Raw genomic sequence first — 57,671 nt, forward strand, 5'->3', positions numbered from 1 at the left:
TTGCGCAGCAGGCTCTTCATGGCCACTTTGGGCTGCAGGCTGGCCTGGGCCAGGATGATGCTGTAGCTCACGTCGCGGGTCCAGACGCCGGCCCATTCCTTGCCGGTGCGCAGGGTGCTGTCCGGTTCTACGGCGCGGCGGGCTTCTTCCAGGGCCAGGTTGTAGAGCGCATCGGTCAGCGGGTAGTCCGAAGAGTACTGGGGAAAGTCAGCAGTGTTAATGGTTTTATTCCACTGCTGCGCAGTGGTTTGCGCGGCGGCGGGCTGGTTGAGGGTCAGCGTTACTTCAAAGATGCCGTCGCCGTCGGCATCCTTCATTTCCAGTTCCGGCTTGTTTATCAGGTTATCAAAATCCAAGCTCAGCGGGGCCGCGGAGCCGGCAATGAATACCTGCTTAAAGTCTTGTTGATAAAGCTTCTCGCCTTTAAACGTGGTGTAGAAGCCATCCTTTTTAAAAGCGGCCAATACGGGGCGCAGGTCCAGCCGGATTTTAAGCCGTGTATTCGGGGCCAGATAGGTTTTGGCCGGTGTGGGGCGCGGGTCCACGTAGCGCTGACCAAAGGGAATGAGGGGCGTTTCCAAAGTGGCCCCGGCTGTCGTAGGCAAGGCCAGAAACACGTTGTCCTGGCCCGGGGGCAGCTCATTGTCTTTGCCGTTGATACTGAACTTGAACGTGATGCGCGGGTCCTGAAAGGCGTTGGCCAGGCTCTGGTAGTTGGACGCCAGTTGGGTGCGCGACAACGCCCGCGCCGTGTAGCGGCCCTGCACCACGCTGTCAGCATACAGGGCGTACTCGCCGGATTGCCAGATTGGTACCGCCGCCGTGGGCCGGGACTGTTGACAGGCCGGCGTCAGTGTGCAAACCAAAAAAGCAGGAGCTAACCGGCCAAAATATTTCATAAACATTGGGCGAGAAATGGTTTGGGGTTTCTCGGCGGAGAAACCCCAAACGTGGCAGTGGAAAAATGGAAAGGGAATTAGTTGAGTTTGACCAACCGGCGCGTGAGCGTGCCCGCCGCTGTGCTGAGGCGGTAGAGGTACAGGCCGGGCGCGAGCGTAGCGCCAGGCACCACTACCTCGTGCTGGCCGGCAGGTAATTCGTGCGCATCGAGCAGCGTGGTGGCGCGCTGGCCCCGCACGTCGTACACCACGAGGCTAACCGGACCTTTACCGGGCTGCGCAAAGCGAATAGTTGTGGCCTGGTCGAAGGGGTTAGGCACGTTCTGGGACAGCTCTAGGCCCAATATTGAGGACGTGGCCGAGGTGGCCAAAGCAGCCCGGGCGCTCGTGGGCGGCGTGTCGGTCCAGGTGCTGGTGGCATAGGTGTAATAGCCCGTATGGTCACGGTAGAGGTCCACCGTTTTGGTGGCGTTGTCGCCGTTGTTGCTGAACACCAGGTTGGCGCTGCTGATGGTGCTCGGGAAAGTGTAGCTGTACCAGTCGGTGCCCACGCTCGGGGCGGCGCTCATGGCAATGCCCGGCCAGGTGGTGCTGGTGCCCGTCGGGGCCGTGTTCCAGTAGTGCACGTAGGGGCTGGTCCACGAGCTGGGCTTTTTGAAGTACACGGTGAAGGCCGCGCTGGCCGCCGGGGGCGTATCCGACCAAGTGGCGGTGCTGTAGGTGTAGTAGCCGAGGTGGTCGCGGTAGAGGTCGGCGGTTTTGGTCGCGTTGTCGCCGTTGTTACTGAAAACGATGTTGGCGCTGCTGATGCCGGTGGGGAAGGTGTAGCTGTACCAGTTAGCGCCTGCTTCGGGGGCGGCCGTCATGCTCAGGCCGGGCCAGGTGGTGCTGGTGCCGGTGGGGGCGGTGTTCCAGTAGTGAATTTTGGGGGTAGTCCAGGCGGCGGGTTTCTGAAAATACACTTTCAGCGGGCCGCTGGTGGGCGGGGTAGTGGAACCGGTTTCGGCCACCAGCATGCTCCAGTACTTGATGCTGGGCAGGATGACGGTCACCACACCACCCGTCTGGCTGAAGTTCAGCTGCTGGGGCAGGCCGTTGTTGAAGTCGGGCGAAGCCGTCCAGATGCGGGTGACGGGCGTGCTGTAAGGGAAGTTCAGGCTGACGTTGGTGAGTGTGGTGGGCACGGGCTGCACCTGGCTGTCGTCGCGCCAGTTCAGGGTAGCGGCCTGGGTATAGTTCAGCAGCTGGAAAATCTGCTTGCCGTTCAGGGCCGCGCCCACGGTGGCAATTTTGCCCTGCACCGGCGGCCAGTGCAGCACGTTGCTGCCGCCCGAGAGCGTGACGTTGTTGAACACGCGCCCGTCGCGCAGCAGGTTCTCGTAGGCCACGGCGAAGTCATAGTAGCGCGTCACGTCCTGCTGTAGCTGAGCCGACATCTGCAGGTTGCTATTGGGGAAGTACTCGTTGCCCAGCATGTGCTCGCCCAGCTCGATGTGCGCCCCGCCGAAGGCGAAAATGGTGGCATCGGCCATCAGCACGCTGGCATCGTTGAAGAAACCGGCGTTGTCGGACTTACCCTTGTTCACGTAGGCCGCCAGCACGGTGCGCTTGCCGGGGGCGGCGGCTTCGTTGTTCTGCACGGCCCAGCCCAGGTTGGCATAGCCCTCGTTGCCGTCCCACATCTCGGTATAGGTCATGTCGACCGGCGAGGCCCCGATAACCGACTGGCCGTACTGGTTCACGGCGTTCATCACCAGGCGCTTGCTGCTGCGGGCACTTTTAGCCGCCGCGAGGAAAGGCCCGAACGTCTGGTCAACGGTCACGGACTGCCCGGTGCGCTCGTACATCGTGCCCCAGTTGCCGAGCTGGTCCACGTGCCAGCCGTCGAAGTTCAGGCCGGTGGCATCGTACACTTTGCCGACTTCGCCCAGGAAGTAGGAGCGCCAGCCAGCGTTGCCGGGGTTCATGATGCTCAGGCCCGGCGCCTCCCAGGTCGGGGGAAAGCTAAGCGACCAGCGCGTGGTGGCGGTGCTGTTCCGATACAGCGCCCAGTTGTCGGTGTCCACACCGTCGATGGAGGCATTGGGGTAAGCGCCGTAAATCAGCTCGTAAAACATGGCGTTCATGTTCTTGTCGTGGCCGCGGTCGATGTAGCCCTTGAGGGTAGCCAGCGTCGTCGGGCGGTTGGCCAGGTCGTTCCAGGTGGCGGCAGGACTCGCGGCGGTGCCCGCCAGCGGGCGGTGGTGCTTGTCCATCCAGTCGTAATATTGCAGACCGTTCAAGTGGTAGCGGGTCAGCTGCTTGATGGTAGCGTCCATCTGCGCGGCGGTCTTGGAGCCGTACTCCGATAGGAAGCCGTAGCGCGGAAACCGGGCCCAGTCCGACGACACGTCCACGCCGATGGCGGAGGTGCTCAGCACCGTAGCGCCGTCCTTCAGCGTCAGCCCCACGAGGTAGCCCTGGTAGTCCCGGACGGGCGGCGTCCAGGCCCACGTCACGCTGCCGCTGCCGGGCGTGAGGGTTTGCGTGCTCATCAGCGAGTCGGCGTGGTAGTACTGCACCACCAAGCTGAGGCCCGAGCGCCACGAGCCAACGGTAGCCGATAAACTCACCGCCTGCCCGGGGTTGTAGCGGGCCTTGTCGGTGTTGACTTCGCTGATGCTTTGGGCGAAGGCGGCCGGCGCCAGCAGCAGGAAAGCCAGCAGGCGCAGTGCCCCGGTGGCGGTTGAAAAATGCCGGCGTAAGCCAGTCGTTAAAGAGCGGGTGCCCCAGGGGGTGGCGAGACGTAAAAGCTTGTTCATGATGTGGGAATTGGGTTAGTAAGGGTGAAATCAGGGAATGGGAGCGGCCAGACAGCGGAACCTCACCCCCGCCCCCTCTCCCGCGGAGAGGGGAGCCACGGCGGCGCGGACGTACGCTTGGGTTTAATAATCGTCAGACTCCCTCTCTGCGGGAGAGGGGCCGGAGGTGGGGTGAACCGGAGTGTAAGCACCCCAAGAAGGCTTCAGCTGGGCGCTGGCCTACTCCAGAACCAGTATATCCCAGTAGTGCAGCTCCGGCAAGGTCAGCGACAGCTGGCCCTGCTGCTGGGTGAACTTCAGCTCCTGCGGCGCGCCGTGCCCGAAGTCGGGCGAGGCCAGCCACGCGCGCGTAACTTTCTGGGGCGCGGCCAGCTGCACGGCCACGTTGCGGCGCACGGCGGGCACGGGCTGCTGGGCTTTGTTGTCGCGCCATTCCAGCGTTTTGGCATCGGCGAAATTGAGTAGGTGTACTACCCGGCGGCCAGCGGCCCGGGTGCCCACTGCGGCTACCTTGCCCTGCTGCGGCGGCCAGGCGGCCAGCGTGGCATCGCCGCTTACCTGCACGGGCTCAAACTTCCGGTCGGGGCCGCGCAGCAGGTTTTCGTAGGCCACAGCGAAGTCGTAATACGCCTGCATCTGCTGCTGCAGGCGGGGCGACATCTGCAGCTTGCCGTTGGGGAAGTACTCGGTGTCGAGCAGGTGCTCGCCGAGCTCAATGTGCGCGCCGCCGAAGGCAAAAATGACGGCGTCGGCCATGAGCACGCTGGCCTCGTTGAACTGGCCCGGCTGGTTCGACTTCTCGCGGTTCACGTAGGCCGCCAGCACCGTGCGCTTGCTGGGGGCCAACGATTCGTTGTACTGCACGGCCTGGCCCAGGCTGCTATACTGTTCGTTGTCGGTCCACAGCTCGGCGTAAAGAAACTCCACTGGGGCCGTGGCAATCTGCTCCTGGCCCCATTGGTTCACGGCGTTCATCACCAGCGGGCGGCTGGGCTGGGCCTGCTTGGCTTCTTTGAGAAACACGCCGAAGGACTTGCTCGGGTCGGTGCGCTGGCCGTTGTAGGTGTAGAGCTTGCCGGGGTCACCCACCTGGTCGACGTGCCAGCCGTCGAAATTCAGGTTTTTGGCCGCATACACGTCGCTCACGCCCTGAAACAGGTAGCTGCGCCAGCCCGGGTTGCCGGGGTCTTCCATGTCGAGGCCCGACGCCTCCCAGCCCGCCGGAAAGCCGTCGAAGGCGTAGCGCTTCTGGTGCAGGCTGTCGCGGTAGAGGCCCCACTCCGGCTTCACGCCGGGGGTGTTGGGGTAGGCGCCGTAGAGCAGGTTGTAGAACATGGCCTTCATGCCGTACTGGTGGGCGCGGCTGATGTAGCCCTGCACGGTGGCAAAGTAGCTGGGCCGGTTGGCCAGGTCGCGCCACTCGGCGGCGGGCTGGGCGGGAGTGCCGGCCAACGAGCGGTGGTGGGTGTCGCCCCAATCATAGAACTGCAAGCCGTTGAGGTGGTAGCGGTTGAGTTGCTGCATCACGCCGTCCATATCCGCCGCCGAGAGCTTACCGAACTTCGACAAAAAGCCGTAGCGCGGAAACTGCTTCCAGTCCGAAGACACGTCCACGGCGGTGGTCGCCTGGTCCAGCACCTGCTGGCCGGCGCGGGCTTCCACCTTCACCAGGTAGCCCTGGTAGTCAGTTTTGGGCGGCTGCCAAGTCCATTGGGCCGCGGTTCCTTTCACCGGCACGGTCTGCTGGCTGAGGCGCGTGCCGAGGTGGTAGTAGCTCACCACGAGTTGGGTGCTCGCGGGCCCCGTCCGCAGATTTGCCGTGAAGTGCACCGGCGTACCGGGCGCATACGCGGCCTTATCGGTATCGAGGCGGGCGAGGTCGCCCGGGGCGGCTTGAGCGTTGGCAAAGGCCAAGGAGAGCCCGGCCACCACCGCCAGGCGGTGAGGAAATGTAGTTAAGTCCATGAGGAAGAGGGAAAAGGAGGCTAAGCCAGCCGGCGCACTGCCGGTTTCACCTTGTCCCACCACGGATAAGTCCGCAGTGGCCGGGCTGGCCGCCTAATTCGTTAGTAGCCGGGGTTTTGGTCGATGGCCGAGTTGTTGTCGCGCTCGTTTTGCGGGATGGGCAGCAGCAGGAACTTGGCGCTGATATTGCCGCGGCCCACGCCGTATGGGTCGTTGGGCGTACCAAGCGTGGGCAGGAACGACAGCGCCCGCACTTGCCCGCTGTTATCTTTCGAGCGAATCAGGTCAAACCACCGCTCGCCGTTTTCAAAGGCCAGCTCCAAGCGTCGCTCCTTCATGATGGCGTCGCGCAAGGTGGCCTGGTTGGTAGTACTAAGGGCCGGCAGGCCGGCGCGGGTCCGTACTAGGTTGAGCGGGTCGAGGGCGTCGGCGCTCTGGCCCTGCTCGTTGCGGGCTTCGGCCAACATCAGCAGTACGTCGGCGTAGCGCAGCACCACGGTGTTGAGCGGGTCGTTGGCAAAGGCGGTTTGCGCGCCGCTGCTGATGGGCACCACAAATTTGCGGGTGTTGAAGCCCGTGATGGAGCTATTGGCGGAGTAGGTGAAGCTGCCCAACTGGTCGCCGTTAGCAAATACGGTCACCGGCTTGCGCAGGTCGCCGGTCTCAAACTGGCTCACGAACTCGGCCGTGGGCTGGTTCCAGCCGAAGCCACCGCCCGGCGTGATGTTGGCGCTGCGCGGCCCCATGAACTCGCTACGCGAGTTGCATACCGCGTCGCCACTAAAACCGTTGCTGTTGGGGTCGAAGGCGTACTGCACTTCAAACAGCGACTCCGGTCCATTTTCCGTGGCCGGGTTGAAGTTGGTGGCGAAGGACGAATTCAGGGAGTACGTGCCCGAGCCCACCACTTCCTGAGCTTTGGTGGCGGCGTCCGCCCATTTGTTTTGCGTGAGGTACACCTTGGCCAGCATTCCTTTCGCCGCGCCCTTGGTGGCGTGGCCCACAATGGCGGCTTGGGCTGGGAGTACCTGCTCGGCCAGCGCCAGGTCCTGCTCAATCTGCCGGTACACATCGGCCACCGAAGCGCGACCCACGTTCAGGCTTTCACGGGTAGTTTGCTGAGTCAGAATGAGGGGCACCTTGCCGAACAAGCGCACGAGGTCAAAGTAGCAGAGCGCCCGCAGGAAGCGTGCCTCGCCCAGGATGACGTCGCGCCGGGCCGCGTCCATGCTGATAGCAGGCACGCGGTCCAGCACCACGTTCACGGCCAGGATGGTCTGGTAGTGGGTGCTCCAGATGTCGGCCACGCCGGGGTTGGCCGTGGTGGTGGCGAAGTTGGCCATCTGCTGAGTTTCCTGCCCGTCTCCGGCCCCGCCGGCCCCGACGATGCTGTTGCCGGCCACGATGTCCAATGTCCAGAGCCGCATGCGGAAGCAGCCCGACTTTTGCAGGCCGTGGTAGGCCCCGTTGAGGGCGCGCTGGGCGTCGGCCTCGTCCTTGTAGAAGTTCTCCGCCGCCAAGTCATTCTTGGGCTGCTTTTCCAAAAACTCCTTTTCGCAGCCGGTGCTCAATAGCAGCAGGCCCAGGCTCAGAAGGGGAAATATCTTTTTCATGTGGGTAAGCGTGTACAGGGTGGGAATTGGACCAGGTTAGAAGCCCACGTTGAGGCCCAGCGTGAGGGTGCGTGCCACAGGGTAGGCCCCGTTGTCGACGCCGGTTTGCAGGCTGCTCTGCCCGAAAGAGCCCACTTCGGGGTCATACCCCCGGTACTTGGTGAAGGTGGCCAGGTTCTGGGCCGTGGCGTAGAGGCGCAGGCTCTGAGCGTGCACTGCGCTCGTGCCCAGCCATTTGGCGGGCATGGTATAGCCCAGCGTTAGGTTCTTGATGCGCAGGAAAGAGCCGTCTTCCACGTAGCGGTCCGACACGCGGGCGTTGGTGTTGGGGTCGCCGTACACGGCGCGGGGCATCTCGCCGTCGCCAGGGTCGGTGGCCGACTTCCAGCGGTTGAGCGTTTCGGTGGTCTGGTTGGCCGCGCCCGACATGGCTTCGGTGAAAATGCGGTTGGCGTTGAAGAGCTTATTGCCATAAACCGCGTACAGAAACACGCTCAGGTCGAAGCCTTTGTAGGCAAACGTGTTGGTGAGGCCGGCCGTAAACTTTGGAATGGGACTGCCGATGTAGGCCCGGTCCTGGTCGTTGATGATGCCGTCGTTATTCAGGTCCTTATAGCGAATGTCGCCGGGAGCTGTGCCCGGCTGCTGGGTGGCGTGGGTGCGCACCTGGTCGGCGGTCTGGAAAATGCCGTCGGTCACGTAGCCGTAGAAAGCTCCGATAGGCTGGCCCACTGCCGTGCGCGTCACCGACTGCGTGAGAATGCTGCCCGAGAGAATAGGCTGGTCGTTAATGAGCTCCAGCACCTTGTTGCGCGTGAAGCTGATGTTGAAGTTGGTATTCCAGCTGAAGTCGCCCACTAGGTTGCGGGTGGTCAGGGCCAGCTCCAGGCCCTGGTTGCGCACCTGCCCGGCATTGACGGCCGCCGCGCCCAGGTAGCCGCTCGACGGCGTAACGGGTGGCGTGAGCAGCATCTTCGTGGTCAGGCGGTTGTACACATCCGCCGTGAATACCACCCGGTTATCCAGAATGCCCAGGTCGAGGCCGAAGTCCAGCTGCTTGTTCGGCTCCCACTGCACGGCCGGGTTAGGCAGCGAGGTGGGTACTACGCCCGGCACGATGCTGCTGCCCTGTACGTAGCGCTGGGCCCCGTTCAGTAGCGTGGCATACTCATACAGGCCGATGTTCTGGTTGCCGGTAATGCCGTAGCTGGCCCGCAGCTTCAGGTCGCTCAGCCGGCTCACGTCCTTCAAAAACGGCTCCTGGCTTACGCGCCAGGCCACCGAGCCCGACGGAAACACGCCGTACTTGTTCTGCGTCCCGAAGCGTGAGGAGCCATCCACCCGCACCGTGCCCGTAAACAGGTACTTATCGGCGAAGCTGTAGTTGACGCGGCCCATGTACGAAAGCAGCGACCAGCCAAACTCGCCCGACGAAGCCGAGTACGTGCCGCTGCCCGCGCTCAACGCCTGGAGTGTGTTGTAGGGATAGGTGTTGTCGCCCGCGTTCAGATAGCGGCTCTGCGAGTTCTGGGCCGACTGGCCCAGCAGCACCGTCAAGGCATGCTTCTCGTTGAGCGTTTTGGTGTAGGTGAAGGTGTTTTCCGTCAGCCACACGAGTTCCCGCGACTGCCCCTGGCTGAGCGCAGCCGTGGGATGCACGGTGCTGCCCCAGGTATAGGCCGGCTCAAAAAACGAGTTCTCGCGGAACGAGGCGTCCAGGCCCAGGTTGGTGCGGAAGCGCAGGCCCTTTACGAACTCAACTTCCGCGTATACGTTGCCTAGCAATCGATTGCGGTAAATGTTATTGTCAAACGTCAAAGCTCGGCCCACAGGGTTTGGCCGGTCGCCCACAAACTGAATCCGGCCTTCCGGCCCGGCAAAGGTGCCGTTGCGGTACACCGGCAGCGTGGGCAGCTGGGTTTGGGCCAGGAACACCAAGCCGCTCTGCGTGTCCTCGTCGGTGGTCACGATGCCCGCCTCCGTGCGGCTCAGCCCCAGGCTGCTGCCAACCTTGATGCGGCTGTTCACTTGGTGGTCGAGGTTCATGCGCAGCGAGTAGCGTTTGAAATCAGACCCGATGATGGTGCCTTCCTGCTTGAAAAAGCCGCCTGACAGCGCAAACTGCGTCTTTTCGCTGCCGCCGTTGAAGTTCACGTTGTAGTTCTGGATGCGGGCGGTGCGGAAAATCTCCTTCTGCCAGTCGGTGCCCTGGCCCAGGGCGGCGGGATTGCTGTAGTCGGGCGTGGTGGCGGCCGTGCCCGCCGAGGCCAGGCTGTTCACCTGTTGGCCGCCGTTGGCGAGCAGCTCATTGTTGAGCTCAGCAAACTGCGTGGCATTTAGCAGGTCGACTTTGTGGGCCACTTGCTGCACGCCCTGGTAGGTGTCGAGGCCGATGTTGGTGCGCCCGGCCTTGCCGCGCTTGGTGGTAATGATAACCACGCCGTTGGCCCCGCGCGAGCCGTAGATGGCCGTGGCCGACGCGTCCTTCAGGATGTCCATCGACGCAATGTCGTTCGGGTTTATCGTGTTGAGCAGGTTGCCGTTCTGCCCGTCCGAGTCGCTGTAGAAGGGCACGCCGTCCACCACGTACAGCGGCTCGGCATTGCCCACCGTGCCCACGCCCCGTACCCGGATGGAGACGCCCCCGCCCGGCGCGCCGCTGTTCTGCGATACTTGCACCCCGGCGGCCTTGCCTTGTAGCGCTTGGTCGAGGCCGGCCACGGGCTGGGTTTTAATCTCCTGCTCCGTCACGGAGGCAATGGCGCCGGTCACATCTTCGCGGCGCTGGGTGCCGTAGCCCACCACCACCACTTCGTTCAGCTTCTGCTCGTCCACGGCCAGCGTCACGTTGATGGGGCCACCGCCCACTCCTACCTCCTGGGTTTTGTAGCCCACATAGCTAAACACCAGGGTACTGCCCTCAGGCGCACTCATCATGAAACTGCCATCGGTATTGGTCGACGACCCAATTGCGGTGCCTTTCACCAGCACCGTGACCCCCGGCAGGCCCTGTCCGTCGGTGCCCACCACGCGCCCGCTCACCGGTACGTCGGCCGCCGCTAGGGTAGGGGTCGAGCCCCGCGCTGGGGCAGGCGCCGGGGCCATGGGCGGCAAGGGAGAGATGATGTAGGTATTGCCTTCCAGCTTTTCTACCTGCAGCCGGAGTTGGCCCAGTCCATAGCGTAGCTCTTCCTGCCAGGAGCTAAACGCGGGATGGTCTTTGGGCAAGAACTTGCCTTCTACCAATTGGTCGCTATAAAAGAAGGTGACCCCGTAAGTAGATTTCAGTTCTTCCAGAGCGCTTTTGAGCGACTGCGCTACGGCACTGGGGGGCGTTTCGGCAGCGGTATGGGTTTGCTGGGGCGAAAGCGCAGCCAGCGCTGTTTGAGCCGCCGCCGGGCCTGCGTACGTGCTAAGCACCAGCAGGGAACTCGCGAGAAGTGTAGAGTTGGCCATACAAATGTTGGGTGGGATTTTGGGAGCTGAAAAAGCAGTGCAGAAAAAGGGGCGAAATCTCAACGAAGGGTCCGGAAGCGGACTTGCTGGCCGCTCCGCTCGCTGCGCACGCCCAGGGATTTGGCTAGGGCCGAGAGCAGCACGTCGGCGTTGGCGTTGGGCAGTGAGCCGGTAATGGTTTGGCGCAGCATGGCCGGGTCGTCGACCGTCACTCGGAGCCCGTAAGTGTCGCGCAGCAGCTGAATAATCTCGGTCAGGGGCGTGTGGTCAAACTGCACGCTGCCCTTCACCCACGCCGAGTAATAGGCCGGCTTCACCACGCGCGTCACCAGGTTGTGCTCGGCGGGAGCATACTCCACCAGGTCGCCGGGTTTCATCAGCTGCTCGTCGTGCCCGAGGAGGCGGGGGTGTTCTACCAGTACCTTGCCCGCATTGAGGGTCACCTTGTTCAGCACCCCGGGCCGGTTGATGACGTTGAACTTGGTACCGAGCACCGAGACGTTCAACTCGCCGACGTGCACCACAAACTTGGCGTTGCCGGTAGCCTGCGCAAAGGCCACGTTGGCGGCCGACGCCAGGTGGCTGACCTGAAAGTAAGCTTCGCCTTCCAGCCACACTTCACGAGGAGCATCCGAGTCCCAAGCGGTAGCGGTTGTCAGGCGTGAGCCCCCGTTGAGCACCACCACCGAGCCATCGGGTAGCTGCACGGTGCGCGGCTGGCCCGCCGTGGCGGTGTATTCTGTTTGCGGCTGTAGCAGCGTCCGTTTGGTCCACAGCCCGTAGCCGGTGCCCAGCGCCAGCAAGAATAACAGCAGGCTCGCCACCAGGCGGCTGCGGCGCCGGCCCTGCGTGCGGAGCATGGGCGCCACAGCGGGCTTGCGAATGGCCCGCTGGAGCCGCTGCAAATCTTCGGCCTTGTGCTGGGCCGGTGCTGCGGGCTGCCGCGCCTGGGCCAGCACCAGCACCAGTTGCCGGGCCTGCTCGGCCGCCGTGCGCTGGGCCGGGTGCGCGGCCAGCCAGCCTTGCCAGAACTGCACGGCCGCCGCGTCGGAACCGGCTACGTAAGCCCGGAAGGAATCATCGAGAACAAAGTCTTCGGTTTGAAAGCGGGTATAATCTGAAGCCATAGCGGCGCGGGGAGACGGTTGGAAGGATTTCTACTTCCATCACGACGCCGTTTGCCGTTTGTACCCATGAGCACCGAAAAATTCATAAAATATTTTTCGGCGGCTTCCTAAATGCTAAGAATTTGCTTGTTGGGAGTACGCTCGGTGAGCCAGCAACTACTTTGTAATTAATTCCTTGTCCTTATATCCCTGCCTACCGGTGACTGGCTTGCAACACCAACACCAAGAAGGTTAACAGCAGCTCTTTCAACGTTTGTATCGCCCTGTAAACGAGATTTCGGACTGACTGCGCGGTCAGATTCATTATCTCAGAAATCTTCTCGTACGAAAAGCCGTCGAAATACTTGAGGTAGATGACCTCCCGCTGTCGCGTGGGCAACTGGTTTAGAATGGTCAGCAAGCGCGAATTCTGCTCACTACTGAATTGCTCGGCTATCAGGAAATCCTCGTGCGAGTACACTACTGCAAACTCGTCTTCGTGATAAGCCTGCTGCCGTGCAGCCCGGCGGTTCATGCTTTTGATGACATCGCTGATTTGACGGCGCAGTACCTTGAAAAGGTAGGGTTTGATGATTTCGACCGGCTCCAGGGCCGCGCGGCGTTCCCACAGCTTCTGAAACACTTCCTGGATGCTGTCGCGCACCAATTCCGCGTCGCCCAGCAGCTTCATGCCGTAGCCGTAGAGTGCATCGTACTCGGCCGAAAAAATAGCGGTAAAAGCCTCCTCATCTCCTTGCCGGAAAGCGTCCCACAATGATTGGTTTGGCAAGGGGCAGGAGGATTAGTGGGCAAATAAGCTAACAATTTTACGCGCTTCGCGGCTTTATTCAACGCCAGAGAGCTAAAAATACTCTCGCTGTAAAGTGAAACGGTCTCGGCTAAGTAGACAGAAAAAGAACATATAATTCTCCTTTTATGGCTGCTAAAACCAACCGGGTGTCGCCCTACAAACGACGGAAATACGACGAGGCATTTTCGCGCCTAACCAATGAAAGCCGCAGCACCCACGTCGCGGCCCGGCGTTTGGGCAGTAGCTAGTAGGGCATCAGTTCTGGGCCGCTATACCGCTAGCGCAATTCGAGGCTGAAGAGGATAGTGCAGAGGTAGAAGAAATTTTATAAGCGGCAAACGCAGATGCAGTACGAAGACAATTGTATATTAAGTAAATGCTAGACATTGCGGCCAGCTCCCGAGCCCTATAGTTGCTGGAATGGCCTCGTACCCGCCAAAGCTGACTCCGTACGGCAGTAGCTGTGCGGGGCAGCGTCAATAGCAACTCTATAATGGCCCTTCCTGTTCGCAGGGCGGAATAACGGGGGCTGGGCGAGCCGGGCGAAACAATGTTCACTGCATTCATCCCAGGCTGACCGCGTTCCTGTCTTTTTTGTTGGGGGATGGCTAGGTAAAGCCTTCCTTTGGTGCGTGCTTAATCGAATAACTACTGCGGGACTTTATTGGCGGTGCCAGCTGGCCGGCTGGACGCTGGCGGCGCTGTTCTGGAGCTACCAAGCGTATTTTCAGGGCCGCTTTCACGTGGGCATTGCGGCGTTACACCTGCTGCTGGACGTGGCCATTGGCATTGGGCTCACCCACGGGTACCGGGCGTGGGTAAAGCGGCAACCACCGTCGGCGCTGTTAGTGCGCAGCAGCGCCTTCCGCGCGCTGGGGGCAGTTCTGCTGCTGTCTGGGGCCTACCTTTTGGCGGTGGTGAGCAAAAATTATGGGATGCAGGTGCTCTTCAACCCCAGCTACGCTACCCGCTTTGCCTACTACTATGAGCAGCACGCCCTGACCTTGTTCGTGACCGGCATCCGGCTGCTGACCATCTGGGTGCTGCTGTACCACGTCTTCCAATACGCGCAACGGGAGATTCGCCTGACCCAGGAAAACGCGCGGCTCCAAGTGTTGGCTGGCGAAGCCCAATTGGCCAATCTGCGGGCCCAACTGAATCCGCATTTTCTGTTCAATGCCCTGCACACGATTAAAGCCCTGGTACTGGACGACCCTCGCGTGGCACGTCGCAGCATTGACTTATTAGCAGACTTGCTGCGCAAGTCGCTTACCAACAGCACAGACGAGCTGATAACCGTGCAGGCAGAGCTGGAACTGGTGCGCGACTACTTGGAACTGGAAACCCTGCGGTTTGAGGAGCGGCTGCGCTGCCACTACCACCTCGACCCAGCTACCCACGAAGCCCTTGTGCCCCCGCTCAGCATTCAGGGGCTGGTCGAGAATGCCATCAAGCACGGCATCGGCCGGCGCAAACAGGGCGGCACCCTTGCCGTGACAGTGAGCTATGACCAGGAAATGCTGATTGTGACGATAAGCAACTGCGGCCGGCTGGTCGACGCGGCCCCTGGTGCCGGGCTGGGCCTGCTCAACCTGCGGGAGCGGCTGGCCGCGCACTACCACGGGCAGGCGCGCTTTGAACTGGTGCAGTCGGCGGCGGAAGTTGTGACGGCCACCCTGGCTATGCCATTAATTTCTCGCCCATGCGCAAGCTGACCGTCTTGCTCGTGGATGATGAGCGCGCGGCCCGGCAGGAGCTGAAGCGGGCGCTGGCTGCTTACCCGCAGCTGGAACTGGTGGGCGAAGCCGCCAACGCCGACGATGCGCAGCAGCTTATCACCGCCCGTCGGCCCGACCTGCTCTTGCTGGATATTCAGCTGCCCGAGCGCTCCGGATTCGACCTGCTCGAGGCGTTGGACGATGTGCCGCAGGTCATTTTTGTGACGGCTTACGACCAGTATGCCTTGCAGGCGTTCGAGTTCAATGCCTTCGACTACTTGCTCAAGCCCTTCCGCGAGGAGCGGTTTGGCAAAGCCATCGACAAGGTGCTGCGGCATTGGACGGCCACTGGCCCCCCGGTATGTTCACCGGCTACCCAACGGCTGTTTGTGCGCGACGGTAACCGTTGTTTTTTTGTCCAGCTTCGCGAAGTCCACCTGATTGAGTCGCTGGATAACTATGCCCGCCTGCACTTCGGCACCCAGCGCGTGCTGCTGCGCAGCTCCCTCAACCAATTAGAGGAAAAGCTGGACCCTGCCGTTTTTTTTCGGGCTAACCGGACACAGTTGGTGAACCTTCACTTCATCGACCAGCTCCGGCGCCAGGCCAACGGCACGCTCCAGGCAGTGCTCACCACCGGGCAAACGCTGGATTTCTCGGAGCGGCAGTCCACGCGGTTCCGGCAGCAAAACCGATTGTAATCATTCTCCATAAGATACATGAAGGTGCTTTTAATAGGGCTACTGACGGCACTGCTGTTTAGTAACCCGGCGGCCGCGCAGGCAATGGGCGGCTACGTGATGCAGGACAGTTTTCTGATAAAAACCTCACAGGGTCACACGCTCTCGGCCGTAGTAGTGCGCCGGCGCGATGTGACGGCCCCGCAGCCCGTGGCGCTGCTGTTTTTCCTGTATTCTAACCTGGCGCGCAGCCGGGCCGAGGCCAAGGCCGCCGCCGACCATGGCTATGTAGGCGTGGTGGCCGATGTGCGCGGCAAGCGGTTAAGTCCTGATACCCTGGCGCCGTATGAGCACGAGCAAGAGGATGTATATGAGGTGATTGACTGGATAAGCCGGCAGCTCTGGTGCAACGGCCAGGTAGGTATGTACGGCGGCAGCTATTCGGGCTTCGCGCAGTGGGCGGCCCTCAAGCACCGCGTGCATCCCGCCCTGAAAACCATTGTGCCCTACGTGGCTGGCATTCCCGGCATGGGGTTGCCCATGGAAAACAATGTATTCATCAATGCCAACTACGAATGGGCCTTCTACGTCGGCAACAATAAATACCTGGACGCGGCGGCCAACAACGACCGGGCCCGCTGGCGCGGTCTGCAGGCCCGCTGGTACGCGGCGGGCACGGCCTACCGCCGCATTGACAGCGTGGATGGTACTCCCAATCCGCTGTTGCAGCGCTGGCTGCAGCACCCGGCCTACGATGCGTACTGGCAGCGCATGGTGCCCTACCAGCAGGAGTTTGCCCACATCAGCATTCCCGTGCTGGCCATCGACGGATACTATAACGATGGGCAGGCATCGGGCCTGCATTATCTGCGCGAGCACGCCCGCTATAACCCACGGGCCAACGATTACCTCGTCATTGGCCCTTATGACCACTTTGGTGCTCAGCAGGGCGGCACAGCTGTATTGCGCGGCTACCGGATTGATTCGATAGCGCTGCTCAATACGCGAGAGCTAACATTTGCCTGGTTCGACTACGTGCTGAAAGGCGGCAAAAAACCCGCTCTACTCATCGACCGGGTTAACTACGAAGTCATGGGGGCTAATACCTGGAAACACGCCCCCAGCCTGGCCCGGCTCCCGCACCGCGACCTGACCCTGTACCTGGACACCACCCGCTTGGGAGCCTACCACACGCTGCGCCCCACCCGGCCCCGGCGACCCGGCTGGCTCACGCAAACGGTGGATTTTGCCGACCGCCAGCAGGACAACAACTACAATTTTCCCGACCCCATCATCGCGGATACGCTGGTGCTGCCCAACGGCTTTGCGTTTGCCAGTGCCCCGCTCCGGAAGCCGATGGTGATTACCGGGGCCTTTTCCGGTCATTTGGTGGCCCGACTCAATAAACAGGACGTGGACTTCAGCGTCACGCTGTACGAAATCATGCCCGATGGCCGCTTCTTTGAGCTAACCTATTACCTGGGCCGGGCCAGCTACGCCGCCGACCCCACGCGCCGGCAACTGCTGCAACCGGGTGTCAAAACCACTATTCCTTTTACAAACACCAAATTCGTAAGTCGGCGGCTTATCACCGGCAGTCGGCTATTGGTGGTTGTGAACGTGAATAAAAACCGGTTTGCGCAGGTGAACTACGGGTCCGGGAAGGAGGTCAGCGACGAGACGATAGCCGACGCCGGCAAGCCACTGGAGATAAGCTGGTTTAATGAGAGCTTTATCACCATTCCGGTGGCCCGGTAGCAAACAAGCGCTCGGGCGAGCCGGCCATTGCAGCCGCGCCACCGCTTAGGCAGGCGCGGGTTGTAACGAGCTGCTTGATGGCCAGTATTCACTACACTGATGGGCACTAGCTGCGCGGTTATTGGGCACCCGCAATTACCTGGTGGGCCGCGCCGGAAGCTAATGCAGCACCCGAAGCACCTGCGTTGGAAATGCCGAAATAAGTACACTAAATCAACTTCCCATGCTGGAATTACGCGTCTTTCTTGCCCTACTGCTGTGGCTCCCCGTCTTCGCTTTGCACGCTCAAAACAGCGGCGCGCAGGTAGAAGCCATTATCAATCGTGAGATGGCCGCGCGCCGGATACCGGGCCTGCAGCTCGCCGTGATGCACCACGGGCAACTGGTGCTGAGCCGCTGCTACGGCCTGGCCAACCTGCAGGACAGCATTCGAGTCGACCACCGGACCATTTTCCCGATTAATTCATGCACCAAGGTGTTTACCAGCGTGGCCATCATGCAGCTGGTGGAGGCGGGTAAGCTGACGCTCTCGGCCCCGGCTGCCACGTACCTCGACAGCCTGCCCGAACCCTGGCGGCTGGTGACCGTCCGCCAACTGCTCACCCACACCTCGGGGCTGCCCGATTTGCTGAAGTTGCTGGATGCCAATACGGGCGGGCTGGCCGGCCTAAAAAACGAGCGTACCGCCTGGGACAAGCTACAGCGCCAACCGCTAGAGTTTGCACCCGGAACCCGCTTCAGCTACAACCAGACGAATGCCTACCTCCTGGGCAAGATTATTGAAAAGGCTTACCACAAGCCCTTTGCTGAAGTCTTCGCCGAAAAGCAGCTTCGGCCCGTGGGCATGCCCCGCACCCTGTTTGGCGACTCGCGCGACGTCATTCCCCACTTTGCCCCGACCTACTTCTACCGAACGGGCCTTGATGGCCGGCCCTTGCCCCAGGAAACGCTGGTCAATAACTACTATGAGTTCCCTTACTTCCGGCGCACAGCGGCGGGGCTCAACAGTACCGCCGAGGACATGGTCCGTTGGCTAATCGCTCTGCAGGCTGGCCGCTTGCTGGCCTCACAAGCGACGCGGGACACCATGTGGACACCGGCGAAGTTCACGAACGGTCAACCCACGCCCTGGGCATTGGGCTGGGGCATTGCCAAAAACCGGCCCCAACACCGCGCCCTGGGCATGTCGGGCGGGGGACGGGCCGCATTTCTGCTTTATCCCGACGATGACCTGGCCGTGGTGATACTGACCAACCTGGGCGGTAGCTTCCCCGAGGACTTCCTGGAAGAAATTGCCAGCTGCTACGAGCCCGGTATTATCAGTGCCGACCCGCTGACTTTTTTGCGGGTGCACCTGCGCGACGCCGGCTTTGCGCAGGCCATTCCGCTCACAAAAAAGCAGATAAAAAAAGACCCCTCCTTTCGACCGCAAGAGTTTGAGCTGAACGAATGGGCGTACCGTCTGCTGGCCAAAAACCAATTGCCGGAAGCTGTGGAGATTTTCAAGCTCGCGGTTTACTTGTTCCCCGCTAGCTGGAATGCCTACGACAGCTACGGCGAAGCGCTGGCCAAAGCCGGCCGCCGGCCGGAGGCCATCAAGGCATATGAACAGTCGGTGCATTTGAATGCGGACAACGAGCACGGCAAAAAGATGCTTGCGCAGCTAGCCGGTCACTGACGAATTTCCTGGCGGACAGAAAAGCTATTCGTTGGGTAGCTCGACTATTAGCTGCTGGTTGCCTTTCACCTGTAGCCCGGCAGGCCAATGACCATGAGTGCCGATAATTCCTGCTGACAAGTATTTAGGAGGCCATACGGTAGTTTACAGTGCCTGTGTGGTGGAACAGGGTGGTATCTTACCAACCAATGCCCCGAGGTTGTGTGTTAGCATTCAGCTGGTAACCCTCCCGGGTGCTGTTCGTTTTGTCACTCATCTTCGAGGGCCGAAAGTTGTGCGTTGTCCCACGGCATTCGGTTTGGTTGCTTCCCTCCGCCACTTGTCCCCATGCTTCCCTCCGCCATTTCTGCCTCCAACGACGACCTGCTGCAGGCCGTACTGGATGTTTCCCTCACTGGCATCATCGTCTTTCGGCCGCTGTACGACCCCGCCGAGCCGGCGGCTATCAACGACCTGGCGTACGTGCACCTCAACCCGGCCGCCCAGCGGATGCTCCAGCTGCCGGAGTGCCCCCTCGAGTCGTTTCTGACGCTGTACCCGAGCGCGGTCGAAACCGGCATCTTTGCTTTCTACCGCGCCTCTTTTCTGGCGGATGGGGCTGGCCAGTACGACGTCAATTACCAGGCCGACGGCCTCGACAACTACTTCCACCTGGCCAGCCGCCGGGCCGGCGACCTGCTGGTGGTAAGTTTTACCGACACGGCCGACCAGTCGCGCTCCGCCGTGGAGCTGGCTTTGCGCAAAAGCCAGGCCTGCGAGCAGCAAGCCCGTGCCGAAGCCGATGCCCAGCGCCAGCGCCTGCACGATGTGCTCATGGCCCTGCCGGCCCTGACGGCCACCTACCACGGCCCCAACCACGTGTACGAATTGGTGAGCACAAACTACCAGCGGCTCTTTCCGGGACGGTCCTTGCCGGGCCAGTCCATTCGCGACTTTATGCCGGAGCTAGCCGGGCAGGGCGTGTTCGAACTCCTCGACCACGTGTACCAGACCGGCGAGCCTTATTACGGCCAGGAAGTGCCCACCCAGGTCGACTACGCCAGCAGCGGCCAGCTCGAGCAACGCTACCATAACATGTATCTTCAGGCTACGCGCGACGCCGCGGGGGCCATCGACGGGCTGCTGAGCTTCGCCTATGATGTGACCGAGCAAGTGGAAGCCCGCCAACAGCTCCAGCAGCTGAACGCTGCATTGGAAGAGCGGGTGCTGGAGCGTACCCACGAGGCCGAGGTGGCCCGCGCCGAAGCCGTGGAGCAGCGCAACCGCCTGGTGCGCCTCTTTGGGCAGGCTCCGGCCCAGATTAACCTCTTCTTCGGCCCTGACCACCTCTGGACCCTGGTGCATCCCCTCACCCAGGAACTGCTGCCCACCCGGACACTGCTCGGCTTGCCGCATCGCCAGGCCTTGCCCGAGTTACCGGAGTCGGAGCACGAGATTTTTGACCACGTGTACCGCACCGGCGAGCCCGTGCACATTCAGGGAGCCCTCCGCCGCCTCGACCGCTACGGCAACGGGGAACTGCACGAGGAGTACTTCGACCTGACCCTCCAGCCCAAGCTCGATGCGGCCGGGCAGGTAGAGGGCGTGATGAGCTTTGCCATTAACGTGACCGAACGGGTGCTGGCCCGGCAACGCGCTGAAGCCCTGCAGGCCGAGTTGCTGGCGGCGGCCCAGCGGCAGGCACAGGAGCGCGAGGCCCTGTTTCACATCCTGGCCGATACCCCCGCCGCGGTGGCCTTGCTGCGCGGACCGGAGCACCGGTTTGAGTACGTCAATGCCGCTTACCAACGGCTCTTTCCCGAGCGCCAACTCACCGGCCAGACCGTCGCTGAAGCCTTGCCCGAAACCCGAGAGGCGGGCTTTCTGGCCGAACTCGACCGCGTGTACCGCACCGGTGACACTTTCTTCGGCCAGGAGCTGCCCATGCGACTTCAGCCCGTGGACGGCCGCCCCGGGCAGCAGGTGTACTACACCTTTACCTACCAAGCCTACCAGAAGAACGACCAGATTGCGGGCATCTCCATCTTTGCCTTTGAGGTCACTGAGCAAGTGAAGGCCCGCCAACAGCGCGAAACTGAGCGGGAGCAGTTGTACGGACTGTTCATGGAAGCGCCGGCGCCCATCGTCATCCTCGATGGTCCTGATTTCGTGTTTCAACTGGTCAATCCGGCTTACCAGCGCATTTTCCCCAGCCGTGTGCTGCTCGGCCGGCCCGTGCTGGAAGCCCTGCCCGAAATTGCCGAAGCGCCTATCGCCCAACACCTGCGCCAGGTGTACGCCACCGGCCAAACATTTGTGGCCCAGGAGCTGCCCTTGCAACTGGCTCGCTACGACCAGGGCCCGCTGGAGGAGCTATCCTTCACCTTCACCTACCAGGCCCGGCGCAACGCCCAGGGGGTAGTCGACGGCGTGCTGGTTTTTGCTCACGAAGTCACCGACCAGGTGCGCGCCCGCCAAAAAATCGAGGAAAGCGAAGCCCGCTTCCGCATCATGGCCGACGCCGCCCCCAACCAAGTGTGGGCCGTCGGCCCGGACTCGACCATCCACTACGCCAACCAGGCCTTTCTGGATTTTGTCGGCATGGACCTGGAAAGGTATCAGCAGACTGGCTGGTTGCCCTACCTCCACCCGGAAGAGTTCGATACGGCGCAGCAGACGTTGGAAACGGCTATTCGCACCCGCACCCTGTACGTTTTGGAGCACCGCATGCGGCGCTACGACGGGCAGTACCGCTGGTTGCTATCCCAAGGCGCGCCCAGCTACTTTCCCAACGGCGAGCTGTACGGCTACGTGGGCTCGGCCATCGACATTACGGAGCTTAAAGAAACCAATGAACAACTGGTGCGCACGAACGTCGACCTCGACAGTTTCATTTACACCGCCAGCCACGACCTCAAAGCCCCTATCTCCAACATCGAAGGCTTGCTTTATCTCTTGCAGGAAGGCCTTCCCCCTGAGGTGGCCGGGGAGGCGGAAGTTGACCAAATTCTGGCCCGCATGCTCGACGCGGTGGAGCGCTTCAAGCGCACCATCGACCACTTGACGGAGGTTTCCAAACTGCAAAAGGAGCACGCGCCCACCGCCACTGCGGTCAACTTAGCCGCTGTGGTCGAAGATGTCCGACAGGACCTGCGGCCCCAGCTACAGGCTGCCGACGTGCAGCTCGTCATCGAGGTGTCGGCCCTACCACCCGTTCGGTTTGCCGAAAAGAACCTGCGCAGCATCGTCTACAACCTGCTCAGCAACGCCATCAAGTACCGGCATCCCGACCGCACGCCCCATGTCGATGTGCGGGCCCATGTGCGCCCGGGCCACACCGTACTCGAAGTGCACGACAATGGCCTCGGCCTGGAGGCCCAGCACCTGCCGCGCCTCTTCACCATGTTCCAGCGCTTTCACGACCACGTCGAGGGCACGGGCATTGGGCTCTACATGGTCAAGCGCATGGTCGAGAATGCCGGGGGCCGCATTGAGGTGTACAGCCAGCTAGGGGCCGGCACCACCTTTTTCGTCTTTCTGCCCCACGCTGCTAGTCCCCACGGGCTCCTGTTACCTGCGTTCCTCCCTGCCTGACCTTTTGGTCGTTTTCTATTCCGAAAGGGAAAGCAAGCCCGGGTACGAACTGATTCTCAAAACTGGGAGCTACTGGATTAAAGCTGGGAAAGCGGGCTTATTATAAGAGTAAGTCCTGCTGCTTGGTGGTCGAATTGGCATTGGTCAAAAGGTGGTGCTGAAGTCGCACCTGCTTGTGCACATCAATATGCTTGTGTACGTCAGGACTCCAACTGCTGCAAAGTGAGCCGTTCAACAAAGTGAGACCCGTTGTGTCGTGCAACCTTTGCTGGAAACGTAACCTGCTTAATCATGTGGACTGCGCAGCAGATGCCGAACCTACCCCCATGGACAAAACTACGCTTTGGCGCAGACAGCTCATCTTGACTTTTGTCAAGCATGTACACCTGCTTATACGACCATACTTTTTCAAGGCAGTCCGGGCTAATACTGGGTAAAAAGATAGAACAACAGAGCGGGCGTTGCCGGACAAAAGCCCGATGTTACAGGCAAACCCGCCCGGTTGGTCTACTGCTCCGGCGGCGGGGTCGGCCAGGGCCTTTCTTTGCCGGTATGCAAGCCCCCTATGTACTGGAAACCCAGCAGCTCAGCTACCGTTTCGGTGATGGCACGGCCATTCTGCAAGACCTTGACCTGCGGGTGCCGGCCGGTTCCATCTACGGCTTCCTGGGACCGAACGGGGCCGGCAAAACCACGACCCTGCGGCTGGTGCTCGGGCTGCTGCGGGTGCAGCAGGGGCAGGTACAGTTGTTTGGGCAGCCCTTCGCGCCGCACCGGCTGGCGGCACTGCGCCGCATTGGGGCCCTGATTGAAGCCCCCTCGCTCTACGGGCACCTCACGGCAATTGAAAACCTGCAGGTGCTGCAAATGGTCTACCAGTGCCCGGCGGCGCGCATTGGGCAGGTGCTGAGCACGGTGGGGCTGGCTGGCACCGGCACTAAGCCGGCCGGTCGGTTTTCGCTGGGCATGAAGCAACGGCTGGGAATTGCCATGGCCCTGCTGCACCAGCCCGAGCTGCTGATTCTGGACGAGCCCACCAACGGCCTGGACCCCAACGGCATGCTCGAAATGCGGGAGCTGCTGCGTACCCTCAACCAGCAGCACGGCACCACCATCCTCATTTCTAGTCACCTGCTGGCCGAGCTGGAGAAGATGGTGAGCCACGTGGGCGTCATCCACCGGGGCCGCCTCTTGTTTCAGGGTACGCTGGCCGAATTGCAGCAGCAGCGGCCCGGCAACGCCCGGCTGTGGCTGACCACGAGCGACGCAGCGAAAACCATGTCCCTATTGCAGGCTCGAGGCCTCGATGCGCAGCGCCACGAGGCGGCCTGTAGCGTGCCGCTGCTGGCGCCGGCCGCCGTGGCCGACCTGGTCCGTACGCTGGTGCGCGAGCAGGTCGACGTCTACGAAATCCGGCCCAGCCAGCCCGACCTGGAGGCTATTTTCATGGACATGGTCACGGCTTAAGTCAAGTAGCATGAATGCTTTTATTCGAAGTTTTGCCAGCGAGTGGCTGAAACGGAAACGCAGCCTGGCCGCGTGGCTGGTGGTGTGCGGGGCCTTTTTCACCCCGGCCATCATCTTCACCGCCAAGCTCATTCGGCACGGCCACCTGGCGGCTGAAAGTGCCCAGCCTACCTACTGGCAACACCTCTGGAAAAGCGCCTGGGAGTCGATGGCCATTTTCCTGCTGCCGCTGGGCGTGATACTGGCCACCAGCCTCATCACCCAGCTGGAATACAAGAACAACAGTTGGAAGCTGCTGCACACCACGCCCCAACGCTACAGCGTCATTTTCGGGGCCAAGCTGGCGGTTGTCCTCGTCATGATGGGGCAGTTTCTGCTGCTTTTCAACGTGGGCATTTACCTGGCGGGGGTGCTGCCTGGCCTGCTGCTCGGGGTGCCTTATCCAGCCGCCCCCATTCCGTACGCCGCCTTTCTGTCCGACGATGGGCGCTACTTGGTGGCCTGCCTGCCCATTGTGGCGCTGCAATACCTGATTAGTCTGCGGTTTCGCAACTTCCTGGTGCCGGTGGGCGGCGGGCTAGCCCTCTGGATACTGTCGGTGGCGGTGCTCAGCTGGCAGTATGGCTACCTGATTCCGTACACCTACTGTAGCTTCACCTTTCTGCAGGGCCAGCCCCGGTTTGCGCAGCCGGTCGCGCTGCTACCTTGGGCGGTGGGGTACTTTCTGCTCTTCACGGGTGCGGCCTACGGGCTGTATGTGCAGCAACGCGAAAAAGGCTGATGAGACGATTCGTAATCTGGACGGTACACGTGGGCTACTGGGCGCTGCTGGGGCTCGGGCTGCTCACGCTCTACTTCTTCGCGGTGTACGTGCCGGCGCACGCCCGGCCGGTGGCGGCGCCCATTGGCAGCCTGTGGGCCTGGCTGCGGCTGATGGCGGGATTTGCTGTGCTGCCGGGGCTGCTGTCGTTTTACGTTTCGTATTCGGTGCTTTTTACTTGGTTTCTTAGCCGGCGGCAGTTTGGCCGGTTTTTGCTGGCGGGCGGGCTGACGGCGCTGCTGGCGGCCGGGGCAGGGGCGGGGCTCGCCTCGCTGCCAGCATTTTTTGGCCCGGCCTACCTGTTTGGCGATGGGTACGCGTCGGCCCTGGGAATCCTGCTGCTGATGACCCTGCTGGCCTGGCTGCACGGCCTTGGCGGGGCCCTTATTCGGGGTGGGTTGACCTGGTATCAGGACATCCGGCTGAAAGAAGCCCTGCACCGCCAGAACCTGGAAACTGAGCTGGCGCTGGTCAAGGCCCAAATCGACCCGCACTTCCTGTTCAATACCCTGAACAACATCGACGTGCTCATTACCAAGGACGCGGCCACGGCTTCTACCTACCTCAACAAGCTTTCCGGCATCCTGCGCGTGCTGCTCTACGAAACCCGGAAGGAGCGCATCAGCCTCGACCGGGAAATCACCTACCTGCAGCAGTACGTCGACCTGCAGAAAATCCGCACGGCCAACGCGGGCTACGTGCAGATGCAGGTGAAAGGGCCGGCGGCCGGGCAGGAAATTGCGCCCATGCTGCTGCTGCCATTCATCGAAAACGCCTTCAAGCATACCGACGGCCACAAGGCCAGCAGCCAGATTCGGGTTTGCCTCCAGCTAAGCCCCGGCAAGCTGCGGTTTACCTGTACCAACAACGTGGTGCCGACCCCGACTACCGAAACCGCCGGCGGCTTGGGCAATAACTTGCTGCGCAAGCGGCTGGCGCTGCTCTACCCGGCCGCCCACCAGCTGCACATCCGCCACGATGCGGACTGCTACCGGGTTGAACTCGAACTGAGCCTATGAAGTGCGTCATTATCGAAGATGAGCCGCTGGCCGCCGAGCGGGTGCGGGAGTTTGCCGGCCGGCTGCCCGACCTGACCATAGCTGCCACATTCGACAACGCCGTGCCAGCCCTCCGTTACCTGCTGGCTACCCCGGTGGACCTCCTTTTTCTCGACCTGCACCTCGGCGAGCTGTCGGGCATTCAGCTGCTGGAGTTGCTACGTCCCGATTGCGCCGTCATCATCCTCACAGCCTACGAGCAGCATGCCCTCAAAGGCCACGAGCTGAATGTGACGGACTACCTGCTCAAACCCTTCACCTTCGAGCGGTTCGCGCAGGCCGTGGAGCGGGCCCGCCGGCAGCGGCTGCCACCGCCAGAGCCGTCGTTTTTGTTCATCAAAACCCAGTACCGGCTGGAGCGGGTGCTGTTCGAGGAGTTGCTGTACATCGAAGGCGCGCGGGACTACCGCCGGCTGCACACCACCGTCGGCGCGCTCAAAACCCTCGAAACCTTCGGAGAACTGGAAAAGAAGCTGCCGGTCGCGCAGTTCGTCAGGGTGCATAAGTCCTACCTCGTGGCCTTGGCCAAAATCGAGTCGCTGGAGCGGGACGTGTTGCGCCTTGCAGGCCGCCGGATACCCGTGTCGGAGACATACAAAAAGCAATTAATCAGCAGAATGAACATGCGGTAAATGGTAAAGCAAGGTATTCATCGTCTCAAAAAGAAACCTACAACACTAGCATGAAAAAAGCCTTCCTTCTCGCCCTCCTGTTGTGCCTAATGCGGCCAGCGGCCCGCGCGCAAAACCCCGTTTCCTATCCTGCGGACACGCTTATCTCCAAGCCGGAGCTCAACTTCGAAGTGCTGTGGCATACGTTTGAAGACAACTACGCCTTTTTCCAGCTGCGCGGCATCGACTGGCATCAAACATACCGGCGCTACCGGCCCCGGGTCAGCGCCCGCACCTCGCCCGATTCGTTGTATGCCGTGTTTTCGGCCATGCTGGCCCCGTTTCAGGACAACCACATCAACGTGATTATGCCTGGCGTGAAGCAGTTCAAGTCGGTGAAGCCCTCGCAGTTTGCACAGGAGTTTCCGACCGACAGCCTGCGCGACCGGTTTTGGGCGCTGGTTGACCAGACTCTGGCCCGTCAGGGTTTCGGACCGATGCAGACGCTGGGGCCCGAGTTCCGCGGCCAGCCGCTGTTTCGCTACACCGTATCGCCGAAAGTGGCGTACCTGCGCTTCAACCGCTGTTTTGTGGACCCGGATGCCGACAACAAGGTGGATGCCGTGGCATTGGGCAAGCTGCTGGATACCCTGTTTCCAAAGCTGAATAAGGCACAGAGCCTGCTCATCGATGTGCGCGACAACATCGGCGGCAACGACGAGTTCGGCTTTGAGCTAGCCGGCCGCTTCACGGGCCAGAAAGTGAAAGCCATGTACAAGCAGACCCGCAAGCGCGGCGGTGGCTACGAGGAACTGGAAGCGCCTGAAACCTGGTACATCGAGCCGCGCGGCCCGGTCCCCTACGCCGGACCGGTCGTGCTGCTAACCAACGACAAAACCGTCAGCGCCGGCGACGTATTTGCTCTGATTATGAAAGAACTGCCGCGTACGCAGCTCATCGGCGAGAACACGCGCGGTATCTATTCGGATATGTACGGCTTCACGCTGCCCAACAAGTGGCTGATTTCGCTCTCCAACCAGCGCTATTACAATGCCCAAAAGGTTTGCTACGAGGGCACCGGCACCCCGGTCGACGTGACCGTAAAAAACACCCGCCAGGATTTGACGCGCGGTGCAGACCCCGTGGTGACGCGGGCCTTGGCCGAGTTGAAGAAACGGCCTGCGACTCGGTACTAAGCTAGGTATTGCTTGCTCAACACACTTTTAATAAGCAGTTTCCTTATTTGGTCGTGACTGCTGGCGCTGCATTCCACTGTACACGGGCAGCCGCAGCCGCTAGGTCGTTCAATCAGCACGGGCATAGTGGAAACATGGCTTATGCTCGTCAAATGCGCTTTTAGAGCCAATGTTCCAGACAGTATTTAATGGAATTAAAATTATGATTATCAAATTAATGTGAATGGATTAATTGGTTGGGCTTGAAAAATAAAATTATTTTTCTGGTTGGCGTTGGGGTAAGCAGGGAGTGGGGGGCTTTACAACAAGCGGCCTTCGATAAGCGCCATTTGTAACGCCAAGGCAGGCCATTCGGGTCTGCCCATTTCCTACCCAACATGAAAAATAAGACAAGTGCATCGCCCCGTCGTTGGTATCATCCGACGGGTGGGCTGCTGGTATGCGCGCTCCTGCTTCTGGGCGCGCCGGGTGTTTGGGGCCAGCGTCTGCCCTCGTTTCCGGGGGCCGAAGGGGCGGGCAAGTATGTAACCGGCGGCCGGGGTACACCCGCCGTGCCCACCACTGTGTTTGAGGTGACGAGCCTGGCCGATACCAACATGCCGGGCACGCTGCGCTACGCCCTGACCGCCACGGCGGCGGCCCGCACCATCGTGTTTCGGGTGTGCGGCACCATTCACCTCACCTCGCGGCTCGGCATCACGCGGCCCAATACCACCATTGCGGGCCAGACGGCCCCCGGCGACGGCATTTGCCTGGCTGACTACCCGGTGGCCATAGGCACCGACAACGTGGTGGTGCGCTTTCTGCGCTTCCGCATGGGCGACAAAAACCAGCAGGTGCTGGATGCCAGCGGCAACCCCATCCTGGGCAGCGGCGGCGATGATGCCTTTGGCAGCATAAACCACAGCAATATCATCATCGACCACTGCACCATGAGCTGGAGCGACGACGAGGCCTTCACCTTTTACGGCGCCACCACCGACTCGATGACGCTGCAGTGGAACCTGATTTCGGAGCCGCTCAACTACTCGTACCACGTAGAAGTGGCAGGCGGCGGCTACGTGAACCACGGCTACGGCGGCATCTGGGGCGGGCGCTACGCCTCCTTTCACCACAACCTGTTTGCCCACTGCTACAGCCGCACGCCGCGCTGGAACGGCGCCCGCTACGGGGTGCCCATCGGCTCGGAAAACTGTGATTTCCGCAACAACGTCGTCTACAACTGGGGCATCAACAACACCTATGGCGGTGAGGGCGGCAACTACAACATGGTGAACAACTACTACAAGTGGGGCCCCAACAGCAGCTCGCGCACCCGCATTTTCAACCCGGACAACCAAACCACGGCCCCCGCCATCCCCTTCCCCCGGGTCTACCTGACGGGCAACTACCTCGACGGCTCGGCCGCCATTACGGCCCATAACTGGAAGGGCGTGGTGATGGGCAGCGGCATCGCCGCCGATACCGTGCTATCGAAGGTGAATACGCCGTTCTCCTTTTTGCCCATCACCACCCAAACGGCCCCCGCCGCCTACAACTCGGTGCTGCAATATGTTGGCTGCGTGCTGCCGGCGCGCGATGCCCTGGACCAGCGCATCATCAACGACGTTCAGAACCGCACCGGCAGCATCATCGACGTGCAGGGCAGCTTTCCGCACGGCACGCCTTACAGCACTTCGCAGGCAGCTTGGCCGGTGCTGGCCTGCGGCCCCGCCCCCGTCGACTCGGACCACGACGGCATGACCGACGCCTACGAAACCGCCCACGGCCTGAACCCCAACAGTCCCACCGACCGCTACGCCATCGGGCCCGGCGGCTATACCAACCTCGAAAATTACCTCAACGGCCTGGCCGCGGCCGTGGTGCTGGGCAGCAAAAGCGCCGCCGACGCGGCCGCGCTGAGCGTGTACCCGAACCCCGCTCAAGGGCAATTTACCCTCGCGCACCCCAGCGCCGGCCGCGCCGCCACCATCGAAATCTATTCATTCGACGGCCGCCGCGTGGGCACGGCCACGGTCCAGCCCGGCACCACCCAAACCCAGCTGCCCCTGACGGGCCTGGCCGCCGGCTGCTATCTGGTGCGCTACCAGGATGCCGCCGGCACCCTGACTGTGAAGCTGCTACACGACTAATACTTCTTTTCCGCCTTGCTTCCGAAAGCTGGCTTTCATTTTTCCCACCCTAAAATGTTGTTTATGAGACGTCTGTTTACGGTTTTTCCATCCGCTGTGCTGGCCCGCTTCGGCGCGCTGGTGCTGCTGTTGGCCCTGGCCGCCACGGCCCAGGCCCAGACCTACGACCTGGTAGTGGCCAAGGACGGCACTGGCAATTATACCTCGGTGCAGGCTGCCATCAACGCGGCGCCCACGGGCCGCACCGTGCCCTTCACCATCTTCATCAAGAACGGCAAGTACCGCGAACGGGTGAATATTCCAGCCAACAAGCCTTTCTTGCAGCTCACCGGGGAGAGCGTGGCCAACACCATTATTACCTACGACTTGGCCAATACCCCCGCGTTCCCCGGCAACACATCCACGGTCATCATCAACGCCTCGGACATTACGGCCGTCAACCTCACGTTTGAGAACTCCTACGGCGAGTCGCCGCAGGCGCTGGCCATGTACACCACCGGCGATCGGATTGCCTTCAAGGGCTGCCGCTTCACCGGCGGACAGGACACCATGCAGCTTAATGCCGGCGCGGGCTTGCGCAACTACTTCAAGGACTGCTACATTGATGGCGTCGTGGACTTTATTTTTGGGAGTGCGCGGGGCGTGTTCGAGAACTGCTACATCTACCCCAAAACCCGGCGCAACGGCGGCAACCTCGGCTACATCACTGCCGCCAATACGCAGCAGGGCCAGCCCTACGGCTTCGTGTTTCGCAACTGCACCATCCTCGACAACCGGGGGACGACGACCTACACGCTGGGCCGGCCCTGGCAGAACGACTCGGGCTCGACGCCCACCGACCGCTCGGCCACCAAAGTGGTGTGGCTGAACACCATCATGGGCAACACCATCCGGCCCACCGGCTGGCAGCCCTGGGATGCCGGCACGGTCACCAGCTTCATCACCTACGCCGAATACAAGAGCCGCGACTTCAGCGGCGCCTTGGTGGACGTGAGCCAGCGCCTGCCCTGGACCATTCAGCTCACCGCTGCCGACACGGCCACCTACACCCGCGCCGCCGTGCTGGGCAACTGGAACCCCTGCGCCCTGAGCAGCACGTTCTGCACCAGCGCCCCGGCCCCCATTGTGGTATCCAACTTCTGGGCCCTGAAAGGCTCGGCTACCACACCTTCGACTCTGAACTGGAACCTGAGCTGGCCCGTGGCCGGCGTGCAGTGCCAGCTGATGCGCAGCACCACGCGCCGGGGCGTTTACACGCCGCTTTACTCTTCTACCAATGCCGTGGCCACCAACGTGAACGTCGGCACCACCGACCCCATTCCCGCGCCCGGCACCTCTTACTTCTACTACGTGCAGGCCTCCAAAACCGGCCTGGCCGCGCACATCACCGACACGCTGGAAATATCCAGCACGCCCACTGTCTTCACCACGGGCACTTTGCAGGCGTTTTTGCAAGGCGGCAGCGTGCCCTCGGCGGCCCAAAACCTCCAGGTAAGCGCCGAAAACCTGACCACGGCTACCACCGTGACACCGCCGGCCGGGTTCGAGGTATCGGCCAATGGCACCACTTGGTTTGGCAATGCGGCCCCGCTGGTGGTGGCGCAAAGCAGCGGCAGCATCGCCGCTACCACCATCAGCGTGCGCCTCAATGCCGGCCCGGTGGGCACCTACGCCGGCAACCTGACCTTCACCAGCGCGGGCGCGGCCACGGTGAGCATACCGGTGACCGGACGGAAGCAGGCCACGGTGCTGCCGCAGTCGAACGTGCTGCTGTGGTGGCCGATGGCCCGCACCAACCAGGACAGTGCGGCCGTGCGGCCCGCCGGCGTACAAGTCAGCACGCCCACGTTCCGCAAGTTTCAGCTGTCGAATGGCTCGACGGCGGCCGGGGTGCCGCCCTATTCCAGCCGCTACGGCCAGTCGTTTGCGCCGGACGCCAATGGCGGCTGGACTACCGCCGTGGGCGGCAATGGCGGCAACCTGAACCGCACCTACTACGAGCAGTTCACGGTGGCCCCCAGCGGCACCGGCGCCCTGCGCCTCGACTCCTTGATACTGAACGCCGCCGTGTCGCTTTCGGTGCTGAACACCAAGCTGGCCGTGGTGTGGTCGCGCTCCGGCTTCGCCACCGACTCGGCCGACGTGAGCGGCGGCAAAGGCCCGGGCGGCATCTTGCTGAGCACGGCCAACGGCAGCTTTGCCGCCCCCATTCTCACGACGACAACCAGCGACAACTACCGGCTGGCCCTGGCCGGGGCCACGGGCACCACGCTGGCCGCCGGGCAGCGCCTGACCATTCGGGTATACTTCAGCTGCGGCTCCGGCACCACCAACGGCCGCTTTGCCATGCTGAAAAACGTGCAGGCGAAGGGCGAAGCCAACGTAGTGACGGGCGCACGCGCCGCGGCCGCCAGCCGCTTGCTCCAACTCTATCCCAACCCTGCTACCAGCCAGTGCCTGTTGGTGCACCCTGCCGCCAGCCGCGAAACCACTATTTCGGTGTATTCCTCGATGGGCCAGCGGGTGGCCACCATGCCCTGCGTGCCCGGCACCCAGCAAACCGCGCTCAACCTGTACGGCCTAGCCGCCGGTCACTACCTGGTGCGGTACGTCGGTGCCGAAGGCGCGCTGACGGTGAAGCTATTCCATCAGTAATTTCAGTGTGCCGTTCCGGAAAGCACGGCTCTGTTCTGGCTTACTCGTGTGTATTTCGGTTCGCCATCGCACCTCCCCGGTCACTCAGACCGACGAATCTGACACTCAGCGTGTCAGTACTTGTGGTGATATCTGGGATTCCAGTTGATTAAGCAATCAGATTCAGGGCCACATCCCACAGGCGCTCGGCATTGGCTGCGTCGAGGGCATAGGCTGCCACGCCCTGGTAGTCCGCGGGGCGGCGCAGAACGATTTCGGCCTCGTTGCAGTCCTCGAAGTAGCGCCCGCCAATCCCCGCCAGTAGCGGTGAGGTGGCCAGCAGTATGGTCGTGGCGGCCCCTTGGGCTGAGGTTTTGCGGCGCTCAGGCGGAGTTTTCAGGCCGCCGGTGTGCTTTTGCAGGTTGGTGGCAATGGCCCCGGGGTTGAGGGCATTGGCATAGATGCCGTCCCGGGCCCAGCGGCGGGTCGCCTCCACGGCCAGCAGCGCACAGGCCGTTTTGGACTGTCCGTAGGCTAGGAACGGGTCGTACGGAATAAAGTTGAAGGTCAGGTCGTCGAAGAAAACAGGCGCAAACAGGTTGCTGCTGGAGCTGACCGATACGATGCGGGCACCCTGGGCAGCGGCTAGGGCAGCTTGTAGCCCCACCGTGAGGGCAAAATGGCCCAGGAAGTTGGTCGCAAACTGCATCTCCCAGCCTTCGGGTGTGCGGGTGAGCTCGGGCAGGGCCATAATGCCGGCGTTGTTAATCAGCAGGTGCAGAGGTCCCTGCCAGGCCGCCACAAACGCCTGCACCGAGGTCTGGTTGCTCACGTCCAGGGGCGCGACCCGCACGTTTGGATTGCCGGTCTGAGCCTGAATATCAGCGGCCACGGCCCGCCCGGCCGCCAGGTTTCGAACCGCCAAGGTGACTTCGGCCCCCGCGCCAGCCAGCACCCGCACCGTGTCGATGCCAATGCCCGACGAGCCGCCAGTCACGATAGCCCGTTTCCCTTGGAGACTAATGCCTTGGATGACGTCATCGGCGGATGAAGTGAAGCCGAAAGGTGTTTTGATGCGTTCTTGCATGTCTTTTAAGCAAATGGTGATGGGAGCCAAATGTCTGGCTGCCAATGCACAAAATTCGACCTTTATTCGCCTGTTCGTTTTGCCGTACGGCTCAAAGTCGCTTTCCTAAAAAGCTCACTTCGGCTGGATAGCATCTGCAAGAGGTGAGGCTTAAAAGGCTGGTTTAGTTCAGGGGCAACCTTTGGCGCTGGCTTGGGAAACGGTAGCCCACGGGGCAGGTACTAGTCCAGATTGGGCGCGAGTTGCAAAAAGCACCTAACGGACCGCCACTTGCGTACACTTGTCCTGCAGCCGCACCCAGGTAAGTTCTCCAATGCAGAAAGGCGCGCGCGAAGTCAGCACGATTTCCACCGTTACATTAGTGGAGTCGCTTTTTTCGATGTATCCCACGGTACCATTGGCCATACGTGCCGGCGGGGCGGTAGCCCAGACGCGCACCGAATCGCCAGTATGAATACTTGTATACCAGTCAGCGGGCAAGAGCAGCAAAACAACGAGGTAGCTGTGCCGTGAAATGGTGGTCACTGGGGTGAGGGGGCTGATATACTGGCCGATGCTTAATAAGTTGGGGCCTAAAAAACCTGCCCGCGGGGCCGTAACGAAAGTATGATTGCTAAGCGTCACCAATAGCTGGCCCTGCCGAGCGTAGTCGCCCTGCGAGAAAAACAAGTTCTTCACTCTCCCCGACGTTCGGGCCAGTAGTGGGAGGTCCCCGCCCGCGCCAACAACCCCGTTCGCTACCAAAAACGTAGAGTCCAGCCATACCGCCTCCCGTTGGAGAGGCTGCAAGTGTTGCCCTACGTTTGAAGAGGACGCCTTTCTAACGCTCCCCATCCAAACCAATCCGCTGGCGGCCAACAGCCCTAATCCAGCACCGATAAGCCAGCGCGTTTTCATTGATGAAAAGTGATTACTATTGCCCCACAAGGATGAGTTTGGAGAAGGTCATTCTAGGCTGGTTTTCAGCCAAAGCGTTGCCTGCAAGCCAACGGTCAGCCATTTCTGACCAGAATAGGCGGGTTAGCGCTTGGATAGCTGTTGGGCCGAGAGCTTCTCCGTAGCGGAAATAATGAAGTCGGCCACCTTTTTTGGCTGCGACAGCATCGATACGTGGCTGGACTTGAGCACCAGGGTAGTCGCGTGCATTCGCTTAGCCGCCACTTTTTCCAGGTCCGGATTAATCATCCGGTCTTCGCCAGCGACAATAAACCAGGTGGGCCTGGTCTTCCAGGCTGCCTTCGTGACCTTTTCATCCGGGCATTGCTTGGCCCAACCCCCTTGCACGCTGTACATGACCTTGGTCTGCAGCGGCGGCAGGTCCTGGGCAAAATCTTCCGTAAAGCCTTTCTGACTTAGAACAAGGAATCCAGACGCATCTGGCTTGTATTCGGCTGGGCCGGGCGCTGTTGGGCCTTCTTTGGCCATGTCCGATAGCGACTGCCCGGCGTCGGGCGCCAAGGCCGAAAGGTACATGAGCCCGGCTACCTTGGGGTCGTTGCCTGCTTCGGTGATGACCACGCCGGCCCAGGAGTGTCCCACTAGCAGCACAGGGCCATGCAGCATGGCAATGGCACGTTTGGTGGCCGCTACGTCGTCCGCCAGTGAAGTCAGCGGATTCTGAACGGAAATGACGGTGAGCCCCTTGGCCTGCAACATCGGGATGACCTTTTCCCAGCTCGACCCATCGGCCGAAGCGCCGTGCACCAGGACTACGTTTTTCACGCCTTGCGAAGCCGTTTTGAGGTGTGCTGGGTTGAGGGGAGTAAAAGACAGCAGGGCTGCCGCTAGTGCGCTAAGCGCAACAGTATGAAAATGGTGCATAAGAAAAATGGTTAGGAAGGTGGTTCGGGCATAGGTCGCCGTGAGCAAGCAAACCGGCCGCCTGTAATGCAATTGCCTGGGCACAACTACTCATTTCCATGACTGGGGTGACCAGCTTGGGAAGTATGCCGCAGGAGGAATGATGGCCTCTATGGCCTCGAACACCTAATGATGGGAAACGGGAGCGCCTTTTTGCTCGGGCACCACAAACGAAATGGCTTTGCGGTCGATGATGTGGTGAGTAGGGTCCGCTAGCTCAATCAGGATGCGATGGGGGCCGGGAGGAAAGCCATTCAGGATGAGCGGCTCCCCGCTGGCATCGGCCCAGTGCCAGGGGGCATCGTCGATGGTCACGTGAATGTGGCCGATGCGCGGAGATACATCCAGTGCCGCCGGTCCGTACACGGGCACAATGCGCAGGTTATCGGTACGGTACTGCACCACTACCCGGCCCAGCGCCAACGGCTCGGGCAGGGGAGGGTCGACGTACAGCTTGGGCGGCGGCTCCGAGGTCAGCGGTACAACGGCGGGCGCTCCCAGAATGTCGCGGGCCGAGGGTTGGGCAGCGGCCTGCAACGCCGCACCTGCAATCAGGCAGGAAAGAAGCAGAAAATACGTGAGTGGGTGTGCCATCATGGTTGGGATTGGGGGTTAGAGTGAAGCTGTGAGCTTGCTCCGGCAGCAGGTGAATGCACCGCGCTGGCGAAGCCCGTTTGGTTAGTGCCACTGGTACGCGGCCTGCACTAGCTGGCGGGAGTTGCCGCACGCCGGCGGCAGCTTTCTGGTGAGAAAGTCATCCATCAGGCGGGCAACGGTCGCGTGGTCTTCTTCCAGCACAAAGTGGCCCGTGTTGAGCAGGTGGAGTTCCGCATGAAGCAAATCCCGCAGATAGGGACGAGCACCAGCCGGAGGGAAAACCCGGTCATTCCGACCCCAGACAATGAGCATGGGGGGCTGATGCTGGCGGAAGTACGCCTGCCAAGCCGGGTACAGCGGGGGAGTGGACCGGTACGACGTAAAGAGCTGAAACTGCACAGCATCGTGGCCAGGGCGGGTGAGCAGGGCTTGGTCCATGGTCCAGGTATCGGGACTTAGGTTTTCCGCGTTCCGCGCCCCATTGGCGTAGCGCCAGTAGGTTTTCCCGAACGTACACAGTTCCCCTGGCTTGAACTCATCGGCTGGGGCTTGGTTGCTTTTCCAGTACACGGGGTCCCAGAAGGTTTCCAAGCCTTCGTAGGCGTTGCCGTTTTGTACAATTAGTGCATCAATCCACTCCGGATGGTTGGCCGCAATTCGAAACCCAATCGGGGCCCCGTAGTCCATGACGTAGACGCTCATGCGCGTCAGCCCCAGCACTCCAATGAAGTCTTCCATCACGTTGGCCAGGTTATCGAAACTGTATTCAAACTCGGTTACGCTAGGAAAACTGCTCTGCCCAAAGCCGGGGTAGTCCGGCGCCACGAGGTAGTAGTGGTCTTCCAAATCCCGCATCAGGTCCCGAAAAAGGAAAGAAGAGGTGGGGAAACCATGCAGCAGCAGAATGGCGGGATTGGCCGGGTTGCCAGCCTGACGGTAAAAGATATCCAGGTCGTTAACTCGGGCTTTTTTGAATTTCATAGGAGTAGCACTTGAGAAGACGTAGGGCCGAAGCTGCCATGCACAACGAGGCCCTTTGGAGTAGGCTGGCGCGTCGCAGTCGCCAGCCTACTATGGACATTTTCAGTGTTTCAAAGCCAAACTTCAGGTAGCGCTACCCCAGGTACTGCTTAAGCTGGGCGGCGGCGTGGAGAAAGAGCGAGCGTGTGGCCGGGACCTGGGCCATGCCGTTGAGCAGGCCGAAGTCGTGAATCACGCCGTTGTAGCGGATGCAGGTGGCCGGCACGCCAGCTTCGCGTAGCTTGCGGCCGTAGGCCTCGCCCTCGTCGCGCAAAATGTCGTTTTCGGCCACCTGAATCAGGGCCGGGGGCAGGCCTTGCAGTTGGGCCAGCGTAGCACGCAGGGGTGAGGCGTGGATGTCAGTCCGCTTTTTGGGGTCTTTGATATACATGTCGTACATCCACTTCATGGTCGGTGTAGTCAGGAAGCGGTCGGCCCCGAAGCGTTGGTAGGACTCGGTGGTGAAGTCGGCGTCGACGATGGGCCACATCATAATTTGGAGCTTGATGTGAGGGCCTCCTTTTTCCTTGGCCTGCAGGCAGGTCACGGCCGTCATGTTGCCGCCCACACTGTTGCCCACTACGGCCAGGTTCTGCCCGTCGACGGTGATTTCCGCCCCGTGGGCGGCTACCCACTTGGTGGCGGCGTAAATCTGGTGGATGGCTGTGGGGAATGCTGCATCTGGGGTGCGGGTGTAATCGACGAATACGGCCACGTAGCCCGAGGCCACAACTAGGTCGCGCACGATGCGCTGGTGGGTGGGGAAGTCGCCGAGGACCCAGCCCCCGCCGTGGATGAACATAAACACGGGCAGCACCGTGGCGGCCGTGCCGCTGGGCCGCACGATGTGCAGCGGCACGGTCAGGCCGTCCTGCTCAATGGTGCGTTGCGTGACCTCGATACCGGAGAGGTCGACCGGGACGGACGCCTGGGCGTCGACCAGTACTTGCCGGGCTTGCGCAGCGGAAAGGGTTTCCAGACCGGGGCCGCCGGTATTGAGGCCTTTGAGAAAGGTGCGCACCTCGGGGTCCAAGTGTGGGTCGGTGGCAAAATCCACGACGGTGATGGGCGGCTGGGCAGCGGGTGTCAGGGTGTCGGAAGTGTTCATGGAAAAAGGGGGTAAGTGATGAGGAAATAGTTCAGCGAAAGAGAAAAAGGGGACGCTGCCGGCTAGCAGGCCCAATGAGCCAATAAAGCGGCGGCGCGAAACGGAATCAGTAGGCGGAGGGTCCATGGCAACGGTGTTATGAGTGAAAAGCATTTGATAAACAGTGGGTCAGCTCCCGATGCAATGGGTTTCGGAGTGGCAAAAACCGGGCAGTGCTGTAGGAGCTGCAGTGATGGGCCACGTATGAAGCAGCGGCGGACATTCACGTCCGCTGAAGCGCGCATGGAGCTAGGCTGGGTACCGGCGTGGCCCTCGCTTGTCCCACCGACGTTGTCTGCATTTTTGCAGAGAACTGCCGCAGGGGTATGATTAACAGTTGCTTGTAATTAAGCAGCCTCTACTTGTCTCCAGCTAAAATCGAATGAGCTATTGCTGGCTGGTGGAGCGGTGCCCCACACCAGCGTATTTAGGATGCCTGGTTCCTGATGTAAAATTGGCGCCCGCCGCAGCCGATAGAAATGGATAATTAGTGCTTTTGCCTAGACAATTAGGATGCTTCTTCAACCTCGCAAACGGTCCGGCTTGGACAGACCTTTTGGCCTCCTGCTGAATAGCCAGCCTATTTTATGGTATGGTATTGTCGAGCAGCTACCGGTTTCTCCAATCTATTGGACTTGCTCCAAAGCATGCTCCATTGAAATGGAGTTGACCATCCGATGTGCAGCTTTCAGGCAAGATGTTCTAACCAAAAATCCCTGCTATTGCCACAGAATGCGCTTCAGCGGTTGGCACAGCCTTACCCAATAATTTGGCACTCTTTTCGGATGATTCCGGCCATAAGATGGCTGGTCTTGGCCGCAGCTTTTTAGCGTACCCGCGTTCCGCGGCTTGCGAAGGCGGTTCGTTCAACTAACAACATGTAGTCTTATGGGAAACGAATTACTCCATTACCAAGCACTAATCATCGGATTCGGCAAAGCTGGCAAAAATTTGGCGGCCTATCTAGCCACGCAGGGTTGGCGGGTAGCACTGGCTGAACAGTCGGCCGAGATGTACGGGGGTACGTGCATCAACATCGCCTGCATTCCTACCAAGTCATTGGTGCACAGCAGCGAAATAGGTGTTCCTTATCCCGAAGCAATTGCCGAGAAAAACCGGCTTACCGGCTTCCTTCGTCAACGCAACCTGGTGGCATTAACGGCCAGTCCGCAGGTGACCTTATACAACGGCCGGGCCTCGTTTGTGTCGCCCAAGCAGGTGCAGATACATCTTAGCGCGACGGGGGGAACGGTGCGGGTCGAAGCCGAACGCATTTTTATCAATACCGGCGCCCAGCCGCGTCTGCCGGCCTTGCCGGGCCTGCGCGGCAACCCGCGGGTGTTCACCAGCACCACCTTGATGGAGCAGACTACGCTCCCCGAGCGCTTGGTCATTCTCGGCGGGGGCTTCATCGGGCTGGAGTTTGCCAGCATTTACGCCCGGTTTGGGGCAGCCGTCACCGTACTGGAAACGGGGCCAACCTTTCTGCCCCGCGAAGACGAGGATTTTGCCGGAGCGGTGCGTACGGTCCTGGACCGGAAAGGAATCCGCATCGAAACCCGCGTGCAGCTGCTGCGAGTAGAGTCTTCGGCCACAGCCGACGAAGTGGTCTACGAAGACGAACATGGGCAAACGCAACGCGTGGCAGCATCGGCCATTTTGGTAGCCACCGGCCGCGAACCCGTAACGGCCGGCCTCAACCTGCCGGCCGCTGGCGTCGTCCAGGACGAGCGTGGGTTCATTTCCGTCAATGAGCGGCTGCAAACCAACGTGCCCCACATCTGGGCGCTCGGCGACGTGAATGGCGGACCGCAATTCACCTACATTTCCCTTGACGACTTCCGCATCGTGCGCGACCAGCTCTTCGGTGCCGGCACGCGCTCGACTGCCGACCGCCGGTTCGTGGCCTCAACGGTTTTCATTACCCCGCCGCTGGCCCATGTGGGCCTGCGGGAAAAAGAGGCGCGGGCGCTGGGCCACGACGTGAAGGTGGCCACGTTGCCGGCCGCGGCCAGCGTGCGGGCGCAGATTCTCCGGCAAACTGAAGGCCTGCTCAAGGCGGTGGTAGAGGTAGGCACGGACCGCATTCTGGGCTGCACGCTGCTCTGCGCCGAAGCCGGCGAGATAATCAACGTGGTGCAGCTAGCCATGCAGGCCGGCCTACCCTACACGGCCCTGCGCGACCACATCTACACCCATCCGTCCATGGCGGAAGTGCTCAACGATTTGTTTGCCAAGGTTTAGCATAGCTGCGTTAGCCCCCTCGCTGCGCGATGATAAAGGCCAGGTAGCTCATTTCACGAGTTTAGCTTTACTTGATTCCCATGCCTTCCAGTTCTCCCCACGCGACGGAATCCACGTTATGGACGCCGTTTACCTACACGCTTTTTCGCGCCATCTGGATTGCCGGGCTGGTGTCCAATGTGGGCACCTGGATGCAGAACGTGGCTGGCGTATGGCTCGTCACCACCCTTACCACTTCAGCCCTGCTCGTGGCCCTGATGCAGACGGCAACTTCACTGCCGGCATTTCTGCTGAGCCTGCCGGCTGGGGTGTTAGCCGATTTGATTGACCGGCGCCAGTTGCTGCTCTATACCCAAGGCTTTATGGCGGTGGTGGCCGTGGGGCTGGGGGTGCTCACCTTCACGGGCAGCATTTCGGCGTTTGGGGTGTTGGGATTTACGTTTTTGCTGGGGATAGGCGCGGCTCTGAACGCGCCCATCTGGCTCACAGTGACCACCGAACTGGTACCTCGTTCTGCACTGCCCTTTGCCATCACGCTCAATGGCGTGAGCAATAATATTGCCCGGGCCATCGGCCCGGCCGTGGGTGGAGCCATCATCGCCTATTATTCACCCGGTTGGGTGTTTTGGCTAAACGGCATTTCCTTTCTGGGCACCTGGGTCGTGGTGTATTACTGGAAGCGCGAACCCACCATCACCAGCGGGCCGGCCGAGCGCTTTATGGGCGCTTTGCAGGCCGGCATCCGCTACGTGCAATACTCTCCCAACATTTATGGGGTGCTGATACGCGCGTTTGCCTTCTCCTTCGGCACCGCTGCCCTGCTGGGATTGATTTCGGTGGTCGTTGCCCGCAAGCTGCACCTGAGCGCGGGCACTTTTGGCGTGATGCTCTCCTGGATGGGAGCAGGGGCCGTCGCGGGAGCCTATTTGCTTGGCCGGGTGGGCGCGCGCCTCACCTTGGACCGCCGGGTGGTGTTGGGTGCCCTGGTCTTTGCTGGTAGCCATTTGGCGCTGGCCCTCATCACCACGGTTTACCTGCTCTACGCCGTCATGTTCGTTTCGGGCATTGCCTGGCTGATGGTGATGACCAGCTTCAATACCATCGTGCAGCTTAACGTGCCCAGGTGGGTTCAGGCCCGGGTAGTCGGCATTTACATGCTCGTTTTTCAGGCCGGCGCGTCACTGGGTAGCCTCGTGTGGGGTGAACTGGCCGACCACCTCAGCATAGATGCATCCCTGCTCATCGCCGCCGGCTGGATGCTGGCCAGTACCGCCCTGGCCCTGCCGTTTCCCATGCGCTCGGGCGAGGGCCTCAACCTAACACCGTCGGAGCACTTTCCCGACCCGTTCACGGGCAGCGGCATCGACCCCGACGACGGCCCGGTAATGGTCCTGATTGAGTACCACGTAGCCCGCGCCGACTGGCACGCTTTCCAAGTGGCGGCGGAGCAGCTTAAGCGGCTGCGGCTGCGCGACGGGGCCTTGCGGGCCGGCTTCTTTTCGGATGTGGTCGAGCCCAGCCGCATCACGGAGTTCTTTTTCGTGCCTACCTGGGGCGAACACGAGCGTCAGCACCACCGCTTCACCAAGGAAGACCAACTGTTGGAAAGCCAGGTTCGGAAGTATCACCGCGGCCCCGACAAACCACGCGTGACCCACCTGCTGGCATTTCCTCCCGCGTCGAACGTGGAAATAGCCGCGCCCCTCTACGCGCTGGAAAGTCAGTGCTAGGGGCGGTTCTGATTTCAATTAGCGTCCTGCCTGCCGCCGTTATTGCTTAAAAGAGAAAGCCGAGGCGCACGAGCAGGGTCTGCTCTTCGGAGGAGATGCCATACATGGCGGCGATGACAACCGGCGGGGTAGGAGCCAGCCACAGGCCCGGCCCGTAGCCGCGATGCCAGGTGCGGGAGGACTCATCCGGTAGCCAGACCCGGCCGACATCGTGAAAAGCGAGCAGCCCGAAAGTGGCCGGCAGCAGATAGGTGCGGAAGTGGCCCAGCTGCAGGCGCGCTTCGGTGTTGTTGTAGGCTCCGTAGCGCCCGGCAAAGCGGGTGCGGCCGTAGCCGCGCAGGTTCTCCATGCCGTCGAGGGTCGCCGCTTGGAAAAATTCGTAATTCTCACCGGTCACCGTGCCCCCAAACCGGGTGGCCAGCGTCAGGCGTAAGGGGAACGCAAAGCTGCGGTACAGCGCCAGCGACGAAGTTAACTGGGTGAGGGGCCGCGACGTGGCTGTCAGTGGGCGCAAGGCCAGTAAGTTCGTTTGCCACTGTACGCCATGCGGCAGTTCGGCAGCCACATCCCGGCTGGCAAACTCATAGCCAAGCTGCAGCCCCAGGTATTGCTTGGTTGCAAAGAGGGCATCCGGGCGCAGGCGTTCGTCGTTGGCTTGCAGAAGAATACGCCCTTCGGTGCCTTCCACCCGCACGTTCTGGTATGCCCCGCCCCCGTAAGCATGGCCGTGCGCGCCCACTGCCCGGCGGAGCAGGACTGCTGCCGCAAGGTTGCGGAAGCGCACGCGGTAGTACAGCGCACTGGTTGGCTCATCGGGCAGTAGCTGGGTGTCGTTGCCCAGCCCGTAAAAGCTGCGCACGTAGTTGGGCGCCTGCACTGTGGCGCGCAACTGCAGGTCAAACGGCCCCACCACCTGCGTCAGCTGTCCTTCGTAGGCGAAGCTAAACGCCCCCGTGCGCAGGGCCAGGTTGCCCCCAAGCCGGTGCGTGGCGGCCCAGGGTTCTTTGCGAAAGCCCGCCCGTTTCAGGAGCAGGCCCACACCCACGAAAAGGCCGTCGTCGCGGTTGTAGCCCCAAGGGTAGAAAGGAGCGGTGTAAGGGTACTGAAAAGCCGACCACACGTATTGATTAACGGTTGGGCTACTGCTTAAGCGCAGCTTCGTGTCGGGACCCTTGGCGGTGGCTGCCAGTCCCGTTGGCGTGTCGTAGGCAGTGACCTTTCGGCGGCCGGCCGTGACATCGGAAGAGTCCTGGAGCGTATCAACCCCTTCGCCGCCCACAATGCGGATGACCGGGCCCCGGTGAACGCGGGCGCTTACGTGAAACAAATCCGCGCCCCCCTGGCCGTAGAGCCTGATTTCCCTGGTTTCGGACGTGATAAACGTGCGGTGGTAGCGGACCGGCCCCCGCTCACCAGTAGAGGTGCGGGCGTACACCGTAACCTGGGTGTGGGCGTCGTCCTGACGCCGCACGTCGAACTCCTCCGGGTCGTCGCTGCCCAGCACGTCCACGGCCTGGGCCAGGAAGCGGTAGTACTCATCAGCCCAAACCGGAAGCCGGACCCGGTGGGCTTGGAGCTTAGCCAGAACTACCGGACCCGACAGCAGCGCGAGGGAATCCGGCCACTGGCGCAGGCCCACCGCCAGCACGCTGTCCGTGAGGCTGGCCTGCACCGAATCCGCCAGGGCCTGCCAGTCGGCGCGGCTCAATTCCGTGAGAAAGCTACGGTCGAAGTAGCGGGCCTGGTAGTTGAAACTGTTGACGTTGCGAAAATCATAGCCAAAGCCTTGAATGCGGGGCAGCAGGTACTCCGCGCTTGCCATGCGGGGCAGCACGCCTTCATTCACAAACAAGGCCTGGTCGCGGTCGCGGGGCAAGGCGCGGAACAACAAGCCGCCCCTGGCCTGGGGATACGCCAGCCAGCGCCACTGGTCCTCGTGCCGGTCCCAGTCGGCTATGACCATATCCAGCAGGCGGGCCCGCAATAATGCCCGTTGGTCGATGCGGTTACGGGCGCTGGCTTGCAGCTGCGCCAGCACGTCGAAGGTGCTGTAGCGCTTGGCCAGGGGCTGGCCGGTGAAGCTGCGTGGCGGCGTGGGGTCGCGGGCTTCGAGCAGGCCCAGCGTACCCGCAAAGTCGCGCCGGTAAATGCCCAGGCGCGGGTCGTCGGGCAGGAGCACCAGTTCGGGATTGGTGTGGGCCACGCCGGCAGCCTCGGCCAGCGGCGGCACGAGCAGCGCCGCATAGGGATGCGCCGCCGAAATCTGGTCCTGCACGATGGTGGCGGCAAACGTGCGGTGCAGAAAATCGGGCACCGACGCATCGGTGTTCTTCTCCACAGACCGCAGCACATATTCGGTCCCCCCGGCCGTCTGCAGGCGCAACGACTTCGTTTGCAATCCACCCCCTGTCTTAACCGGGTACAGGCCGCCGTGGGCGGTGGCCAGGTCCAGGACGGGCACTCGCAGGAATTGCTGCCACTCGCGGCGGTAATTGGCGCCTTGCAGCCACGTTTTCAGCGAGCCCGCGCCGTAAAGGGTGCTGGCGCGTACCAGCGCGGTGGCAGGGTGGGCGGGCCGGGGCAAGCTGTCCGCCGTCTCAGCGCGAGCAATGGTAGGGCCAATCCAGTGCTGCTCGGCAACGACCTGCCCGAGGGGAGCACCGTTGCTGGGTAGCCAGTACGACACGTTTACCTGGCCATTAAGGCCGTAGTCCAGGCGTGTAAATCCATCCTTTTCCTGGTGTACCGTTGTTGGGGTGGGGTGTCCCGGCTCCTGGCGAGGCGCCATGGCGCTACTGACGAAGTAGTGCAGGGTGTTTTCCTCGTCGTAACGGGCCCGGCGGCGGCTTTGCCCGCCGATATACGTCAGCCCGGGGTAGTGTTCCAAGGTGCCCCGCAGCGAGCGGCGCAGCACCTGATAGCTGGGGTTGGGGAGCAGCGGTAGCGACCACGCCGCACGGGCCAGCGACGCCTGGCCCACCAGCAACACGTGTCGCCCCTGGTTGCGGCGCAACATGTCATTGAGCGCGCTCAATACCGAAGCCGGCGTTTGCGCCTCGCACGCCGGGAGCATGGCGGCGGTCCCCGTGGGAGGCCGCAGCCACCAGGCCGTGTTCAGTACCACCAGCGTGTGCTTGGAATTGAGAGCAATTTCGGCCGGGCCCGGACAGCCGACGTCAAGAACCACGGCCCCCGGCCGGCCCGCGGGCGAGGCCAGCAGCTGTACCAGACGGGCATCGTGCGTGGCACTGTAGCCGCCGGGCACGACCACCAACCGCCCGGGGAAGCTGTGCAACTGGGCCAGCAAAGCTGATTGCGCGGCGGAAGCCGGAGCATTGCTTGGCGCCGTTGGCAAAGTTCGACTTAAGTCGTCGAGGATGACCAACGTGCTAGCCCCACCCAACTCATCGGCTTGTTGCCGCACGGTTTGCAAGGTCTGAACCAGTTGTGCGGCCGTGCCCCGTCCGGTGCCCCCCACCACAAAAACGGTGCATTTTGGCTCCGGCTGGGCTGCCGCTGCGTGGGAAAGCAGCCCAAGCAGCCCAAGCAAAATCCCCGTGAAATTGGTGTGGCGTAGCATGGCGGGAAATAAAATAAAAGTCTATTTCACAGGGCTGTTATCGGTTCTTGGCATGGCTGGCGCCGGTTTTCGTAGCATTGAGCAAGCCAGCTTCGGCAAGGCTGGCGAGCGGGGGCTAGACGGAGCTGCCTCCCGCAATCAGTCACAACCCGCGGCGCTCAGGCGGGGCTGCAGGAGTTTGGCGATGAGGCCGGTCCAGCCGGTTTGGTGGCTGGCCCCAAGGCCCCAGCCCGTGTCGGCATTGAAGTATTCGTGAAACAGGATATAATCACAGAAATGCGGGTCGTTTTGCATGCGCTTGTCTGGACCCAGTGCGGGACGGATACCGGTCTCGTTGCGCAAAAACAGTTTGGTAAGGCGGCCACTCAGCGCGTCCGCAATTTCCAGCAGCGTGCAGTAGTGCCCCGAGTGCGTCGGATATTCCACTTTAAAATCATCCCCGTAGTAGTGATGAAAGCGTTGCAGGGATTCGATGAGCAGGAAGTTGGTGGGAAACCACACCGGGCCCCGCCAATTGGAATTGCCACCAAACAGGTCGGTTTCCGACTCGCCCGGCTCGTAGCGCAGCACCAGTTTCTGACCAGCTAGGTGCAAGTGGGCGGGGTGCTGCTGATGGTACTTGCTCAGGCTCCGCACGCCGTAATCCGACAGAAACTCGGCCTCATCCAGGGCGCGGGCCAGCAGGCGCTTCATGCGGTGCCCGCGCAGCAGCGAGAACAGGTGCGTTTGCCCCGCGCCAGGCTCCTGCCAGCGGCTCACCAAGCTGGCCAGGGCGGGCCGGTGCTCTAGAAACCAGTTGAGCCGGGCCACAAATTGCGGTACTGCATTCAGCACTTCGTCATCGAGTACTTCCACCGCAAACATTGGAATGAGCCCTACCAACGAACGGATTTTCAGGAGTTGCCGGCCGTTTTCCGGCGTGTGCAGCACATCGTAGTAAAACTCGTCCTCGTTGTCCCAGAGACTAGTATCGGCGTCGCCCATCTTGGTCATGGCTTCCGCGATGTAGAGAAAATGCTCGACAAATTTGCTGGCTAAATCTTGGTAGACGGGCCGGGTGCGGGCCAACTCCAGGGCGATGCGCATCATGTTGAGGGCGTACATGGCCACCCAACCCGTGCAATCCGCTTGCTCGATAAAGTAGCCGGCGGGCAGCGGCGCCGAGCGGTCAAACAGTCCGATGTTATCGAGCCCGAGGAAGCCGCCTTCGAAGACATTGCGTCCGCGGCGGTCCTTGCGGTTCACCCACCACGTGAAATTGAGCAGCAGCCGGTGAAAGATGGTGGTCAGAAAATTGAGGTCGCCCACGCCGTCGTTTTGCTTTTGGCATTGCTTATATACCCGCCAGGTGGCCCAGGCGTGCACGGGCGGGTTTACATCGCTCAGGTTCCACTCATAGGCCGGCAGCTGGCCGTCGGGGTGCATGTACCAGTCCTGGCACAGCAGCCGCAATTGGTTTTTAGCAAAGCCTGGGTCGAGCTGGGCCAGCGGCACGCAGTGGAAGGCCAAATCCCAGGCCGCGTACCAGGGGTATTCCCACTTATCGGGCATCGAGATAATGTCAGCGTTGTTGAGGTGCTTCCAGGTGGAGTTACGCCCGCTGCGGTGCCCGGGTGGGGGCGGGGGCAGTGCCGGGTCACCGGCCAGCCATTGGGGCACGTCGTAGTAGTAGAACTGCTTGCTCCAGAGCATGCCGGCCCAGGCCTGACGTTGCACCCGACGGGCGTCGGCATCGGCTAAATCCTGTTGGAGCCGGGCGTAATACTCGTTGGCTTCCTGGAGGCGCTGCTGCAACAGCTGGTCGAAGTCAACGAAGGGCGCAGCTAGCCCGGGCGGCCCGAGCCGCACGCGCACGGTCTGGGAGGTGCCCCCGGGCACTAGCAAAGCATAGTGAGCAGCGGCCTTGGTACCCGTCCGGGCCGGGTTGACGGCCGCTTTCACCCCCTGCACCACGTAGTCATTAATGCCGTCCTTGAAATACTGACCGGGGTCCGTTTTCGGCACCCCATATAGCCGCTCGGTGTTGGTTTCGTTGTCGCAGAACAGCAGCGCCGGGGCTTGGTCGCAATAAAGATTGTAGCTGCCCAGCTGGGCATGTTGCACGGCGATGGCTCCATCCTCGGTCGCTTCGAGTAGGAGCCGGCGGCTGTCGTCGAGGCCCCAGGCCCAGGTGTTGCGGAACCAGAGCTGCGGCAGCACGTGTAGCGTGGCGGCCTCCGTGCAGCGGTTGCTCACAGTTACCTGCATCAGCAGGTCGTCGGGACCCACCTTAGCGTATTCCACAAATACGTCGAAGTAACAGTCGTCGTGAAAAATCGCCGTGTCAAGCAATTCAAAATCGGGCTTGTCGCGGCCCCGACGAGCGTTTTCCTTCACCAGCCATTCGTAGGGAAAAGCGTGCTGCGGGTACTTGTACAGCATGCACATGTAGGCGTGCGTGGGCAGGTTGTCGAGGTAGTAGTACAGCTCCTTCACGTCTTCGCCGTGGTTGCCCTCGGGGCCACTTAGGCCGAAGAGGCGCTCCTTCAGAATGGGGTCCTGCCCGTTCCAGAGGCCCAGCGAGAGGCAGAGTAGCTGCTGGTCGTCGCTCACGCCGGCCAGGCCGTCTTCGCCCCAACGGTAAGCGTAGGAGCGAGCCATGTCGTGGGTGACGAAATCCCAAGCATGGCCTTGGGCCGAGTAGTCCTCGCGCACCGTACCCCACTGCCGCTCTGAGAGGTAGGGTCCAAACCGGCGCCAGCGTGTCTGGTGGGCATTGGCTTCGGCGAGGCGCTGGTGTTCGGCGGTCATTTCCATGGCTAGTAGCGGTATGCGGGCGGAGGGTAAAAACTGGGCAAATCCAGCAGCGGCCAGCCTCGGGCCGCTCCCAATGGAAGGTCCTGCTGGCCACCTAGCTGCGGGTATTAAATGTTGTAAATCAGCGCAGCGAGCTTACCGCGCGTAGCTACTTAGCAGCAAGCTTGCGGGCGATTTCGGCCGTGTGCCGGCCTTGGAAGCGGGCGCCTTCCAGCTCGTTGGGGCTGGCATGGCGCTCGCCTCGGCCACCGGCCACGGTGCTGGCCCCGTAGGGCGTACCGCCGGTTACTTCGTGGTGGCCCATCTGGCCCTGCCAGGCATAGGGCAGCCCGACAATCACGAAGCCGTGGTGCAGCAGGGCCGTGTGCACCGCCCGGATGGTGGTTTCCTGGCCGCCGTGCTGGGTGGCCGTACTCACAAAGGCTCCTCCCACCTTGCCCACCAGGGCGCCAGTGGCCCATAGGGCACCGGTGCTGTCGAGGTAGGCCTGCAACTGGCCGCACATATTGCCGTAGCGCGTCGGGGTGCCGAAAATGATGGCATCGTAGTCTGCCAGCTCGCCTGGGGTGGCTACCGGAATGTGCCCGAAAGCTTTCTGCGCCTCCGTGGCTCCCATGTGGTCGAGGACGGCCTGGGGCAAGGTTTCGGGGATTTTTTTAATCACCACTTCGTTACCAGCTATTTCCCGGGCTCCTTCGGCAATGGCTTCGGCCAGCTTAAATATGTGGCCGTAAGAAGAGTAAAAAAGGACGAGGGTTTTCATGGAATAGGGTGAAAAGTGAAACAGAAAAGAGCCTTAAGGGCTGCCCCTTTAATTGGCACTGTAAAGTCCGTTGATGCGGAAGTTTGGCTGTGAGCTGATTTTTGATAATCAAGTGGTTAAGTTATAATTTCGACTGCACTTCAAACACGCGGTGCAGGCCTTTTTTGCCCTTTAGAGGTGTCAGGAAACCTTGGCGTAACACCAGCGCGGGGCTTGCCGCCAGCACCACGGCTTCCGAAACCAGAAATGTGGTGCCGTACTGCTTGTTGAGGTCTTCGAGGCGGGAAGCCACGTTTACTGTATCGCCGATGGTGGCCAGTTTGCGGTCGTTTCCCGCCCCGATGTGGCCCACCACGGCCTTACCGTAGTGCAGGCCCAGGCGCACGTGAAAGGTGCAGTCGTACATCTGCTTCAGATAGGGGTTGAGCCGTTCCACGGCGCGCAGCATGGCGTGGCCGGCGGCCACGGCGTCGTCCACGGCAGTAGCCGGATGACTTAAGCCGAAGACTACCATCAGCCCGTCGCCGATAAAGTCGCTGATGTGGCCATGGTACGCCGCAACGACTTCGCTCATTGCTTCAAAGTAGCGGTTGAGGACGTGAAAAAGGTCGAAGGGCGGCAACCGGTTGGCAAATGAAGTATAGCCTCGGATGTCGGAAAAGAGCACCGCCACCTGCTGCTGGGTCCCCAGGTGCTGGCTCGGTTGGTTCAGGGCCTGCTGGGTAAGCTTCACGTCGAGGGCATCAAACACGGGGCGCGAATAGCACACGTTGCCCGTCACCCTGGTTTGGCAAACGAGTCGCACGTCGAACGGCAGGTTCAGGCGGATGGCCAGCGCTTTTTCGCAATCACCACGGGGCGAACAATACTTCAACCCGCTGATGATGTGCACGCGGCAAGTTGAGCATTCGGCTCGGCCACCGCAGACGTGCACGTGCGGAATCCCCTGCCGGAGAATAGCTGCCAGCATGGTTTCATTCGGCTCGATTTCAATAATCCGGCTATCAGGCAGCGCGCAGAGCTGAGGCATTGTTAAATAAGTAAGGACTGGATAAAAAGCTTACGCACATCGCCGAGCGGCCAAGAAGAGACGCGAATTGTGCCGCTGCCCGCCGGGGCACCTTTCAAATGATTTGCCTCTGCGCCGGAGTCGCAGCCTAGTGCGCACTGTGCTACTTATCAGCGGCCAGAATTGCTGTCGCCCGCCGCTGATGCGCGGCCTAATCCATCCACGCGAACCCCGCAGCCCACGGCGGCAGTAAGCAGTTGGGCATGCGCTAACAGGGCGTCGGGGCCATTCAGGGCACGGGAAGGCACGTGGGGGTGAAGAAGTTCAGCAAAAGGGAAATAGGGGGCAATGCCGCGCTGTTGACTTACCAAGGCAGCAAAGCGTCGGCGTACAACTGGATTGTCAAGCAAGGGGGCCATAGAATCGCAGGGAAGAGGCCATGGATAATATTGCGGCAGCATTGGCCTCCATGTGATGAAGAAGCACGAAAAGCTCTATACAGCACTTGGTCTGGGACAGACGCTTGAGGTAGAACGGTAGGAATGTAGAGGCCCCCCCGCCGACGGCGGAGCCCAGAAGACGGCAACCGGGAGATGCGGCCAGGCATCAGCCAATTGACGATGTAAAGGTGGTGGCCATGGAAGCCCATAGAAATGGACAATTACCCCCTTTGCTTATACAGTTGTCCGTACTCCAAACAATCAGTATAGCCTATTAATTATGAGTTGCGCAGTATCCGCGCCTGGTTTCTTTTTTCACTTTAATTGCGATGCCCATGCCCAGTTACGATACCCTAACAGATGCCATTACGGCCTTGCGCAAGCGCGGCTACGGCCTGGATTACAACCTGACGGACGCCGGGGCCGAGTGCGCGCAAGTACCCGAAACGCTGCGTCCCGAAGAGTTGAAAGTGGAGGAGACCTACCGATTTGAGGGCGATTCTAATCCGGACGACAACATGGTGCTTTACGCCCTGCAGTCTCGACTAAATGCGGCAAATAAAGGCCTGCTGGTTGCCGCCTACGGCCCCTATGTGGAAACCCAGGCGGCCGACTTCATTCAGCGACTGGATGGGCAAGCCGCACCGCACTTGTGAGCACAATGCCAGCGAGTTAATGTGGAAGTAGTCTGGTCGTTTGCTACAGCGAACCTTCTCGCTTAATTCCTAGCCGCACCATTTGGGCCTCCAGGGTTGTCGGCTTGACGTTGAGCAGTACCGCCGCGCCATTTTCGCCTCGAATCCGGTAGTTGGTAGCCCGCAAAGCGGCCAGCACGTTCTCGCGTTCGGCCTGTTCTCGTGGCTTGGCCACCAGGATTGGCGTAGTTTCCGCTGGAGGTGGTGCCAGCAGGGGCTCTGCTAAGGAAACGGTGGGCGTTGTTGCCATGATGGCGGCCCGCTCTAAAAGGTGTTCCAGCTCCCGGATGTTGCCCGGCCAGTGATAGGCTTGCATCTGTTGCAACGAGGTTTCGGAAATGCCGGTGAGCTGCTTACCCAGGTTTTTAGCGATTTTCTGCAGAAAGTGAGCGGTCAGGAGCGGCAAGTCTTCTCTCCGGTCCCGCAGCGGGGGCAGCTGAATGGGAAAAACGTTGAGCCGGTAGTAAAGGTCGGCGCGAAAACGCCCCGCTTCTACTTCCTCTTGCAGCCGCCGATTGGTGGCGGCAATGATGCGCACGTTGCACGGAATCGGCCCTCGGCCCCCGATGCGCTCGATTTCTTTTTCCTGCAGCACACGCAACAGCTTGGGCTGCAATTCCAGGGGCAATTCGCCAATCTCATCCAGAAAAATGGTGCCGCCATGGGCCAGTTCGAATTTCCCAATTCGCTTTTCGAAAGCTCCGGTAAAGCTCCCTTTTTCGTGGCCAAACAGCTCACTTTCAATCAGGTTGGGCGGGAGGGCGGCACAATTTACTTTGATGAGTGCTTTGCCCTTGCGGCCCGACCGGTTGTGTACCGCCCGGGCGATGAGCTCCTTACCCGTTCCGGTTTCGCCCATGACCAATACCGAATAGTCGGTTGGGGCAACCTGGCCAATGCTTTTGAAAACGTGGAGCAGCGTGGGGCTAGCGCCAATAATTTCCTCGTAGTTGGCACCCGTTTTTACTTCTTCGGCCAAGTAGAGGTTTTCCTGGCGCAGCTGCTCGCTAAGTTGTTCAATCTTGTCGAAGGCCAGCAACCGGTCCACCGTCACAGTCAGAGCCGGTTGCAGCTGTTGCAGCAGGCTCACGTGCTGCGGTTGGTAGGGCTGCGGCTGACGACTATAAAAGGCAATGAAAAAGCCCCCATTCTGCGCCGTTTTCAGGGGCATCATCAAATGAGACTGCAGACGGAACGTGTTGGCGATGAGTTGCAGCAAGGGGTTTTGCTGACAGAAAAGCTCAAAGTCAGTGCCATTATAGGCTGCTAACCCATTATAGGGCACTTGCCTTCGTATTCGCTGGTATTTTTCCAGCGTTAAGCCCGTCATCTGCAGGAAGTTTTCCGGCCGAATCATTTGGTACTCGTCTGTGCCAATGCGGAAAAAACTGCACGAGCGAAATGTATTCAAGATTTCGTCTGTCTCGAGGCCAATGACGAGGTAATCAAAGGGAATGAAGGGCTCAAACGAACGGGCTACTTTCTGCAGGCACTGCTCCCATTCGCCAACTTCGGTAAGCGTACTCAGCAGTTTGAGCTGTAGGTTTTGCTCTTCCCGAAGACGCACCTCGACGCGGTTAGCATGCCGATAATACGCAATTTCCAAGGCTACCAGTACGTCTTTTTCGCGGAAGGGCTTCACCAGGAAGCCGTAAGGCTGGGTGTCTTTGACTTCATCCAAGACGCTGGTATTAGTATTGGCCGATACAAATACAAAAGGAATCTGCTCGGTGTTGAGATACCTGGCGAAGTCGATGCCCGTTTCTGGCCCTTGTAGGTGGATGTCGAGCAGCACTAGGTCAGGGCGGTGCTGCTGACTGATTTCCAAGGCTTCGGCTACGCTGTACGCCGGTCCGCTTGTGCGGTACCCGGCCCGCTCCAGAATCAGGCGCAAATCGTTGGCTACCGCAAATTCATCCTCAACAATCAAGACAGTTTGCTGGGCAGGCACCGGGGCCAGCAATGCTTTAGTAGGCATAATCGAGACTAGGGGACACGGGAATGGATGGCTGTTCGCTGAATGTCAGGGTGATTTTCAAGCCTTCATCGTTTCTGATGGTAAGTGTGCCGCCCAACTGTTTGCTGAATCCATGAATAAGGGTCATGCCCAAAGAACAGCTGCGCTCGGGAGCGTAATTCGGCGAGAGTCCCACGCCGTTGTCGCTTATTTCTAACTCGTAATCATTTCCTGTCAGGCGCCGCAAGATAACCTGCACCCGGCCGGGGCGCCCCTGCGGGAAAGCATATTTCAGAATATTGGTCACTGCTTCGTTGACAATAAGTCCCAAGGGCACCGCCTGCGTTACATCAAGCTCCACGGGCTGCACTGCCAGCTCAAAGCCGATGAGTTGGGGTAAATTGTAAGCGTCGCGCAGGTATGCCACCAGTTCGTTGAGGTAGGCTGGCATGGCAATCCGGGCCACTTGTTCCGACTGATAAAGCTTGTGGTGAATGAGGGCCATTGCCTGCACCCGGTGCTGGCTTTCCTGAATGGCGGCCAGGGCGGTATCGTTGGCTAGGTAGCTAGCCTGTGAGTTGAGCAGGCTCATCACGACCTGCAAGTTGTTTTTTACCCGATGATGGATTTCTTTCAGCAGCGATTCCTTTTCCCGTACCAACGTTTGCAGGGCAGCATTTTTTCGGTCTATTTCTGCTTGACGGGCTTCTAACTGCTGGTTGCTGCGCTGCTTGAGGCGGTAGCGGTTGTAACCTAAGCTCAACAGCAGCACCAACATGACTCCTATTGCTACGGAAGCGTTGCGCTGGCTTTCGCGCCGCCGCAGGTTGGCTTGCTGCACGAGGTTTTGCTTGGTGAGCAGCGCAAGGTCCTGCTCTTTTTTTTGGGTCTCGTACTGGATTTGTAGACTGGCTATCTGCTGGCTTTTTTTCTCGTCGAATATCGAGTCGTGTAGCGCCAAGTAGCGCTGCTGATGGCCGATAGCCGCCAGGTAGTTGCCCTGGGCCGAGTCCAGTCTGAAGAGCAGGCGCTGCATGGCGGCCCTCCAGGGAGGGCCAACTGCTGACTGCAAAGCCCAGGCTTTTTCAGCATAAAGCCGGGCTTTGCTGTATTGTCGGGTTGTTAGGTAGAGTCGGCAAATGGCAAAATACGTTTCCTCCATTGTTGTCTTGTAGTCCGACGGTTTTAAGCTTTCCAGCCGGTTAATCTCCTGTAAGCAAACTTTTTCTGCCTCGGTAAATTGTCGGTTAGCTAGGTAGCAGCCATAAAGTATGGTGAATACAGCACGGTTGGAACAAGTGCAGTGCGCGTAACGCCGCAGTTTTTCCAGCGCTAGGCGAAGGGCCTGCTGAGGCCGATTCTGTGCAATAAGCGTCGCCGTCGTAAGCGATGTGACGTAGATAATAGAGGAACTATCGCGCACCTGCTCGGCGTGTCGCTCTGCCAGGTTATAGTAGGCCAGGGCGTCCGGATATTGTTTGAGCGTGTTGTATATCAACCCGACTCGGACATAAAACAGACTTAAATCGGTGGTGTCCTGGTTGGCGCGGGCGCTCTCAATCGTGGCCTGTCCATAACGAATAGCTTCCCGAAACTCGCCGAGCCGACTACTGACCGTGCCTAACAAATCGTACGTGTAATACAGGCGGCGGTAACCAATGGAGCGGTAGAGGGTCAGCGCCTGCTGCAACTCTTCGCGCGCCAGCCCCACCTGGCCTTTCTGCATGTGCAGGTCGGCAATGGTTTTGAGAACGTAGGCAGCGTTAGCGGCGTCGCCCAGGGTTTTATAGAGCGCCTTGGCATGCTGTAGGCAGGCAATGCGCTGAGCAATGTCGGTGTCCGAGTACGTGTAGACATCACTTAAGTAATACCACCCGTCAGCCTCTAGGTGTACATCGTGCTGGCGAGCACTGCTGGTCAACCCCTGGGTTATCCATTTTTTTCCCACAGATGGCTGGTCAATGGCTACAAACATATTGCCGAGCGCATACTTGCTTTCTATTAAGGCTCGGGTATCGCCGAGGCGGTGGCTCAACCTCTCCGCCTCCCAGCAGTAGCTCTCCGCCTGCCGGCGGTAGGTTTCGGCGCTGTCGAGCGGTGGCGCCCTAAACTGGTACTTATCAATAAGGTCCTGACTCAGGCGCAGCAACATCCGAAAGCGTTGCTGACCGGGTGGCGTCTGTTTTAATTGCTTCTTCATGCTGTCGACCGTGGCGGGGCGCAGAAAAGGCAACCGAGGCTCGGCCTGAAGTGGCCAGCTAGCTAGCAATAACAGCCCAACAACAACAGCGCGGCATGTACAACACTGGATATAAAGCCGCTCGACCAAAGAGCTTCCTTTTGCGAACCTGCCCCGGCTGGCGTTGGAAACCAAGTGGCGAAGCCATACCAGGAAGCTAGTAGCACCAGACAGTTGAGGAGGTTGGGAACTAGCTGGTAAGGCATCCCTATCCCGTAGAAGCAGAAGAGGTTTAAGCTGTTGCATACTGGCAAAAGGAAAAGACGAACCATCTGGAAAGCTTTAATACCGGATGCCCACAAGGGGGAGCAAAAGCTCTTCAAGCGAAATATTCACGCGCACGACCTCGGCACTTGCCTGACAAGTGACTAATTGCTATGAATATACTTAGCCATGAGTTGTTCAAAAAGACCAGCACTCACTTTTTACTGCTTAGCAAGTTGCTTACTCCTGCTTTATCCATCCAATGGCTCCAATCTGTTGGATTAATCAAGTATGAAAACTCCATTAGGTTGGAGTGAGCAAGCAATTTCATTTAAAAATTATCGAAAAGGCAAGTAAGAAAAAACGCGTATAAGGTCTGTAAATGCATTTTTGCTGTTAATGATAGGGCCTGCCTGGGCTTTGGCATTCTTTTCGAATAATTGGATTCTGCTACGTCCATCTATTGGAATTGGCGACTCAACTTATTTCAACGGGAATTGCCCAGCTTTACACACCCCCATGCTTACCAATTCTGTTTCACCTGTTCTACTTCGGAGCGGCACACCGCTCTTTGAATTGCGCGAGTTTGGCGCAGACACCTCTTATACCCAGTGGCAGCAGTTGCCAACTTATTCGGTGTTGTGGATTCAGCAAGGCCAGGGCTGCTACGACGACGCCCTAAGTACCTCACCATTTGCCGTCCAGACCCTGCTTTTTTTTGCAGCGAACCAGCCTTTTCGCCTGTGCTTTGAGTTGGGAACGGATGTACGGGGTGTGGCCCTGCATTTTGGAGCGGATTTCTATTGCTTGGAAAGGCACCAAGCGGAAACCACCAACAACAGAGTGCTATTCAACGTACTCGCCGAGCCCGTGGCAGTGCAATTAGGCACCCGCGACCAGGCCACTTTCGCCAGTGTTGTAGATTTGCTGCGCCGCGAAATAGCGCAGCCCGCCCTTGCCCAACAGGAACTGCTGGCGTCCTGCCTGAAAATATTGCTCATCCAGGCCTCGCGGCTCCGCTTGGAACAGGCCGAGGCATCGCCAACGTCAGCCGCTCCGGACCGCGTACCAAGCGTGCTGCGGCAGTTGGAGCAACTTATCGAGCAGCACTATCATCAGAAGCACTCGCCGGCCGACTACGCCGACTTGCTACACTTAACTCCTAAGACCCTCGGCAAGTTGACGCGCACCTATTTTCGGCGCACCCTGACCGAGCTCATTCAGGCACGCATTGTGGTCGAAGCCAAGCGGGAGCTGTACCTCACCACCAAATCTATCAAGGAAATAGCGTTTGCACTAGGCTTCAGTGACCAGTACTACTTCAGCCGGTTTTTTAAGCATATCACGCGCGTTGCGCCCCAGGAGTATCGCCGCGCGACCAGTTCAGAGCGAGAAGCGCTTCTGACCAACTGATTATTGCGAACGGTAGTTGTGAGGATACTAGCCGTCAATACCCTACGTAGGGGTTGGAGCTGCTGAGGATGGGGAATATGATTCGAAATCCCAGTGCAAGGATAAACCGTGCTTCACCTCGTGAACTTCATCTGCACTGAGAGTGAGCAGCCGCTCCACGCCGGGAAAAGGCTGGGTGGGCGCCGGGTTCCAATCTACATACGCCCGGCCCGTAACAAGGTAACAGGCCCGCAGTTTAGATTCTTGATATATTATCAGAATAGTAATATATATAATGTGATGAATAAATACAGGCTGATAGCCAGCCCAGCGGCTACAATGCCTCGGTGAAGCCGGGCGCTGTCGAGCCGGTGGCCAAATCGGCCACCGGCCCAGCCACCCACAATGGTCCCGGCCACCATCACCACTATCTGCGGCCAGAGTACGACGCCTGCAAATGCGTAGATACCAGCCGTTACGCCCCCATTGCATAGCGCCAATTGCGTCACCAGGGCATTGATGGCGTGGTGGTTGCGCATACCAGCCAAGCTCAGCGACGCAAGGAGCACCAAGCCCAAATTTGCTCCGAAATAGCCTCCATACACGCCAATGAGCAACTGTACTATCAGAACACTTGCCGTTAGAGGAGGCGTCGCGCTGTCCGCCTCACGGAAGGGCTCAGTCATCCGCCCACGGGCTACCAACCGCCCGCTAGCGGCAAACAGCAGCGTGGAAGCCAGAATGAGGAAAGGCACCAGATGCAGAAAAACGGGCGGCGGCGTGTGCAGCATCAGCATCGTGCCGACCACTGCGCCGGCGGCGCTGCTCAGCAGCAACCAGCTCACCGCCCACCGCCGTGGGCGGGGTGGCGGTGAGCTGGTGAGTGTACTGGCCAGAAAGCCAGGCCACAGCGCCACGGCTATGGTGGCATTGGC

At 60.5% G+C, this 57,671-nt stretch carries 37 protein-coding genes and 1 pseudogene (1 of these 38 running past the window's edge); 17 read left to right on the plus strand and 21 right to left on the minus strand.

Features of this window, described 5'->3' with window-relative positions:
• From J4E00_RS23725 to J4E00_RS23755, 7 genes and pseudogenes are all read right to left on the minus strand, one after another.
• Nucleotides 1-899: pseudogene (locus tag J4E00_RS23725) on the minus strand (glycogen debranching protein); the annotation flags it as partial.
• A 77-nt stretch (nt 900-976) separates the two neighbouring features.
• Nucleotides 977-3,700 carry a glycoside hydrolase family 66 protein gene (locus tag J4E00_RS23730; protein WP_208177860.1) on the minus strand — a complete coding sequence of 908 codons (2,724 nt, stop codon included), beginning with the start codon at nt 3,698-3,700 and terminating at the stop codon, nt 977-979.
• A gap of 219 nt (nt 3,701-3,919) precedes the next feature.
• A complete protein-coding gene (locus J4E00_RS23735) occupies nt 3,920-5,665 on the minus strand; it encodes a glycoside hydrolase family 66 protein (protein ID WP_208177861.1) in 1,746 nt (581 codons plus the stop codon).
• 101 nt (nt 5,666-5,766) lie between these two features.
• On the minus strand, nt 5,767-7,278 hold the full coding sequence (locus J4E00_RS23740; protein ID WP_208177862.1) for a RagB/SusD family nutrient uptake outer membrane protein: 1,512 nt from the start codon (nt 7,276-7,278) through the stop codon (nt 5,767-5,769).
• A 36-nt stretch (nt 7,279-7,314) separates the two neighbouring features.
• Nucleotides 7,315-10,734, minus strand: a complete 3,420-nt coding sequence (locus tag J4E00_RS23745; protein ID WP_208177863.1) for a SusC/RagA family TonB-linked outer membrane protein — start codon at nt 10,732-10,734, stop codon at nt 7,315-7,317.
• 59 nt (nt 10,735-10,793) lie between these two features.
• Nucleotides 10,794-11,861 carry a FecR family protein gene (locus J4E00_RS23750; RefSeq protein WP_208177864.1) on the minus strand — a complete coding sequence of 356 codons (1,068 nt, stop codon included), beginning with the start codon at nt 11,859-11,861 and terminating at the stop codon, nt 10,794-10,796.
• A 193-nt stretch (nt 11,862-12,054) separates the two neighbouring features.
• Nucleotides 12,055-12,630 (minus strand): RNA polymerase sigma factor, encoded by a 576-nt coding sequence (locus J4E00_RS23755; RefSeq protein ID WP_208177865.1) that lies wholly within the window; start codon nt 12,628-12,630, stop codon nt 12,055-12,057.
• A gap of 146 nt (nt 12,631-12,776) precedes the next feature.
• Here J4E00_RS23755 and J4E00_RS29895 point away from each other — a divergent pair, with 146 nt between their 5' ends.
• The 13 genes from J4E00_RS29895 (at nt 12,777) to J4E00_RS23815 (ending at nt 31,997) form a co-directional block, all read left to right on the plus strand.
• The gene (locus tag J4E00_RS29895; protein WP_262898455.1) at nt 12,777-12,899 is read left to right on the plus strand and encodes a hypothetical protein; all 123 of its coding nucleotides are present in this window, start codon (nt 12,777-12,779) and stop codon (nt 12,897-12,899) included.
• Between the two features lie 384 nt (nt 12,900-13,283).
• Nucleotides 13,284-14,366 (plus strand): sensor histidine kinase, encoded by a 1,083-nt coding sequence (locus J4E00_RS23760; RefSeq protein ID WP_208177866.1) that lies wholly within the window; start codon nt 13,284-13,286, stop codon nt 14,364-14,366.
• Complete coding sequence (locus J4E00_RS23765) at nt 14,354-15,070, plus strand: LytR/AlgR family response regulator transcription factor (protein WP_208177867.1); 717 nt, start codon at nt 14,354-14,356, stop codon at nt 15,068-15,070. The genes J4E00_RS23760 and J4E00_RS23765 overlap by 13 nt, the downstream gene beginning before the upstream one ends.
• 18 nt (nt 15,071-15,088) lie before the next feature.
• Nucleotides 15,089-16,807: a CocE/NonD family hydrolase gene (locus J4E00_RS23770; protein ID WP_236050099.1), complete on the plus strand. Its 1,719-nt coding sequence runs from the start codon at nt 15,089-15,091 to the stop codon at nt 16,805-16,807.
• 223 nt (nt 16,808-17,030) lie between these two features.
• Complete coding sequence (locus J4E00_RS23775) at nt 17,031-18,485, plus strand: serine hydrolase domain-containing protein (RefSeq protein ID WP_208177868.1); 1,455 nt, start codon at nt 17,031-17,033, stop codon at nt 18,483-18,485.
• 327 nt (nt 18,486-18,812) lie between these two features.
• On the plus strand, nt 18,813-22,058 hold the full coding sequence (locus J4E00_RS23780; RefSeq protein ID WP_208177869.1) for a PAS domain-containing protein: 3,246 nt from the start codon (nt 18,813-18,815) through the stop codon (nt 22,056-22,058).
• Between the two features lie 552 nt (nt 22,059-22,610).
• Nucleotides 22,611-23,525: an ATP-binding cassette domain-containing protein gene (locus J4E00_RS23785; RefSeq protein ID WP_208177870.1), complete on the plus strand. Its 915-nt coding sequence runs from the start codon at nt 22,611-22,613 to the stop codon at nt 23,523-23,525.
• Nucleotides 23,526-23,535: 10 nt separating this feature from the next.
• Nucleotides 23,536-24,306, plus strand: a complete 771-nt coding sequence (locus J4E00_RS23790; RefSeq protein ID WP_208177871.1) for an ABC transporter permease — start codon at nt 23,536-23,538, stop codon at nt 24,304-24,306.
• Nucleotides 24,306-25,364 carry a sensor histidine kinase gene (locus J4E00_RS23795; protein WP_208177872.1) on the plus strand — a complete coding sequence of 353 codons (1,059 nt, stop codon included), beginning with the start codon at nt 24,306-24,308 and terminating at the stop codon, nt 25,362-25,364. The genes J4E00_RS23790 and J4E00_RS23795 overlap by 1 nt, the downstream gene beginning before the upstream one ends.
• Nucleotides 25,361-26,035 (plus strand): LytR/AlgR family response regulator transcription factor, encoded by a 675-nt coding sequence (locus tag J4E00_RS23800; RefSeq protein WP_208177873.1) that lies wholly within the window; start codon nt 25,361-25,363, stop codon nt 26,033-26,035. Before J4E00_RS23795 ends, J4E00_RS23800 begins: the two co-directional genes overlap by 4 nt.
• A 50-nt stretch (nt 26,036-26,085) precedes the next feature.
• Nucleotides 26,086-27,210 (plus strand): S41 family peptidase, encoded by a 1,125-nt coding sequence (locus J4E00_RS23805; RefSeq protein WP_208177874.1) that lies wholly within the window; start codon nt 26,086-26,088, stop codon nt 27,208-27,210.
• 377 nt (nt 27,211-27,587) lie between these two features.
• Complete coding sequence (locus J4E00_RS23810) at nt 27,588-29,342, plus strand: T9SS type A sorting domain-containing protein (protein WP_208177875.1); 1,755 nt, start codon at nt 27,588-27,590, stop codon at nt 29,340-29,342.
• A gap of 63 nt (nt 29,343-29,405) precedes the next feature.
• Entirely contained in the window at nt 29,406-31,997 is a 2,592-nt protein-coding gene (locus tag J4E00_RS23815) for a pectinesterase family protein (protein WP_208177876.1), read from the plus strand.
• Nucleotides 31,998-32,145: 148 nt separating this feature from the next.
• Here J4E00_RS23815 and J4E00_RS23820 read toward each other — a convergent pair whose 3' ends face one another.
• The 6 genes from J4E00_RS23820 to J4E00_RS23845 form a co-directional block, all read right to left on the minus strand.
• Nucleotides 32,146-33,063 (minus strand): SDR family NAD(P)-dependent oxidoreductase, encoded by a 918-nt coding sequence (locus tag J4E00_RS23820; protein ID WP_208177877.1) that lies wholly within the window; start codon nt 33,061-33,063, stop codon nt 32,146-32,148.
• A gap of 255 nt (nt 33,064-33,318) precedes the next feature.
• A complete protein-coding gene (locus J4E00_RS23825) occupies nt 33,319-33,741 on the minus strand; it encodes an HlyD family efflux transporter periplasmic adaptor subunit (protein ID WP_208177878.1) in 423 nt (140 codons plus the stop codon).
• Nucleotides 33,742-34,083: 342 nt separating this feature from the next.
• Complete coding sequence (locus J4E00_RS23830; protein ID WP_208177879.1) at nt 34,084-34,884, minus strand: alpha/beta fold hydrolase; 801 nt, start codon at nt 34,882-34,884, stop codon at nt 34,084-34,086.
• Nucleotides 34,885-35,049: 165 nt separating this feature from the next.
• On the minus strand, nt 35,050-35,520 hold the full coding sequence (locus J4E00_RS23835; protein ID WP_236050101.1) for a DUF6130 family protein: 471 nt from the start codon (nt 35,518-35,520) through the stop codon (nt 35,050-35,052).
• Between the two features lie 81 nt (nt 35,521-35,601).
• Nucleotides 35,602-36,501: an alpha/beta fold hydrolase gene (locus J4E00_RS23840; protein ID WP_208177880.1), complete on the minus strand. Its 900-nt coding sequence runs from the start codon at nt 36,499-36,501 to the stop codon at nt 35,602-35,604.
• A 133-nt stretch (nt 36,502-36,634) separates the two neighbouring features.
• Nucleotides 36,635-37,648, minus strand: coding sequence for an alpha/beta hydrolase (locus tag J4E00_RS23845; RefSeq protein ID WP_208177881.1), 1,014 nt, complete (start codon nt 37,646-37,648; stop codon nt 36,635-36,637).
• Between the two features lie 927 nt (nt 37,649-38,575).
• On the opposite strand from J4E00_RS23845, the gene J4E00_RS23850 reads away from it, so the two are divergent.
• Nucleotides 38,576-39,931 (plus strand): FAD-dependent oxidoreductase, encoded by a 1,356-nt coding sequence (locus J4E00_RS23850; RefSeq protein ID WP_208177882.1) that lies wholly within the window; start codon nt 38,576-38,578, stop codon nt 39,929-39,931.
• Nucleotides 39,932-40,011: 80 nt separating this feature from the next.
• Entirely contained in the window at nt 40,012-41,661 is a 1,650-nt protein-coding gene (locus tag J4E00_RS23855) for an MFS transporter (RefSeq protein ID WP_208177883.1), read from the plus strand.
• Between the two features lie 46 nt (nt 41,662-41,707).
• Here J4E00_RS23855 and J4E00_RS23860 read toward each other — a convergent pair whose 3' ends face one another.
• From J4E00_RS23860 to J4E00_RS23880, 5 genes are all read right to left on the minus strand, one after another.
• Nucleotides 41,708-45,241 (minus strand): hypothetical protein, encoded by a 3,534-nt coding sequence (locus tag J4E00_RS23860; protein WP_208177884.1) that lies wholly within the window; start codon nt 45,239-45,241, stop codon nt 41,708-41,710.
• Nucleotides 45,242-45,379: 138 nt separating this feature from the next.
• Nucleotides 45,380-48,031 carry an MGH1-like glycoside hydrolase domain-containing protein gene (locus J4E00_RS23865; protein WP_208178010.1) on the minus strand — a complete coding sequence of 884 codons (2,652 nt, stop codon included), beginning with the start codon at nt 48,029-48,031 and terminating at the stop codon, nt 45,380-45,382.
• A gap of 154 nt (nt 48,032-48,185) precedes the next feature.
• A complete protein-coding gene (wrbA, locus tag J4E00_RS23870; RefSeq protein ID WP_208177885.1) occupies nt 48,186-48,800 on the minus strand; it encodes an NAD(P)H:quinone oxidoreductase in 615 nt (204 codons plus the stop codon).
• A 121-nt stretch (nt 48,801-48,921) separates the two neighbouring features.
• Nucleotides 48,922-49,830 (minus strand): adenylate/guanylate cyclase domain-containing protein, encoded by a 909-nt coding sequence (locus J4E00_RS23875; RefSeq protein WP_208177886.1) that lies wholly within the window; start codon nt 49,828-49,830, stop codon nt 48,922-48,924.
• A gap of 149 nt (nt 49,831-49,979) precedes the next feature.
• Nucleotides 49,980-50,228: a hypothetical protein gene (locus tag J4E00_RS23880; RefSeq protein WP_208177887.1), complete on the minus strand. Its 249-nt coding sequence runs from the start codon at nt 50,226-50,228 to the stop codon at nt 49,980-49,982.
• A 356-nt stretch (nt 50,229-50,584) separates the two neighbouring features.
• On the opposite strand from J4E00_RS23880, the gene J4E00_RS23885 reads away from it, so the two are divergent.
• On the plus strand, nt 50,585-50,905 hold the full coding sequence (locus tag J4E00_RS23885; protein WP_208177888.1) for a phosphoribosylpyrophosphate synthetase: 321 nt from the start codon (nt 50,585-50,587) through the stop codon (nt 50,903-50,905).
• A gap of 43 nt (nt 50,906-50,948) precedes the next feature.
• Here J4E00_RS23885 and J4E00_RS23890 read toward each other — a convergent pair whose 3' ends face one another.
• Both J4E00_RS23890 and J4E00_RS23895 read right to left on the minus strand, forming a co-directional pair.
• Nucleotides 50,949-52,922, minus strand: coding sequence for a sigma 54-interacting transcriptional regulator (locus tag J4E00_RS23890; protein ID WP_208177889.1), 1,974 nt, complete (start codon nt 52,920-52,922; stop codon nt 50,949-50,951).
• A complete protein-coding gene (locus tag J4E00_RS23895; RefSeq protein ID WP_208177890.1) occupies nt 52,912-55,386 on the minus strand; it encodes a histidine kinase dimerization/phosphoacceptor domain -containing protein in 2,475 nt (824 codons plus the stop codon). Before J4E00_RS23895 ends, J4E00_RS23890 begins: the two co-directional genes overlap by 11 nt.
• Before the next feature lie 477 nt (nt 55,387-55,863).
• Here J4E00_RS23895 and J4E00_RS23900 point away from each other — a divergent pair, with 477 nt between their 5' ends.
• On the plus strand, nt 55,864-56,757 hold the full coding sequence (locus J4E00_RS23900; RefSeq protein WP_208177891.1) for a helix-turn-helix domain-containing protein: 894 nt from the start codon (nt 55,864-55,866) through the stop codon (nt 56,755-56,757).
• 254 nt (nt 56,758-57,011) lie between these two features.
• Here the strand turns inward: J4E00_RS23900 and J4E00_RS23905 are convergent, their stop codons facing one another.
• Nucleotides 57,012-57,671: the 3' portion of a sulfite exporter TauE/SafE family protein gene (locus tag J4E00_RS23905; RefSeq protein ID WP_208177892.1), read on the minus strand. 132 nt of this gene lie beyond the right edge of the window; the window shows 660 of its 792 coding nt (coding positions 133-792); its start codon lies off the right edge, out of view; its stop codon occupies nt 57,012-57,014.

The organism is Hymenobacter negativus, from assembly GCF_017571495.1.
GTDB lineage: Bacteria > Bacteroidota > Bacteroidia > Cytophagales > Hymenobacteraceae > Hymenobacter > Hymenobacter negativus.

Excerpts from the sequence above, each read along its gene's own strand:
- J4E00_RS23730 (WP_208177860.1), bottom strand. The coding sequence starts at position 3,700 with ATGAACAAGCTTTTACGTCTCGCCACCCCCTGGGGCACCCGCTCTTTA.
- J4E00_RS23735 (WP_208177861.1), bottom strand. The coding sequence starts at position 5,665 with ATGGACTTAACTACATTTCCTCACCGCCTGGCGGTGGTGGCCGGGCTC.
- J4E00_RS23740 (WP_208177862.1), bottom strand. The coding sequence starts at position 7,278 with ATGAAAAAGATATTTCCCCTTCTGAGCCTGGGCCTGCTGCTATTGAGC.
- J4E00_RS23745 (WP_208177863.1), bottom strand. The coding sequence starts at position 10,734 with ATGGCCAACTCTACACTTCTCGCGAGTTCCCTGCTGGTGCTTAGCACG.
- J4E00_RS23750 (WP_208177864.1), bottom strand. The coding sequence starts at position 11,861 with ATGGCTTCAGATTATACCCGCTTTCAAACCGAAGACTTTGTTCTCGAT.
- J4E00_RS29895 (WP_262898455.1), top strand. The coding sequence starts at position 12,777 with ATGGCTGCTAAAACCAACCGGGTGTCGCCCTACAAACGACGGAAATAC.
- J4E00_RS23765 (WP_208177867.1), top strand. The coding sequence starts at position 14,354 with ATGCGCAAGCTGACCGTCTTGCTCGTGGATGATGAGCGCGCGGCCCGG.
- J4E00_RS23770 (WP_236050099.1), top strand. The coding sequence starts at position 15,089 with ATGAAGGTGCTTTTAATAGGGCTACTGACGGCACTGCTGTTTAGTAAC.
- J4E00_RS23775 (WP_208177868.1), top strand. The coding sequence starts at position 17,031 with ATGCTGGAATTACGCGTCTTTCTTGCCCTACTGCTGTGGCTCCCCGTC.
- J4E00_RS23780 (WP_208177869.1), top strand. The coding sequence starts at position 18,813 with ATGCTTCCCTCCGCCATTTCTGCCTCCAACGACGACCTGCTGCAGGCC.
- J4E00_RS23785 (WP_208177870.1), top strand. The coding sequence starts at position 22,611 with ATGCAAGCCCCCTATGTACTGGAAACCCAGCAGCTCAGCTACCGTTTC.
- J4E00_RS23790 (WP_208177871.1), top strand. The coding sequence starts at position 23,536 with ATGAATGCTTTTATTCGAAGTTTTGCCAGCGAGTGGCTGAAACGGAAA.
- J4E00_RS23795 (WP_208177872.1), top strand. The coding sequence starts at position 24,306 with ATGAGACGATTCGTAATCTGGACGGTACACGTGGGCTACTGGGCGCTG.
- J4E00_RS23800 (WP_208177873.1), top strand. The coding sequence starts at position 25,361 with ATGAAGTGCGTCATTATCGAAGATGAGCCGCTGGCCGCCGAGCGGGTG.
- J4E00_RS23805 (WP_208177874.1), top strand. The coding sequence starts at position 26,086 with ATGAAAAAAGCCTTCCTTCTCGCCCTCCTGTTGTGCCTAATGCGGCCA.
- J4E00_RS23810 (WP_208177875.1), top strand. The coding sequence starts at position 27,588 with ATGAAAAATAAGACAAGTGCATCGCCCCGTCGTTGGTATCATCCGACG.
- J4E00_RS23815 (WP_208177876.1), top strand. The coding sequence starts at position 29,406 with ATGAGACGTCTGTTTACGGTTTTTCCATCCGCTGTGCTGGCCCGCTTC.
- J4E00_RS23820 (WP_208177877.1), bottom strand. The coding sequence starts at position 33,063 with ATGCAAGAACGCATCAAAACACCTTTCGGCTTCACTTCATCCGCCGAT.
- J4E00_RS23830 (WP_208177879.1), bottom strand. The coding sequence starts at position 34,884 with ATGCACCATTTTCATACTGTTGCGCTTAGCGCACTAGCGGCAGCCCTG.
- J4E00_RS23835 (WP_236050101.1), bottom strand. The coding sequence starts at position 35,520 with ATGATGGCACACCCACTCACGTATTTTCTGCTTCTTTCCTGCCTGATT.
- J4E00_RS23840 (WP_208177880.1), bottom strand. The coding sequence starts at position 36,501 with ATGAAATTCAAAAAAGCCCGAGTTAACGACCTGGATATCTTTTACCGT.
- J4E00_RS23845 (WP_208177881.1), bottom strand. The coding sequence starts at position 37,648 with ATGAACACTTCCGACACCCTGACACCCGCTGCCCAGCCGCCCATCACC.
- J4E00_RS23850 (WP_208177882.1), top strand. The coding sequence starts at position 38,576 with ATGGGAAACGAATTACTCCATTACCAAGCACTAATCATCGGATTCGGC.
- J4E00_RS23855 (WP_208177883.1), top strand. The coding sequence starts at position 40,012 with ATGCCTTCCAGTTCTCCCCACGCGACGGAATCCACGTTATGGACGCCG.
- J4E00_RS23860 (WP_208177884.1), bottom strand. The coding sequence starts at position 45,241 with ATGCTACGCCACACCAATTTCACGGGGATTTTGCTTGGGCTGCTTGGG.
- J4E00_RS23865 (WP_208178010.1), bottom strand. The coding sequence starts at position 48,031 with ATGACCGCCGAACACCAGCGCCTCGCCGAAGCCAATGCCCACCAGACA.
- wrbA (WP_208177885.1), bottom strand. The coding sequence starts at position 48,800 with ATGAAAACCCTCGTCCTTTTTTACTCTTCTTACGGCCACATATTTAAG.
- J4E00_RS23875 (WP_208177886.1), bottom strand. The coding sequence starts at position 49,830 with ATGCCTCAGCTCTGCGCGCTGCCTGATAGCCGGATTATTGAAATCGAG.
- J4E00_RS23880 (WP_208177887.1), bottom strand. The coding sequence starts at position 50,228 with ATGGCCCCCTTGCTTGACAATCCAGTTGTACGCCGACGCTTTGCTGCC.
- J4E00_RS23885 (WP_208177888.1), top strand. The coding sequence starts at position 50,585 with ATGCCCAGTTACGATACCCTAACAGATGCCATTACGGCCTTGCGCAAG.
- J4E00_RS23890 (WP_208177889.1), bottom strand. The coding sequence starts at position 52,922 with ATGCCTACTAAAGCATTGCTGGCCCCGGTGCCTGCCCAGCAAACTGTC.
- J4E00_RS23895 (WP_208177890.1), bottom strand. The coding sequence starts at position 55,386 with ATGCAACAGCTTAAACCTCTTCTGCTTCTACGGGATAGGGATGCCTTA.
- J4E00_RS23900 (WP_208177891.1), top strand. The coding sequence starts at position 55,864 with ATGCTTACCAATTCTGTTTCACCTGTTCTACTTCGGAGCGGCACACCG.